We start from the raw sequence: 44,536 nt of genomic DNA, 5'->3' as shown, positions 1-44,536 counted from the left end.
CTCGTAGAGTTGAATCGCTGCGTGCAGGACGAAAAAAACGGACAGCACGGTAGGCAACGATTCAACAAACGATGCCTGGCTCAGTCAGACAGTCGGCAACCCTCGCCCGCCCCAACCCGGCCCGCTCGTGCGGTGCAGGCTGGCCGGGAATTTCAGATGCCTAGGTTGTTGGAAATGGCGGGACGCAGGGAATAAAAACCGCTGCAAAGTGCCGTCATCCCCTTGAAGAAGGGGATCCATGTCTTTTTTTGAAGGCTCCTCAGTGCGGTCGCGGACCGGGTCGGGGCGGGCAAGGGCCGCCGAAACTCCTTCTCCGGCCTCGTAGAGTTGAATCGCTGCGTGCAGGACGAAAAAAACGGACAGCACGGTAGGCAACGATTCAACAAACGATGCCTGGCTCAGTCAGACAGTCGACGACCCTCGCCCGCCCCAACCCGGCCCGCTCGTGCGGTGCAGGCAGGCCGGGAATTTCAGATACCCAGGTTGGTGAAAATGGCGGGACGCGGGAAATAACAGCCGTTGCAAAACGCCGTCATCCCCTTGAAGAAGGGGATCCATGACTTTTTTTGAAGGCTCCTCAGTGCGGTCGCGGACCGGGTTGGGGCGGTGCAGGGCTGATTGCCCGGGAATTACAGATGACCCGGATGTTGAAAATGGCGGGACGCGGGAAATAACAGCCGTTGCAAAACGCCGTCATCCCCTTGAAGAAGGGGATCCATGACTTTTTTTGAAGGCACCTCATGGCGGTCGCGGACCGGGTTGGGGCGGTGCAGGGCTGATTGCCCGGGAATTACAGATGACCCGGATGTTGAAAATGGCGGGACGCTGGGAATAGAAGCCGCTGCAAAGCGCCGTCATCCCCTTGAAGAAGGGGATCCATGTCTTTTTTTGAAGGCACCTCAGTGCGGTCGCGGACCGGGTCGGGGCGGGCAAGGGCCGCCGAAACTCCTTCTCCGGCCTCGTAGAATTGAATCGCTGCGTGCAGGACGAAAAAACCGGACAGCGCGGTGGGCAACGATTCAACAAACGATGCCTGGCTCAGTCAGACAGTCGGCGACCCTCGCCCGCCCCAACCCGGCCCGCTCGTACAGTGCGGGGGGCGAACTGCCCGGAAATTTCAGATGCCTCAGTTGTTGAAAATGGCGGGACGCGGGGAATAAAAGCCGCTGCAAAGCGCCGTCATCCCCTTGAAGAAGGGGATCCATGTCTTTTTCCTTTGAAGGCACCTCGGTGCGGTCGCGGCCCGGGTTGGCCCGGGCCGGGTGATTTCCGCTTTCTACAGATACTTCTTGAAAACCGCCCCCAGACTTTCGGCCGTGAAGGGCTTGCGCAGGATGTCGTTGACTCCGGCTTCAAGGGCCGCCTTGTTGTCGTTGGCTTCGTCCTGGGTCGTGACCATGATCACGGGCAGATCCTTCTTGGAGAAGGACTTGCGGATTTCCCGGGCCAGGTCGATGCCGGTTATGTCCGGCATGTTCAGGTCCGTGAGCACCATCTCCGGCGTGTTCGATTGCAGCCATTCCAGGGCGCTGGCCGGGAATTCAAAAAGCACGGGCTCGTAGCCCAGTTCGTGCAGGGTGGACTTGTAGATGCTCAGGATCATGCGCGAGTCGTCCACGGCGCAAATGCGCTTGCGGACCGTCTTTTTCTCTTCCGGTGCCAGAAGCTTCAGGGCCAGTCCCGAATAGCCGTGCTCTTTGAGGATGGCGTAGAAGAAGTCCCGGATGTCCTGATGGGCCCTCGACAGTTGGCTGAGGGCCATGGGCTGGAAGCGCTCCTCTTCCATGAGGCTCAGGAATATCTGTTTGGCCTGGGCGTTGATGGCGGTTTTTATGATGCGCTGGGCGTCCTCTTCCCTGTCGCTGGCCAGGTTCTTGATTCCGGCGGCCATGATCTCGTTGAAGTTGCGGTCGATGGCCTTGGCGGCGGCGATGCACACGTGATCCACCGGATCGCTCAGGCCCTGCGTCAGCACGTAGGCTCCCCGGTCCAGGGGCAATAGGCCCAGGGCTTCGTAGGCGGCGAAGCGCACGTTGGCGTTGGCGGGGTGGGTGTGCAGCAGTTTGCGGATGGGCGAGATGGCGGTCGGGTCTCCGATGTCGCCCAGCACATTTAATGTATGGATGCGCAGGTCGGCGTCGTCGAAGAGCAGATTCTCGGTCAGGGTGGGCACGGCCTTGGGGCCGATGCCGACCAGGGTTTTTTTGGCGTAGGTGCGCAGATGTGCGTAGTGGGAGCGCATGGCCTCGTTGAGCTTGTCCAGCGAAATGGAATCCTGGACCTTGGCGAAAACGTCCAGGATGAGCAGGTCGAGCTGGTTGTCCGTGCCCATGCGTTCCGCAAGCCGCAACATGGCGGTGGGCGTGCCCAGCTTGCCAAGGGCCTTGGTGGCGGTGATGATCATGGTCCGGTTGCCGGAGTAGAGGAACTCGCTCACGGCGTTGGTGGCTTGTGGGTCACCGATTTCACCCAGGGTGTCGATGATCAGGTTGATCTCTTTCACGTCCGTGGCCGCGAGCAGGGCTTCGATCAGGTTGTCGACCACTTCCTCCAGGCGCAGTTCTCCGGCCATCGAAATGTACATGTCGCGGCACGGGGTCTGCGGGTCGCTTATGGCCTTGGCGAGCAATTGGGGCTGGGCCAGCATCTTGACGGCCAGGATTTCCCGGACCAGCGGCAGATTTGCGACCATTTCCCGGTGTTCGGAAATGAACCGGCAGAGGACAGGCACTGCGAATTCGGGAGCAGCCTCACGAAACGCGCCAAGCACCTGCTCACGGATGCTTTTATCCATGTTTTCCAGGTAACCCAGTACCAGACGCGCCTTGATGGGGTCTTTCCCGCGGATGTTGTCCTTGATCTCGGTAAGCAGATGAGCGTGATCAGCCATGGCGACCTCCCAGGTTGGGGATGAGGGCGGACAGGAGCGAGCCCAGGGCGTCGGAGGAGGCATTGGCCTGATCCAGAATCTCTGCGTGAGACGTCTGGGCCATGCAGTCCGGCAGGTTCTTGTTGGTCAGGCAGGATATTCCCAGGATTTTGAGGCCCATATGGTGGGCGGTGATGGCTTCGGGCACCGTGGACATGCCGATGGCGTCGGCTCCCATGATGCGATACATGCGAGTTTCGGCCGGAGTTTCAAGGCTGGGGCCGGCCACGGCCACGTATACCCCCTGTTCCAGGCGCTGTCCGCAATTCATGGCGGCCTGCATGGCCTGCTCACGCAGGGCGGGGCAATACACCTGGGACATGTCCGGGAAACGCGGTCCCCAGTCGTCGACATTGGGGCCGGTCAGGGGGTTGTGCCCGGTCATGTTGATGTGGTCGGTCAGCAGCATGAGCCCGCCGGTGGCAAACAGGGGATTCAGGGCTCCGGCGGCATTGGTCAGGATCAGGTTTTCGGTCCCGAGCAGGCCAAGGCAGGCGATGGGCAGCGTCACTTCCCGCGGACTGTAGCCTTCGTAGAGATGAAAGCGGCCGGAAAAGACGAAGGCCGGCGTGCCCTTGATCTCGGCCACAAGAAGCGCCCCCGCGTGTCCTTCAACGGTGGAGACCGGAAAGCCGGGGATGTCCGCGTAGGGGATGCTTTTTTGAATCCATGCCGAGTCGATCCATTTTCCAAGGCCGCTGCCGAGCACAAGAGCGGTGTTTGGGATGGAGGGGCAGTTTTTTCTGATCCAGTCGGTGGCGGTGCGGGCTCTGGTCTGTATATCGGTCATTGTCGTAATCCTTGATTTTTTGGGTCACGGAGCGTTTCTGCCCGTTGGTCTGGACAGCGCTCCAAACGCTGGTGTACTGATTTGTCAAGCTGGCTTTTTGGAACTCCCCGGCTCGTTTCAAGGCGTCCATGGCTCAAAGAAACCAGACTTATCTTTCATCTTTCTTGCGGATTGTTTTGGTTTTGGCAAGGATTCCGAAGAGTTTATTTCCTTTTTGACGAGGAAAGCCAAGCCTGCCGGACTTGCCCCGATGCGATTATGGATATAAGCGGGTCCGGCTTTATGAAGGAATTTCATCTTTTTTCAACGCCCAACAGTTCATACAAGGAAAGGCTCTTTTAGACATGAAGAACCCCATCGAATCCAAGAAACATAAAGTTCTCATTGCCAATCGGGGTGAGATCGCCATTCGCATCATGCAGGCCTGCCGCAAGCTTGGCCTGGCATTCGTGGCGCTTTTCACCGAGCCGGACAAGGACAGCGAGCACTGCGTCCTGGCGCGCAAGCTCGGCGGAGACGAATCCCTGTACCGTGTCAGTTCATATCTCGACTCCAACGAAATCTTTGCCGTGGCGGATCAGGCTGGAGCCACGGCGATTCATCCCGGATACGGCTTCTTTGCCGAGGATTACCGTTTTGCCCGCCGTGTGGCCCAGCGCGAGCACAAGCTCATTTTTATCGGGCCTTCCTGGCAGGTCATCCGCGAGCTCGGCGACAAGATCAACACCAAGCGTCTGGCCCGCAAACTGGGCGTGCCCACGGTGCCCGGATCGGACAAGCCCGTGACGGACGATCTCGAAGCCGAGCACATCGCCAAATCCCTGTTCGATTTTCAAAAAGAGCAGGGCATCAACAAACCCGTCATCCTGGTCAAGGCCTCGGCCGGGGGCGGCGGCATGGGCATCGAGGAAGTGGACGATCTGGACAAGTTCCGAAGCGTCCTGCGACGCATCAAGAGCTATTCCAAGCGTCAGTTCCGCGATGAAGGCGTGCTCATTGAACAGCGCATCTTTGACTTCAACCATCTGGAAGTGCAGATCGTGTCCGACCGCACTGGCCAGAATCCCGTCCATTTCGGTACCCGCAACTGCTCGGTGCAGTCTCTCGGACACCAGAAACGCATCGAGGTCGCGCCCGGGTTCGATCCGTCCTCCCTGCGCTACGCCTTCGACGCGAAGAAGGTGCTTGAAGACATCACCGAATATTCCCTGCGCATGGCCCGCGAAGCCGGGTACGACAATGTCGGCACCTGGGAATGGATTGTCAGCCCCACGGGACAGCCGTTCCTGATGGAGGTCAACACCCGCATCCAGGTCGAGAACGGGGTCTCCGCGCGCATCGCGGCCATCAAGGGCAAGGGCGAGGTCGATCTCATTGCCGAGCAGATCCGGGTGGGTCTGGGCGCGCCGCTTGGCTACACCCAGAAGGACATCACCCTGAACGGCGTCGGCATCGAATACCGCATCATCGCCGAGGATCCGGACAACAAGTTCTCTCCCTGGGTGGGCCGCATCACCTCCTTTGGCTGGCCGGAGCAGGATTGGCTCAAGCTGCACAGTCAGGTGCCCACGGACCGTGAATACGAGATCCCGACGGACTTCGATCCCAACCTGGCCCTGGCTATCATCTGGGGCAAGGATCTGGCCGAGGCCAAGGCCCGTGGCGTGGAATTCCTGAATTCGCTGAACCTGCAGGGTGAGAACGCTTCCGGCGAAGCCCTGAAGTCCAATGTCGAATTCCTGAAGCGCAAGACCGAGGGCATCCTGGCTTTCTAGGATTCAAGCCGGCGCCTGGATCACATCCGCGCCGAGTACTGATTAAGCGCTCAAGCTACGCCGGAAAATCCGGCATAACCCAAGCATGCGAGGCAATCGCGCACTCTTATGGATATCGAAAAACGCATACAAGAACTTCGGGACCGCCTGAAATATATTCTGGACATCTTCGGACCCGATGAAAATACCAATGTCATCATGCTTGAAGCCAAGCTCGGCGAGTATGTCGCTCGCGAGCCGGGCCTGCCCAAGCAGGAAGCCATAAGGCAACTGGAAACCCTGGAAGAGCTGTTCCGCTTCCTGGAGAAGAAGCTCGAACGCGAGCTGACTCCCATGAACAAGGTGCGCATCGTCCGGCACCCGCAACGCATCTGCCTCAAGGACATCCTTGAAAACGTGTACGACAACTACACCGAGATCGGCGGTCAGGACGAGTACAGCATCGATCCGAGCATGCTCATCGCCCGGGCCTACATCACCCGCAGGCGAGGCAACAAGGTCCACAACCAGGCAGTCATGGTCATTGGCCAGGAAAAGGGGCACGGCCAGGAGTTCCGCAACGGCGGTTCCGTCAAACCCTGGGGCAACGCCAAGGCTCTGTACTACATGAAGGTCGCCGAGACCGAGAACATTCCGATCCACACCTATATCTTCACACCGGGCTCCTACCCCATCGAGGACTATCCCGGCGCGGCGCAGCAGATTGCCGACAACCTCTATGACATGGCCGGTCTCAAGGTGCCCATCGTGGCGGTCATTTCCGAAGGCGGGTCCGGCGGAGCCGAGGCCATCGGCCTTGCCGACACGCGCATCATGATGTCGCATGGCTACTATTCGGTCATTTCGCCCGAGGGCGCGGCCGCCATCGAAGGCCGCCTGCGCGGCGGACAGCGCGCCGACCCGAAGCTCATCGAACACTGCGCCAGGCAGCTCAAGATGACGGCGGACGACAACCGCGCCATGGGTTTCGTGGACTGGAAAATAGGCGAGCCCGAGCTTGGCGCGCGGCCCGAGCATTACGACTTCTTCCGCAAGCTGCGCAAATCCGTGGTCTCTTCGACGGACGAGATTGTCCTGAACGTCCGGGGTATGCGCTTTTTCCGGTCCCTTGCGCTGCGGCGTCACAAGGGCGCGGACGTTTACGTGCGTTGGAGCCTCGACAGCCGGGCCAAGGAGCGTCTGCTCTGGACCCGCTACATGAAATTCCGTCGCATGGCCCAGGACGCCTACCTGGACAAACGCCACTGGCTCAGCCGGAGCAGCGACTGGACCAGTGAGTTCATATCCTCCCTGTACTCCTATTTCCGCTACGATCTCTTCGGCAAGCAGCACAAGAAGGTCACGGAGCTGGCCGAGGACGTGCACGCGGAGATGCAGGTCGTGGTCGGCCGCTCTTCGCGGTATTGGAAGAACGTGATGTCCAAGCTGTCCTTCGGCAAGGCCAAGAAGGACGTGGACAAGGCCGGATTGACCTCCCTGTCCACCTGGGACGACGGCGCGCTGAACAGCGGCAAGTGGCAGTACGTCAGCCCCCAGGCCAAGCTTGACCGGGCCGTGGTCTGCCCCAACACCGCCGTGCACGGATGCCTTGACCAGTGGGCCCCGGATCTCTTCGGGGAGTGGGCCGGAGTGTGCAGCTTCTGCGGGCACCATTTTCCCATGGAATACCAGTGGTATCTGCACAACATCTTCGATCCCGGCTCCATCTACGAGGTCTTCAGCGAGATCGAGTCCACCAATCCCCTGAAGTTCGAGGGGTTCGACCTCAAGCTCGACGAGGCCAAGCGCAAGACCGGCCACAAGTGCGGGTGCATGACCTTTGAAGCCCGCATCGAGGGCACGTCGGTCATGGTCGCCATGTTCATGGGCGCTTTCCGTGGCGGCAGCGTGGGCGCGGCCGAGGGAGAGAAGTTCATCCGGGCCATGGAGCGGGCGCGCAAGAAGCAGTTGCCTTTCCTGTCCTATGTGCACGGCACCGCGGGCATACGCATCCAGGAAGGCGTCAACGGCGTCATCCAGATGCCGCGCTGCACCATGGCCGTGCGTCGCTACACGGAAGCCGGCGGCCTGTATCTGGTCCTCTACGACACCAATTCCTACGCCGGGCCCGTGGCCAGCTTTCTGGGATGCTCGCCGTACCAGTTCTCGGTGCGTTCGGCCAATATCGGTTTCGCCGGTCCCGGAGTCATCAAGGAGACCACGGGCATGGATATTCCGCCCAATTACCACAACGCCTATCAGGCGCTGGCTCGCGGGCATATCCAGGGCATCTGGGATCGCCGGGAAATCCGGGGCAACCTTGTCCAGTCCCTGCAGACCATGGGCGGCCGCAACCTTTATTACCGTTAGGAGACCGTTGAAAAATGGCGATCTGCCGCGTCAGCGAAAAAATCCAGACCGCTCATGTATGCGCAATACACCGCGCGTCCTGGATTTTTTCGCTACCTTGCATCTCACTATTTTTGAACGGTCTGCGAATTTTGAATTTTTCAGTCAGTTAGGAGTCATCAGTGATTGACGTTAAAGAATTGTTGCGGGAGCTGCGCGAGGAACCTTACGAGAAGATCTCCATCAGGGCTCCCCATAGCGGAAAAGTGGAATTCGTGGCCAAGGAGCCCGGAGTGCGGGTCGTGGGCCCCAGCGGCACCTGGAAGGAGGTCCCCGGGACCCTGCTGGCCCGGATGGAGCGCGAGAATGTCAAGAAACCTCTGTTCGCCCCGCAGAAGGGCGAGGTCATGTCTCTGGGCGAGATCGAAAACGGCCAGTTCGTGCAGGCCGGTCAGGAGCTCATGACCATCCGTCATTACCTGACTCGCGAAGAGGTCATCGCCCGCATCCTGCGCCGCTCCCTGTCCCTGTTTCTGGCCCCGGAGAAGGGTAAGTATTATTTCTTCCCCGACGTGGACATCAAGATCAAGACCAAGGGCAGTCAGAGCGTGCACATAAAGGACGGGATGGAGCTTTTCATCCTCTCGCGCATGAAGCGCGAGACCTCGATCCGGTACAGCGGCCCGGACGGCATCATCTATGCCGTCTATTTCGAGACCAACGACTCCGTGGACCGGGACAGCCCGCTCATCGGAGTCTGTCCCGAAGACCAGCTTGGCCAGATCCAGGAGGTCGTCAGCCGCGTGCAGAGCGACTGGGAGGAGAGAGACTGATGGGCAAGGTCCTGCAAGTTCGAGTGTACGCCTACACCTACAGCGAGGAAGATGTCCGCAAGGCCTGGCCACGGCTGTGGAGCCTGGCCTTCGAAGAGACCAAGCCCGGATTTCCCTACGAGATGGCAGGGGTGCTTGAGCTTGTCAGGGCCCTTGATGACCTGTATCAGTTCGGAGTCATTGCCGAGGCCATCAGCAAGGTTTTGGCCTCGGGACTTCCCAAGGTCGTGAAGGAGGTGGAGGAGTTGCAGCGGCATCTTGCCGACTGGAATCCACAGGCCGCCAACCAGGCCTCCGACCGGATCGAAGAGGGGCTTGGCGAGCTGGAAAGGCTGGTGGCCAATCCATGACCGAATCAACATACACGAGGAGACGACATGGCAGGTAGTCTGAATAAAGCAATCCTGATCGGCCGTTTGGGCCGTGATCCGGAGATGCGCTACACTCCGTCAGGGCAGCCGGTGGCCAATTTTTCCATTGCCACGGATGAAACATACACGGGCAAGGACGGGCAGAAGGTCGAAAAGACCGAATGGCACCGCATCGTGGTCTGGGGCAAGCAGGCTGAATTCTGCGGCAACTATCTTTCCAAGGGCCGCCTGGTCTACATTGAGGGCAAGATCGAGACCCGCAAGTGGACAGACAAGGACGGCGTGGAGAAATACACCACGGAGATCAAGGCCGACCGCGTGCAGGGACTCGATTCCCGCCAGCCCGAAGGCGGCTACACCCAGGCCCCGCAATACCAGCAGCGCCCCCAGGCCGCGCCCCAGCAGGGCGGAGCCGGGAACGCCGGCTACGATGACGACATGGGCCCGGCTTTCCCCTCCGAGGCCAGCGGGATGGATGACGCGCCGTTCTGAGAGAGAACAGAATAAGGTTTGTCAATAAGAGAGGCGAAGTCATTGATATGGCTTCGCTTTTTTTAACAACTCTCTGGTAGAGAAAAATCAACGAATCCCCAGTAGGCTCCGCTTGCTGGGGATTTGTCGTTTGTGTGATGTTTCTGAAGGAAATGGCGTCTGTTTTTCATCGAAAGATGTCGTTGCAACAGATCGTCATTCCCTTGGACCCGTTCGGCTCGTTTCAGATCCGGGAAATGGCGGCAATTATTTGGTCTTTGATTTTTTCAGCTCCGTGAGTGAAGACAACAGGAGCAGGGTTGAATGACGGCAGGACATGGGCTCGGTCTTTTTATGAGATAAGTCGCCATGTCTTGTGTAATCAATAAGTTGGGATATAAAGGTGAGAAGAATGGAAAAAGCGAAGGTTTATTTTACCGATTTTCGCACGGTGGCATTTGGAGACGGACTGCCCACCAAGCTCAAGAAGATGATCAGGAAGGCCGGGATTGGGGAGATCGACATGGACGGGAAGTTCGTGGCCATCAAGCTGCATTTTGGCGAACTGGGCAACATCAGCTATCTGCGTCCCAACTATGCCAAGGCCGTGGCCGACTTGGTCAAGGAGTTGGGCGGCAAGCCGTTTTTGACCGACTGCAACACCATGTACCCGGGCAAGCGCAAGAACGCCCTGGAGCATCTGGAGTGCGCTTGGGAAAACGGGTTTTCGCCGCTGTCGGTCGGCTGCCCCATTCTCATCGGGGATGGGCTGAAGGGAACCGACGATATCGCGGTGCCCGTGGTCGGCGGGGAATATGTGAAAGAGGCGAAGATCGGGCGGGCCGTCATGGACGCGGACGTGTTCATCAGCCTGACCCATTTCAAGGGACACGAGATGACCGGTTTCGGCGGGGCCATCAAGAATATCGGCATGGGCTGCGGCTCCCGGGCCGGCAAGACCGAGCAGCACAGCGGTGGCAAGGCTTCCATCGACGAGGCCAAATGCCGGGGCTGCATGGCCTGCCTGAAGGAATGCGCCAACGAGGGACTTTTCTTCGACGAGGACGCAGGGAAAATGCGCGTCAACGAGGACAATTGCGTCGGCTGCGGACGCTGTCTCGGGTCGTGTAATTTCGACGCCATCGCGTTCAGGAATTTTGCGGCCAACGAGCTTCTAAACAAGCGCATGGCGGAATATACCAAGGCGGTCGTGGACGGTCGGCCAAACTTCCACATTTCGCTTATCGTGGATGTCTCCCCCAACTGCGACTGTCACGGCGAAAACGATGCGCCCATCCTGCCCAACCTCGGGATGTTCGCCTCCTTCGACCCACTGGCCCTGGACCAGGCCTGCGTGGACGCCTGCATGAAGGCCAAGCCGCTTCCGGGGAGCCAGCTCTACGAAAACCTGTCAAAGCCTGATTTTCTGGACCAGCACGATCATTTCAAGAACTCCACGCCCCAGTCGGAATGGCGTTCCTGCCTCGATCATGCGGAAAAGATCGGACTGGGTACCCGGGACTATGAGCTGATCTTCGTCAAATAAGCCTTGTGCATGAAGCGGTGCGCTTATCGACGAGTCGGAACGGTTTTGACTTTGTTGGCCTGATTGGCCGGAATACGGTCGACACGCTGCCGCTGGTCACGTTTCAGGCTGATGTGGATCGCGGCATCATGCAGGACGCTTCCGGGAGTGAGCAGGGACCTTGTTCCAGCATGGACGCCAGGCAGGCCAGATAGGAAACAGAAATCCGGAGGGCGGATGAGCAGCGATAGATTGGCGGACATCGGAGTTGTCGGACTGGCGGTCATGGGGGAGAATCTTGTGCTCAACATGGAGGGCAAGGGCTTCACCGTGGCCTGCTTCAATCGCACCGTGGCCCGGGTCGATGCGTTCGTGAGCGGGCGCGGCGCGAACAAGAATATTATCGGCTGCCATGACCTTGAGGAACTGGTCAAGGCGCTGTCCAGACCGCGTAAGATCATGTGCATGGTCAAGGCCGGCGAAGCGGTGGACATGTTGATGGCAGCCCTCATCCCCATGCTCGAACCCGGCGACATCATCATCGACGGGGGAAATTCGCATTATCTGGACACCAGCCGCCGCGTGCTGGAAGCGCGCGAGCACCAGATCCTGTTCGTCGGGACCGGTATTTCCGGAGGAGAGGAAGGCGCGTTGACCGGCCCCTCGATCATGCCCGGAGGCGCCACCCCGGCCTGGGAGAGCATCCGGCCCATCTTTCAGCGCATCTGCGCCGTGACGCCCGACGGCGAGCCCTGCTGCGAGTGGATGGGCGAGGGCGGGGCCGGGCATTTCGTCAAGATGGTTCACAACGGCATCGAGTACGGCGACATGCAGCTCATCTGCGAAGTCTACCACCTGATGAAGACCGGGCTCGGGATGCCCAACGAGGACATGCGCGCCGTCTTTTCCCGCTGGAACAAGGGGCGGCTCGATTCCTACCTGATCGAGATCACGGCGGACATTCTCGGTTTTCGCGACGAGGAAGGCGCCTACCCCCTGGATGCCATCCTCGACGCCGCCCAGCAGAAGGGCACGGGCAAGTGGACGGTCAACGCGGCCCTCGATGTCGGGCAGCCCCTTACGCTCATCGGGGAAGCCGTCTTCGCCCGTTCCCTGTCTGCCCTGAAGGACGAACGTCTTGCCGCCTCCAAGGTCCTCGCTGGTCCCGCTCCATCGGGCGTGGACGTGCTGTTCGAAGACCTCGAACAAGCCCTCTATGCCTCCAAGATCGTCTCCTACGCCCAGGGTTTTCAGCTTCTGCGGGCCGAAGCGCTAGAGCAGGGATGGGCCCTCGACCATGGGAAAATCGCCAGGATATGGCGCGGCGGGTGCATCATTCGCTCCGTTTTCCTGAAGAATATCGAAAACGCCTTTTCCGGGAACCCGGATCTTGTGAACCTTCTGCTCGATCCTTTTTTCAGCGAAGCGGTCGTGCAGGCCCAGACCGGCTGGCGGCGCGTCGTGGCGGCCGGGGCCGTGAGCGGCATCCCCATGCCGACCCTGTCGGCAGCCCTGGCCTTTTTCGACGGCTACCGCACGGCCGTGCTGCCCGCCAACCTGTTGCAGGCCCAGCGCGATTATTTCGGAGCCCACACCTACGAGAGAACGGACCGGCCTCGCGGCGAGCGCTTTCACACCAACTGGACCGGACGGGGCGGCGCGACCTCCTCGACGTCCTATGAAGTCTAGGGAGCAAGGGGAATGATATCTGCGAAAAAATGCGCGCGCTGCGCGGGAGCGGCCATCATGACGGCCGTTCTGCTTTTCTGGACGGCAGGCAGGCATGCGGACGCGGCAGGGTTTGACCACGCCCACGGCATCCTCACTCAGGTTCTCTCGGAGCGCGTTGTCGATGGCCGAGTCGATTATCCAGGGCTCCAAAAATCCCCGGCGCTCCTCGATCGCTATCTGCAATCGACATCCAGCGTTACAGAGGCCCAGTTCAAGGGCTGGAACGAGCGACAGCAGCTTGCGTTCCTGATCAACCTCTACAACGCGGCCACCCTGCGCCTGATCATCGATCACTACCCGCTGGATAGCATCAAGGACATCGGCAACATCTTCAAGGGGCCGTGGGACCAGAAGGTGGTCAGCCTCTTTGGGGGAAAGACCTCGCTCAACCATCTCGAACATGGCATCATCCGCAAGGACTACTCAGAGCCGCGCATTCATGTCGCCCTGGTCTGCGCGGCCAGCAGTTGCCCCGCCCTGCCGAGCAGTGCCTTCACGGCCGACGCGCTTGACGGGCAACTGGACGAGCGCGCCAGGCTCTATCTTTCAAGCCCGAATGGGCTGCGTGTGGACCGTGCTGCCGGGCGGGTCCTTGTTTCGTCCATCTTCAAATGGTTCGGTGAGGATTTCGTGCCTGGATTTTCCCCGGCATCGGGTTTCGACGGACTGAAGGGCAAGGAACGGGCGGTCATGAATTTTATTGCAAAATATGTCTCCGATGAACTGCGCGGCTTCTTTTCAGGCGGCGGATATGATCTGGAATACATCGATTACGACTGGTCCCTGAACAAGCAGGAGGTCGCGCCATGAGCCGCGGCGCATCTTTTTGGCAAGGCAGGGCTCTCAAGATCCTGGCGATGCTCCTTGTCGTTGGGCTGTTGCTGGCGGCCGCCTGGCATTTCGATGTGCAGGCCCTGCTACGGCAGGCCTTGCAGTGGATCGCGGATCTCGGCCCGACAGGTCCGATCCTTTTTGTCGCCTTGTACATCGCAGCCTGCGTGCTGCTTTTGCCCGGTTCCGTATTGACCCTGGGGGCGGGGGTGGTCTTCGGCCTGGTCCAGGGCTTCATCGCCGTTTCGGTGGGCGCGACCCTGGGTGCGACCTGCGCTTTCCTGGTCGGACGCTATCTGGCCCGGGACTGGGTGGCCGCGAAAATCGCGGGCAACGAAAAATTCAGGGCCGTCGATGATGCCGTGGCCCGCGAGGGTTGGAAGATCGTGTTTCTGACCCGCCTGTCGCCCGTTTTCCCCTTCAATATCCTCAATTACGCCTTCGGACTGACCAAGGTCGGCCTCAAGGATTTTTTTCTGGCCTCCTGGATAGGCATGATCCCAGGGACCATCATGTATGTGTACATCGGCTCCCTGGCCGGGGATCTGGCCGGGCTTGGTGCTGGAGGGCGCGAGCGGACAGCCGGGGAGTGGGCTTTGTACGGGGTGGGCTTTCTGGCCACGGTGGCCGTGACGGTTGTCGTCACACGTCTGGCCCGCAAGGCGCTGGCGGGCAAAATCGCAGCGTGAAGGAGATACGTCATGGCGGATTCGAAGGTGCATTCTGTAAAACATGAGCCCCGGGACGAGCACAACAGGACGCTTGAGTCCCTGGTTCATCCATCGGGATGGACCAATCCCAGGCCAAGGCCCGTCTACAACCTCGTGGTCATCGGCGGCGGGACGGCCGGGCTCGTGTGCGCGGCCGGGGCGGCTGGGCTGGGGGCCAAGGTGGCCCTCATCGAACGGGATTTTCTCGGTGGCGACTGCCTGAACTTCGGGTGCGTTCCGTCCAAGGCGCTGCTCCGGGCAGGACGCGCGGCAGCGGCCGTGCGGGACTCAGGAGAGTTCGGCGTGCATGTGCCGGACGGAACCCGCGTCGACTTCGGGCAGGTCATGGAGCGCATGCGCAGGCTGCGGGCCTCCATCGCGCCCAACGACTCCGCGCGGCGCTTTCGGGATTTGGGGGTGGACGTGTTCCTGGGCCAGGGCCGTTTCACGGATTCGCACACCGTGGAGGTCGGCGGGGAGCGACTGTCTTTTGTCAAGGCGGTGGTCGCCACCGGGGCGCGGGCCGCGGCGCCGCCCATCGAAGGGCTGGAGACCGTGCGCTACCTCACCAACGAGACGATCTTCTCCTTGACCGAGCTGCCCGGGCGCCTGGCCGTCATCGGCACGGGGCCCGTCGGCTGCGAGCTGGCCCAGGCTTTCGCCCGCTTCGGATCCGAAGTGCTGCTCATCGAGTCCTCGCGCGGCCTGTTGCCCAAGGAGGATCGGGACGCGGCGGAGGTCATCCGGCAGGCGCTGCTTAAGGATGGCGTGAAATTGCTGTGCTGTGGCAAGGAGGTCAGGGTCTCGGGGGCGGACGGAAATAAAATCCGGCTCGTGGCCGACTCCAAGGCGGGCAGCTATGACGAGGTTGTCGACGAGCTGCTCATCGCCGTTGGCCGCAAGCCCAACGTCGAGGGGCTGGGGCTGGAGGAGGCCGGGGTGGCGTTTTCGGCCAAGGGCGTGCAGGTCGATGACCATCTGCGCACGACCAACCCGGATATCTTCGCCGCCGGGGACGTCTGCTCCCCCTTCCAGTTCACCCATGCCGCGGACTTCATGGCCCGCACGGTCCTGCGCAACGCGCTGTTCAAGGGGCGGGCCAAGGTCAGCGCCCTGACCATTCCCTGGTGCACGTACACGGAACCCGAGATCGCCCACGTGGGCCTCGGCGAAAGGGACGCCATGGAGAAAGGCATCAAGGTGGACACCTTCACCCGGTCCCTGAATGAGGTCGACAGGGCGATCCTCGAAGGTCAGACCGATGGCTTTGTCAGGGTGCATGTGCGCAAGGGCACGGACAGGATAGTGGGCGCGACGATCGTCGCCGGCAATGCGGGCGACATGATCTCGGAGATTTCGCTGGCCATGACGAACGGTCTGGGCCTTGGAAAAATCGCAAACACCATCCATCCCTACCCGACCCAGGGCGAGGCCATCCGCCAGGTCGCCGACGCCTACAACAGGGGCCGGTTGACCCCGCTTGTGAAGTCTCTCTTCGGGTATTGGCTTTCCTGGCAGCGCAGACGGAAGTGAAACCCGGCGCGTATGCTGTTCCAGTCATGGCGATGACTTCATGGCAAGGCAGAGCTGTTTCTTTTCATTGCAATTTGATATCGAATTCCGGACGGGATGAAGGCTGCGCCCTTAAGGTCATGACGGCGCATCATTACCGGTTTTTTCCGTTCCGGTAACAGGTACTTTTTGCGCATATGCTTTGGAATTTCGTGGCCATTTTGAAAAAATTATGGCTTTATCACGCTTGAATCGGCCCGAAAGGACTTGCGGATTTGTTCATGTAGGCACTGCCCCCGGGCAGGCACGAAAAGGGAGCGGGATTCATGAAGCGATCGAAGATGGCGCATGGCGCGGAATCGTCCGGAAACGTTTCGGTGCCGCGATGAAGTGGCGCTTGGCGGGCGTGTTGCCGCTCATGGTTCTTTTTCTCGCGTGTTCCGCGCACGCGGAGCCGCTCGATTTGAGCACACTTGAATGGCCCCCATTCGTTGGCCGGGATCTTTTGGAGCAGGGAACAACCAGCGCCCGCGTGCGCAGCATCTGCGCCGAAGCAGGGCTGGAGCCCCGCTTGTCCTTCCTGCCCTGGAAGCGGGTGCTCATGGAGGCTCGTGCCGGGAATACCCAGGGCTATTTTCCCGAATATCGGTCGGTGGCCAGGGAAGAGGAATTTTACTTCTCGAAGCCAGTGGGGTGCAGTGTGGTGGGGTTGGTGCACAAAAGTGGCGTGACGCTGGACTGGACCCGGCTGGAGGATCTGGCCGCCTACAGGCTCGGCGTCGTGGACGGATATGTGAACACCGAGGAATTCGACCGTCTTGTGGACATGGGCATCCTGTATCCCGTAAAATGCAATTCCGATAAGCAGGCCCTGCGCATGATCGAGGCCGGACGCATCGATGCGGCCGTCATGGACCGGGCCGTGTTCCGGCATCTTTCAGGCAAGATGGAACCGTCGCACGGGCCGCCTCCGCTGGTCTTCGCTGAAAAAATCCTGGCCGTGCATTCGTTGCATGTCTGTTTTCCCCGGACTCCCGCCGGAAAGTCGCTGGTGGAGCGCTTTGACCGCGCAATCGTGTCCGGCGGGCTTGAGCTGATTTGCGCCTCCTCGTCCGAGTGCAGTCCCTGACTCTTCGAGTTTCGTTCTTCCGCTATTCAATGACGTTGCCTCTGTTTCGTGTTTCGGCCCGTCCGCTGGGTCGTGGCCGTTCCCGTGCTTTTTTCGCCTGGAGAATTCCGGCGAAAGTTCCATCGGGGGGCGCACAACCGGGCCTTCAAGATTGAATGTGTTGATGTGTTGAATTGACAAACATGACCCCGTTGGTTTTGATGCGCTCCTTGTGCCCAGAGGGATAACTCCCGGACGGGGGCATGCTTTCTTTGTCTTCAGGAACCGCAATCCACGCCGTCGGCGTGTAGAATCGGCGCGAACGGCCTTGCCAAACGGTCCCGGGGTACGGGACAAACATGGATGGTGCGGGATATGATTATCGGAGTGGGTGTCGACATTGCGGAGCTGGAGAGGATCGCGCGTTCGTATTCACGATTCGGCGACAAATTCAGCTCAAGAATTCTGACTCCGGTGGAGATGGCCCTGGTTCCTTCCGTGGCGATCCCTTTTCTGGCCTCCCGCTTCGCGGCCAAGGAGGCGGCGGTCAAGGCGCTGGGCACGGGGTTCAGCGGCGGGATAACGTTCCAGGATATCGAGATTCGTTCCGATGGGCTCGGCAAGCCGTTGATTTTTTTTCACAACCAGGCCGAACTCAGATGCCGGGCCCTGGGCGTTCGGACTGCGCACATCACCCTGTCCCACAGCCGCGAAAACGCCGTGGCCATGGTCATTCTCGAAGGATGAGATTCACGCCGTTTTATATCCCGCGCTGAAATCTCGTTCGCAAACAGGTTCATGGCTGAATTTCCACCGTCGCCTCATGCGCGCCGGACAGGGCCTGGGGGCCGGTCTTGCCCAGAAAGATACGTCCGGCATCCACTCCAAGCTCCTGCACGAGATGATTCTTTACGAACTCCGCCCGGGTGGCGGCCAGTCGCACAAGATCGCCGTCGGTGATGCTGATCAGCTCCCTGAGCTTGGCTTCCTGCTCCTCGCGGGAGACTTCCTTGTGCATGCCGAAGGCGCCCTTTTCCTTTTCCACGGGCTCTTCCTTGTAGGCCTCCCAGAGTATTTCCGGGTATTCCTCATCCGTGATCTCAATCTCCTCCAGCTTGGTTTTTTCACGTTCCCTGCGGGGCAGATCATCGAATTTGATGACCTGCAGCTTGCGCATGAACTGCAGGTTGGCCAGGGCCTGTCTGTCGGCGGCGGGATCCGAGTGCCCGAGAATGGAGATCTTGATACCCGGGCGCTGCGCCAGGATGTCGGCCAGGGCCTGCATGTTCTGCAGGGCTTCGGGCGCGGGCGCGGACAGGCCTGGCGGGAAGGGGAGCCTGTTCAAATCCTCGCCGCCGCCGTCGGGGACGAGGCTGGCCAGCAGGGAGAAGGGAGAGGCGATGGCCTTGACGATGAGGCCCAGGAAGGCTTGCATGACAATGCTGCCGATGCTGAACTTCGGGTCGCTCAGGTCACCCTTGACGGGCAGGTTGATGGTGATGTTGCCGGACATGTCCCTGAGCAGGGCGAGCCCCAGCTTGATCGGCACGTCGGCGGCGTCCGGGGATTCGACCTTGTCGCCCAGTTCGAGCTGGCGGGCCTTGATGGCATTGCCCATGGCTAGCTTGCTGGCTTCGGTGCGCACGTTCATTTCCCAATCCAGCTGTCCGCGCGTTACGGGATAGGCTATGAATTTCGAGGAATAGGACGACAGCCCGACCAGATCCAGATTACGCAGGGTCACGGTGCTGTTTGCTTCCACGGGAGTCTTGAGCGGTGAGACCCACCCCTTGGCGGTGATGGGCGCGGAGCCGTCGATGATGGCCGTCAGGTCCAGCTGCGTGCGCTTCGCCGGGTCCAGGGAAAAACCCGTCACGGTCAAATCCAGCGGTGAGATGACGGATTCGAACTGCGGTGAAAGGGATTTATCGGCAAATGAGAAGCGGCCTTGCTTGATATTTACGGTGCCAATTTCCAGCGCCGTGAGCCCTTCGGATTTGGATGCCGGTTTAGCGGGCGCCTTTTTCCGGGTGGTCGGTGCTATACGATCCAGGCTGGTCTTGCCCTGAGCGTCGATGACAAAGCCGCCGCGCGGTTCGGTCAGATCCACACTCGCGATATTCAGGGCCAGTGGCGAAAGTTGCAGGTTGAGCCTGCTTACGTCCAGGGTCTTGAAACCGAACAGTTCGGTCCGCGAACGGCCTTCGGTGACCCGCAGCCCGCTGACGCGCAGGGAGCCGGATATCCGGTCTCCGGTCTTGCCGCCCATGAGCCATTCCAGTTTGCCGCCCAGTCTGCCGGCCGGAATGTCGATGGCGGCTACGTCCGCTACATAAGCCGAAGCCAGGGACAGGGGAATCCCGGACAAATCGAGGGTTCCCCGGGTGGTCATGGTGGCCGGGACGATTTCGCCCGAGGCCTTGATGGTGCCTGTTTCCTCCACCCGACAGGACAGGGTGACGGGGACGGACCTGCCGAGGTCGGTGGACGGTTTCTTGGCCACAAAGGCGATCCGGTCCATGTCCAGCCGCACGGGTTTGGCCAGGGTCTTGTCCGTCAGCGAGACCCTGGTCCCGGCCAGGGAGAATTGCTCCACGGTCACGGCCCAGGCGGGTGCCGACGTCCTGGCGGGAGCGGCGGCCTTGGGGGCGCCATTCTGCGCGGGCGCGAAGAGCTTCGCGAGGTTGATGTCGCCGTTTTCCTGGCGGAGGAGGGCCACTTCAAGACCAATTTCGACAGGGCCGATGCCGACGGACCTCGCGCCGGTGTCGATGTCCACAGGTCCGACCTGCAGGGATTCAACCTTGATGGGGGTGGGGGCGTCCTTGTCCGGGGTTGTCAGGTCCAGGCCCGTTACGGATGCTCCATCCATGGCGATGGCCCAGGCCGTGGCTTTGGAGTCTGATTTTGGCGTGGCGCCCTGCGCCTTTTTGGCGGGTGCGCCCTGCAGCGCGGCGATGAGCCGGGCGCGGCCCTCTTTGTCCAGCGCGGTGGAGACAGTGCCCCCTTCAAGGGTGAACACGCCGGTGCGAACATCCCGGCTGGCCATGTCGAGGAATATCTTGTCCAGGGCCGCCCGGCCGAGCCTTATTTCCCCGGCTCCTTCCGCCGCCTTCAGGCTCAGATCGCGAATTTCAAGAGACGAATCTTCAAGGCGCGGCGCCTTGTCCTCTCCATCGATGGCAAAGCGGACGTCGGCGTCGGCCCTGGCATTGGCCAGAGTCAGTGGAAGCGCATCCCTGAAATAGGGCTCGTATGAGGGAATATCCAATTCGCGGGCCTCGATACGGGCCTGTACGCGGAAAGGTAAGACGGAAAAAGTCGCATTGGAATCGATGGACTCCCCGTCGGCCGTGCGCATCCGCAGACCGGCCACGGAGGTTGCGTTGAGCGAGGTGTCGAGATCCGTGATGGTCAGATCCAGGGACTCGATGTCCTTGGTGAAAGAGGTGGTCTCGTCCAGGAAGAGGACCCGTCCGTCCGTCAGGCGGATCTTGGGGACCTGTAAAAGCAGGGTTTTGGCGGTTTCGCGTCTGGCGACCGTGGCGTTGTCGATCTCCGGGATTTCCTGCGCGGTCGCGTTATTCGCCTCGACAATAAGGGTCTGGCCCGCGCTTGCCGTATGCGTGGCATTTTCAGCCTCGGCCATGGCGACCGTGGCGTTCCCGGCCAAGGCCGCGTCCGGGAACGTGCCGTTTTTTGCGGCGTGAGCCTCCCTGCTCTCGTCAGGCACGAAATAGTGCATCCAGTTCAGGCTTCCGTCCCTCTTGCGCACGATCCGCGCAAAGGGCCGCTCCAGGACCACGGAATGCAGGCCGAGCTTGAGGTTCAGGATGGAGATGTCATCAATGACGATCTCGGTCCTGGCGGCGGAAAGCACCGGCTCTCCGTCGTCGGTCAATTCGATGTCGCGCCCTGTGATGGTTCCCTGCAAGGAGAAGGTGGGCAGGGTGTCCTCGTGCTGTTCGAAGGAGAGTTTGCTCTCCAGATTGAGGAAACCCCCGGCGAGCTTGAGATTCTCGCGGGCCATGGCATACACCCAGTATTGGGGCAGCGCCAAGTCGATGACGTTCAGATCGAAGTCGGTTTTGAGGGAGTCGGAAAAGGGGGTTGTCTGCCCTTCGAGGTTGAAAGGCGCTCCATTGACCCGAAAGGACAGGGTCGGCGTCATGAAGGTTTCCCAGTCCTTCTTGCGCGATGAGAACTGGGGCAGATTGAACTGGATCCGGTCCACGACATGGGTCACGCCCCTGGCCTGGTCTTCGAGAACCAGCGTGCCGTTGCCAAGCGTGAAGGGTTCGACAATGATCGGCAGCAACATGGGCTCCGAAGAGTCCTTGGGCTGTGTCGATTCGGGCGCGTCGGTGAGATCCGCAAAATTGGTTTGCCCATCCTGGTCGAGGCGAATATGAATGCGCGGACCATCGAGGCGCGCCTCGCGGACGACCAGAGCCAGACGCGGGATGGAACTGAGTTCCAGGTTGGCGTGCAGCGCGTCGAAGGCGACAAACTCACCGCTGCCGTCTTTTTCGCTGATGGCGAAATCGGAGATGTCCGCGGTCATGGCAAAAGGATTGATGCGAATTTCCCCGACGCTGACCTTACGGCTCAAGGCCGGAGAAAGTTTCTCGGCAAGTACGTAGCTCGCGATGCGCGGGAGCAGAAGGAATCCGATTGCGGCGTAAAGGGCCACGCAAACAGTTGTCACGAAAAGCGACTTTTGCCACCACGTCAGTTTTTTCCAGGATTCGATTATGGTTGCCATGACGGACTCCATGATGTTGCTTTTTTGGGAAGCGTAGCGTCCTTGTCCCTTGTTTGGCAAGAAATGGATGCAATTTGCTGTAGTTAATAGTTGGGATAGCAAAAAAGTCGTGGTTTTTCATGAGTGCGTACCGTAACATATTTCGGCCATATGCATGCTGCGGCTATTCGCTCAAGCAGGTTTTTTTGGGATGTGGATGGATGAATTTGGGTTTCGGACAAGTCCATACGGTGTTGCCGATGGTTGATATATTCATGACAAGGCACGGTTACGTGCTGCCGGAGATGTGATGATCAAGATTGCGTATGTTGTTGGCGGACTGCCTTTTGGTGGCGTTGAAAATTGGCTTTTCGACGTGGCCTTGAGAATGAAAAATTCAGGGACGTATTCATGTAAAATCTTCAACGTTTCCGGAACAGGCTTGAAATTGCCTGAATTTTACGCTGCCGGTCTGGATGTGATAAATATCGGCAAAAAAAATTCCGCGGCATCTTCACATCGGCTTGATACTGCTTTTAAGCTCAGAAAAGAACTGAAGAAGTATTCACCGGATATTATTCATACCATGCATAATAGCGGTGATTATTTTGGAAGAATTTCATCTGTAGGTCTTTCTAAGCCTGTTTTGACGCATATACATAATACAAAAAAAGAAAAAAAAATAAGTAGAATATTTTCGAATAAAATTTTATCTTTTTTTACAACTGCGTATATATCTGTTTCTCATGCTGTAGACCGTATTGTAGATTCTGATCATAATTTGTTCAAAAGAAAAAAGTTTGTTTTGCATAATGGAATAGACACGTCTCGCCTTGATTTTGAGCCGCACGACTTGCATGCGATGTATGGGTTAAGTGGGAAAATCATAATTGGTATTGGAAGATATGTTGAGCAAAAGAATTTTGAAGGTCTCATTGGGGCTCTGAAGATTCTTGTTGATTCCGGAAAAGACGTTTCCCTGGTTCTGGTTGGTGAAGGGAGCAAGCGCGATCTCTACGAATCGATGATTTCAGACATGGGTTTGGAGGGCCGGGTCATCCTGACGGGATACAGAACGGATGTGGGGGCATTTTTACGAGGGTCGGATATTCTTGCCATGCCGTCTCTTTTTGAAGGTTTCGGGAATGTGCATCTTGAAGCAATGTATTGCGGAATTCCTGCCGTTGTATCCCGAGTAGTACCTTCGCTTGAAGTGTGCTTGGAAGCATCGCTTGTCTGTGATTTTTCCGGGGAAAGCATCGCGTCACAGCTTTCTGTCTTGCTTGACGATCCTGATTTGCATCAGAAGTTGGCGGATGCGGGGCGCAGGATCGTGGATGGATATACGATTGAGCGTTGCATGGATCGGCTTTTTTCCATCTATGCCAAAACGCTTCGTGAATATCAGGCCTGAGTCCTGCACTGGGCCAGCATCTCCCCCAATCCCGAATCGCGACGCGCCGGATTTTGTACTGCGTCTTTGACCTGTCGTGGGGTTCCGATCAGGGTGAAGCGTTTTTTGGCCCGTGTCAGGGCGGTGTAGAGGAGTTCGCGGCCCAGAACCTGGCAGGGCTCTTCGGGCAGGACCAGCACGGTATGCCCGAATTCCGAACCCTGGCTCTTGTGCACGGTCATGGCGTAACAGGTCTCGTGCCGTGGCAGGCGGGCTGGGGAGAAGGAGGCAAAGCCTTCCTCGCCGGGAAAGAAGATCCGCAGCTGTCCGTCCACGGACAGGGCGATGCCGACATCCCCGTTGAACAGGCCCAGATTGTAATCGTTCTCGAGAATCATGACCGGTCGGCCCGGGTACCAGGCTTCGAAGGCCTGTCCCACCAGGATCTGGCCTGCCAGACGATTGAGGGCCTCGGTCCCGCGCGGCCCTTTGCGGACCGGTGAGAGAAGGCGCAGGGCCGCGAAAATCTCAAAGGCCCGTGCGGGTCCGGTTGTCCCGCCAAGTTCCCCGAACGCCTCGCGCAGCAGCGGCGCCACCGAAGCCTCAAGGGCCCTTGGCCCTGTGCCGTGCATCATCTCCAGATCCGCATGCCTTTCTTCCAGCAACGCCGCGGCCTCCTGGGCCTTTCCGTCCCGGATGAGTTCGCTCAGGGCCGCGATGCCGCTGTCTGATCCGAATCGGTAACTTTTTTTGAGTTCCACCACATGATCCGCCAGTGGGGCGGGGTGCTGGGTCACGGGCAGCTTGACGGCGCAGGTTTCGGCGACAGCGGCGGCGAACCTGTCCGAGAAGGCGTTGACCACCTCATCCCGGCACAGATTGGCAAGGACTGCCCCGGCTTCCACCGAGGCGAGCTGGTTGCGATCGCCCAGAAGCACAAGGCGGGCATGTTCCGGCAAGGCCTCCATAAGACGCGCGGTCAACTCCAGATCCAGCATGGACGCTTCATCCACCACCAGCATGTCCAGGGCCAGACGATTGCCCTGGTTGTGGCGAAAGCCCCCGGCGCTCCAGCCGAGCAGCCGGTGCACCGTCTGCGCTCCCTGGGTCATGCCGGCCGCCAGTTCCGGTGGAAGGGTGCCGCCGGGGAAGGCCGTGGCCAGGGCTTCGGTCAGGCGCGAAGCGGCCTTGCCCGTGGGCGCGGCAAGACGGATGACGAAATCCCGGCCCGAATGCATCCGTGCCGCCATCTTCAAAATCCTGGCCACGGTGGTCGTCTTGCCCGTGCCCGGTCCGCCGGAGATGACGCAGAACCTGTTTCTGAGCGCGGCAAAACAGGCCACGGCCTGCCAGTCGATTTCGTCCCTTCCGGTTTTGAAGATATCGTCCTGCAGGGATGGCGGCAGAGGTTCGGCAGGAGTCTGGGCCAGGCGCAGGAATGTGTGGGCCAGGGCCTGCTCGTCTTTGAAAAAGCGGGAAAAATACAGTCGCGTTCCGGACAGGATCAGCGGTGCCTGGCCCTTTGGATCGGCGATCACGTCCGAATCGGGAAGCTCATGCATGGCGGATGCGTTCGGGACCAGTTCCGTCAGGTGCGCAATGACTTGCGGGTCGGCGAGATCCAGGCAGACGTGTCCTTCGCGCACGGCCAGAGAGGTCAGGGCGGTCAGTGCGGCGACCATGTCCTCATGCCCGGCGCGGGCCAGGGAGGCGGCGAAGCGGGCCTGATAGAGGTCCGCCTCCAGGAAGAGACCGCTGGCCGCAAGACGGGGCAGAATGGCGGGGTTTGCGAACATCAGCGCTTCTCCATGTCGATGAGGGCGTCTTCCAGGGCGCTCAGGAAGCCCGGGTCCGGGCAATCTGCGTACACTCCTTGTCCGGGCCGATCCGGGTCGATGCCGCGCAGGAAGACGTAACGCACGCCGCCGAAATGCGCCGCGCGGTCGTAATCCGGCAGGCGCAGGGCCAGATGACGGTCCAGGGCCACGCAATAGAGGTGGTATTGCAGGAAGTAGTGGTTGCCGGCCATGGCCGCGTGCAGGGCCTCGGGCGTGTAGTGGCCTGGCGTGGGGCCGAGCCAGTTGGATTTCCAGTCGAGCAGGTAGTATTTTCCTTCGCGGCGAACCACAAGGTCCATGAAGCCGGTCATGAACCCCCGGCGCGGCTCGAAGCGCAGGCCCTCCATGCGCTCGGGCAGGTCCTCGGGCAGCACCCGGGCGGCATCGCGGTACACTGCGGCCAGGGCCTCGCGGGTCACGGGGCGCAGGGGGAAGAGGAATTCCAGTTCGACCAGCTTGTCCCGTGCTCCGATCGTCTCCAGGCGAAATTTCCCCAGATCGGCGCGTAGTGTCTGCTCGACCATGTCGCGGACAGTCCCCTCCCAGGCCGGATCAAAGCCGTATGCATCCAGGGCGCGGGTCACCGCAGCCGGGATGGTGCCACTGTCCGTGAAATCGATGTGTTCGAAAATCTGATGCAGACACGATCCGGCGGCGGCTCCGCGCGGGAAGTTGGCCATGGACAGGGCGTTGCCGTCGGTCTGGCCGGATGCGTCCGCTTCGTCCAGCCCCGGGCGGGCTGCGTGTTCCGAGCCGCGTGTCAGGCCCGTGAAGCTGGCCAGGCCCTGGCCTGGACCAAGAGTGCGCTCCCATGTCCGGCAGTCGAGGTCCGGCGCGTGGGTGAATTGCGCTGGACCCTGCTCGGGCTCCGTGTCGGGCATGGCCGTCACCTCGATGTGCTCGCAGGCCAGTTCGGCAAGATCGGCGGCGAGCGTCTCTTCAGGGATGACATCCCAGCTCAGGGAGCCGTCGCCGTCTGCATGACGGCCATGAAAAAGCCAGGCCGCGCCGGAGGTCTCGGCCTCGCGGATGCGTCCCCAGACCACGTAGCAGCGGTTCACCGCCCGGGTCAGGGCCACATACAGCAGGCGGACGCGCTCGGTGCGGGCCTCGGTCTCGGCCATGCTTTTTCGGGCTGGCAGGTCCGGCGATCCCAGATCCAGCAGCAGGCCGTCATCGTGAATCAGCGCCCTGTCCTCGGGGCACCTGGCCTTTCCGTAAACAAAGGGACAGAAGACCACCGGATACTGCAGGCCCTTGCTCTTGTGGATGGTCACGATCTGGATCGCCTCGCGGTCCGTGTCCAGGCGCAGTTGCGATTCCTCGCTGGTGGCGGTGTGCAACTGCCGCGCGAACCAGGTCAGCAGGGCGTGCATGGATGCGCCCGATTCGCGTTCACGGGCGTGGAGCAGCTCCAGGCAATGCAGGACGTTGGTCATGCGCCGCTCCCCGCCCTGCAGGGAGACGAGGCGTTCACGCACGGACAGGTCGGCAAAGAGCCGGCGCACGGCGGCCATGACGCCCCGGCGTTCCCAGAGGTCCCGGCAGGCGAGCAGGCGCTCGAACCATCTTTCGAGTTCTCCGCCATCCTCGTCCAGTCTGGCCAGTTCTGGCGCTGTAAGGCCGATCACGGACGTGGCCAGGGCAGTTTGCAGCGCTGCCGGGCGACGGCAATCGGCCATGCCCCGCAGCACGGACAGCAGTTCCGTGGCCTCGGCGCTGGCGAAAACCGAGCTGGTGTGAGTCAGAACCCCGGGGATGCCAAGGCGACCAAGGGCCTGATGCACGGCTTCGCCCTGGGCGTGAGTTTCGACCAGAATGGCGATGTCGCCGGGCAAAAGGGATTTCTCGCCGATGCGGACTCGCCCCTCGGCGCTATCGCGCAGCAGTCTGCTGATCTCGGCGGAGACGGCGCGGCAGATGCGCGGGAGCAGCGCGCCCTTGCTCAAGGGTTTGTCCTCGCTTTGAACCTGCCAGATGACCATGGGCGCGCAGAGCTGCCCATCGTGCATGAATTTTTCCTGATCCGGACCCGGAGCGCTGACCGGCTGGTAGGTGATGTCTTCATGCAGGAAGGGGTTTTGGTTCCTGGAAAAAAGCCGGTTCACGGCTTCGATCAGCTCGACAGTGGAGCGGTAATTGACGCCAAGGGTCGTGCTCCGGGCGCAGTCCTTGGCCGCGTCCAGATAGGTGTGCAGGTCCGCGCCGCGAAAGGAGTAGATGGCCTGCTTGGGGTCGCCGATGAGAAAGAGGGCGCGTTCATTGCCGTCATCCTCGTCGCGGGCGGCAAACAGGGTGCGGAAGATGTCGTATTGCAGGCTGTCGGTGTCCTGAAACTCGTCGATGAGCGCCGCGTGGTACTGGCTCCGGGCCGCCGCGACCAGCTCGGGACTGGCCAGGGCCGCGTGCATGTTGCGCAGCAGGTCGTCGAAGCCCTGCACGTTGCGGCGCTTCTTGAGTTCGTCCATGCGCGCCGTGACGCCGGTCAGGAATTGATGGCGCAGACGGACCACGAAAGGACCAAGGGCCTGGCTCAATGCCTGGATCAGGGTCAGGATTTCCTGCACGCGTTCGAAGAATGGATGCTCAGGCGCCGTGAAGGACTTCTTGGTCATGGCCCGCATGTACTCCGGGGTCAGCTCGCCAAGGAGCTTGAGGCGGTCCTTGGGGCCGATGCCGGGATCTGCCAGAAAGTTTTGCATCGCATCCAGACGCTGGTCCAGCTTGCCTGGCGTGAACATGCGCGCGTTGAAGTTGCCGGCCTGACCAAGGAGCAGCTCCCGGACCTCCCGCTCAACTACGGCCCATGAGTCGCCAAGCCTCTCACAGGCTTCCCGCACGGCCTGATCCAGGGGCGCCGGGTCCGGCGGGATGGTGTCGGGAACGATTCTGATTTTCTGGGTCAGGAAAGGCAGGCCGGCCAGCTCTTCCAGATGTTCCGGGGCCAGCCTTGCGCGCACCTCGGATCCGGTCAGGCCGGGCAGGGGCAGGATGTGTTCGCGCCAGAAGTCCACGCAGACCTGGCGGCGCAGATCCTTGAGGTCGGGTACGAGTTCCGTGTCGAAGAGGGCCGAGCACTCGAAGCCGTTCTTGCCGAGCATGCGCTTGCAGAAGCCGTGGATGGTGAAGATCTGGGCCAGATCGAAGTTGCGCACGGCCAGGGCCAGGCGACGGGCGGAGTCGGTGCCGCCAAAGCGGGCCAGGAGGTCGCGTTCAAGCTCATCGTCCGCCTCAAGTTCGTCGGCCAGCACTCCGGCCATGTCGGACAGACGCTTGCGGATGCGGCCGCGCAGCTCCTCCGTGGCGGCCTCCGTGAAGGTCACCACCAGGATCTGGTCCACTGTCAGATTCCTTTCCAGTAGCAAACGCACGAAAAGTCCGGCCAGGGTGTAGGTCTTGCCGGTCCCCGCGCTGGCTTCGATGAGCGTGGTGCCGTTCAGGGGCGCGGTGCAGAGGTTCATGGGCCGCTTCATGACGCGCCTCCGAGGATCGGTGCGAAAATCTCTTCGGCCACGTCCATGAAGTCCTCCCAGTCGGGCTCCTGGTCCCGGTACAGAAAGGACAGGTACGGATCGTCGCGCTCGGGGCTGACCATGTAGCCGCCCTCCCACTGCTTGAGCGCGCTGGCCAGGGCCTGCGGCCGCGTCTTGGGCTTGGCCGCGAAGCGTGCTTCGGCAAAGGCCAGGGAGGTACGGGAAAAGAGGGGCAGCGGCGAAACCATGCCGCGTTCGTATGCGAGCAGGAGTTGTTTAAGCGTGTGCCCGGCGTCTTTGACCGCCGGGGCCATGAAGCTGGCCTGGGTGCCTATGTGCAGCGATTGCGCCGGACTGCCGACCGCTGCCGCTGCCAGGTGCCTGATCCAGAGGCTGAGCATGTCCCTGGCGTTGGTCTTGGCCGGGCGGCAGCCAAGAATGCGGTCGCCGTGGAGACCTATGCGGCCCGTGAGCCTGAAGCGATCGAGATGCAGGCGCAGGTCGAGCTGCTCCTCCTTGGCTCCGTCGATGAACGTTCGGGCCTGTTGCGCAAGGGAATGGATGGAGGCCAGGAGCTTTCGTCCGGCGTCGGTCCCGGCGTGGCCGGGCGGCAGGATCTGCCAGGCCAGGAGCAGCTCGCCAAGATCGGCGTCAGGCGCTTGCAGAGTCCGGTCCAGGAGTGTTTGCAACGGGCCGTAGGCCTCCAGGCCCGACGGCGCCTTGAGTGGCTCTTCATCAGGAAAATCTTCCTCGCCGCCCGCCGGGTTGATGCGCAATTTTCTGAGCAGCTGACGGCATGGGTGCATGAAAAAGCGGATTAGCTCTTCGATGTCGATCTCGCTTTCAGGCAGCTCCGGATCGGCGGGGATCGCTTCAGGGAAAAATGTCCTGGGGGCGTGGCTTTTGAAAAGGGCGCGCGCGGCGGCGAGGTTCTGTCTGGAATAGGAGAATATCGGCGCATCCGCGCTGAAATAGTCCGGGTGAAAGGCCTGCAACTTGTGCCGGAAGCGGAGCGCCTCGGAGGGCTTCTTGCCGTCCGCGGTGTAGCATTTGTCGAGAAAGTCCAGCAGCTCGGAAACCAGGACCGAGGGCGGGGCCTCGGCATTGTCCGATTGGGAGAGGCCGGGATAGGTCAGGATGAGATTGTCGCGTGCCGAGATGATGCTCTCAAGGAAGAGATAGCGGTCGTCCTCGCGCAAGGACCGGTCGCCGGGCCTGGGGCGGGCGGTCATGAGATCGAAGCCAGGTGGCAGGTCTTGGCGCGGAAAGGCCGTGCTGGTCAGGCCCGTCAGGCAGATCACCCGGAAGGGGATGGAACGCATGGGCTTCAGGCCGCAGAAGGTCAGGCCCGAGGCCAGGAAGCCGGATTCGCCTCCGCTTTCGTCCAGGCGTTTGCGGATGAGATGGAGCATGGTCCGGCCGTCGGCCTCGAAATTGCCCATGTCTTTGGTCAGGTCGGACACCGCCGTGCGTATGGCGAGCAGGGCCTCGGCCTGGGTGCGGTCCTGGGCGAAGAAGGTTTCAAGAATCCACAGCAGACACTCGCGCCACTCCTGCGGCGTGTGGGTGCCGCGCAGCCTGCCCCACAGGGTTGCGAGATTGTCGATCCATGCCGTGACTTTGCCCAGCAACTCCTGTTCGGCCGCGCCGCGCAGGGCCAAAGGGGCGATGCCGCGCATGGTCTCGGCCTGTCCGGTCATGTAGCCCAGAAAAAGGCGGCCAAGTCCGCTCTCCCAGGTATTTTGGCCGTATTCTCCCAGTCCGGCGTTCCTGCGGAAATTTTGGTCCAGGCCCCAGCGGATGCCACTCTGCCGGACCCATTCAAGCACACGGCCCGTTTCGGCCGCGTCCAGCCCCAGATGTTCTCGCACGGGCGGGGCTTCGAGCAGGGCGCAGACCCGGGAGGCTTCGAAACGCTGCTGGCCGAATTCAAGGAACTCCAGGAAGATGCGAATGGTCTCGGCGGCCCTGGTGGGCTTGCGGTCGGAGATGGAGAAGGGGATGTTTTCCTCGGATGTGCCGAACACGGCCTGGATCATGGGCGCGTAGCCTTCGATGTCCGGGTTCATGACCAGGATGTCCTGGGGCGAGAGGGACGGGTCCTCTGTCAGAAGATCAAGGATGAGGTCCCGCAGTACTTCCATTTCACGCAGGGGGCTGTGGCAGCAATGGATCTGGATGGAACTGTCCGAAAAATCGATCTTCTCCTCGCATGAATTCAGGTCCAGCAGATCGGCTTGGAGCCTGCCGAGCATTCGTGATGCGTCGGGCTCATCGTAAAGCTTTGTTTCCAGTGCGTCCCTGTCGAGCAGCAGTTCCAGGAAATCCCGCCCGACCGCGCCGAGCCCGGCCAGGGGCGTTGCGTCTTCGGGGCGTTCCTCGGAGGTTGAGTCCTGGGTGCGGTAGGCGCGCCGCTGCTCCCGGCGGGTCATGAGATCCCCCCAGTACGTGCGGCAGGGGCTGAGCAGGAAGACGTGCACCTGGCTGCGCCGGGCCAGGGCCGTCAGCAGATCCAGATAGATGGGCGGCAGGGTCGGGATGCCGAAGACGCATATGCGGGAGGGAAGTTCCGGCAGGGGCGCGCCGCTGTTCAGGCTGGCGATGGCCCGGTCCAGCAGGGCGGCGCGGTGCTCTCCGGGCATGTTCCGGATCAGTTCGCGCCAGAGACGGGCCTGCCAGGCTTCACTGGCCATGTGTCCGGGCAGTCGGAAGTCGCCGCTCGTCGTTCCGCTCTCCCAGCGGGCGGACCAGTGCGGACGGAAGATGAGGTATTGATCGAAGTGGTAGGCGATGCGCTCGGCCAGCTGCACGGCCTTGAGCTGCGAGTCGTCGCGTACGTATCGTTTCAGGGGGGCGAATTGCGGCTCGTCCAGCAGCCCGGGCAGCAGGCGCACGATGCTCCAGAGCATGCGTTCCTTGCTCAAGGGATATTCACGGGGCACGTCGTCCAGCAGTTCGCGGCAAAGGTCGTAGGCGAAGGCCACCGGAAAGGGGAAGTGGACGCCCGCGCAGATCCCGTGCTTGCGGGCCAGCTGCATGGAGACCCAGCGTTGCATGCCGCCGGATTGGACCAGGATGGTTTCCGGCTGCATGGGGTCCAATGGACCGCCAAGGACCCTGGCGAGCAGCTCGGTCAGGATTTCCAGGCGGTTGGAGGCGTGAAGGAGGAATCCTTGCATGGGGCCTGCGGGAGTCAGGATGCCGCCAGGCCCACTTCGGTCTCGATGGCGGTTATCGCACCGATGGCCAGGCTCAGGAAATCGCCAAGCTCCATGCCGATCTTTTCGCATTCCCTGATGGTCTCGCGGCAGACCGAGGCCGCAAACGCCTTGTCCTTCATTTTCTTTTTCAGGCTCTTGGCCTCCATGCCCTGCATGCGGGTCGGCCGGACCAGCGCCGCCGTGTGTATGAGGCCGGTCACGGTTTCGCCGCAGCGCAGGGCGTAATCGAATTGGGATTCGGGCTGGTTGCCGTTGATCTCGTTGTGGCGGGCGATGGCCTGCACCGCGTCATCCGGAAGCTTGCCGGTCAGCATTTCGGCCGTGAGCAGGCCGTGCCTTTCAGGCGTCTCCTTGGTCTGGGGATAGTCGAGGTCGTGCAGCAGCCCGGCCAAGCCCCAGGTTTCGGGATCATGGCCCAGGCGGGTGGCCAGGGCGCGCATGACGGCCTCGGTTTCCAGTGCGTGAATGAGTAGATGATCCGGCGCGCTGTCCTTGATCATTGCGAGAGCTTCGGTGCGGTTGAGCATGATTTCTCCTTGGGTTTGCGCTGACGAAACTCGTGCATTTCTTGGTCGTGGTCAAGGTTTCAGCAGCAGGATGCTCCGCGTTTTCCCGGCAGCCACGTCTGGATGATGTAAGCCGCGCAGCCCACCCCGGGAGTGACGGTGATGGCCGAGGTCGGACAGTTCAGGGCGCAGGCGCCGCATTCCATGCATGCCTCGCGGTCCAGAACTTCGGCCTTGCCGTCCTGCACGGCGAAAATGCGGTGCGGACAGACCGTGGCGCAGAGGCCGCAGCCCACGCATTTGTCGCGGTCGTAGGCCAGGGTGGCCACGTTTTCGAGATGGCGGAAGTTTTTCATGTTGTCCTCACAGGAAATTGGCGGTCACGAAAAGGATCGCGGCCAGGAGCGTGCCGACGGCCAGGATCGGGATGGCTTTTCGCATCTCTTTTTCCACCCCCGAAGGTGAGGCGTAGGGCGTGGAGCCGGTGAAGTTGAGAGCCAGCCAGGAAGCGAGCGATACGGTCCAGAGCCCCGCGCCCGCGGTGGCGACCCAGGAGAGCTGGGGAAAGATGGCCGGCGTCAGCACGGCCAGAGCCAGCCCCAGCCCGGCTCCGCCCAGGGAGAAGAGGCGCGTGCGCAACGCGGGCAGGAGCAGGGGGAACAGGATCGCCCCGGCGGTCAGGCCAAGGCCCGTGGCGGTGGAGGCCAGGGCCCATCGCTGCAGGATTGCGTTCAGGGAGAATTCTGGGCCGATGAGGCTGAGCACCGCCGTCACCAGGATCGCGGTCAGGATCAGTTTCCAGCCCAGGACCAGCTCCACGGGAATGACCTCGGCCCGCTCCCTGAGACTGAAGGTCACCGCGCGCATGGCTTCGTCGATGCCATTGTCCAGATAGCGGGGCAGGTCGCCGGCGCGCACGGGCCCGAAGACGGCCTCGAAGCCGCAGGCCTTGCGCAGGTCGCGGGCGCGCACTCCGTTGGCTCCGAGCTGGGGCAGGATGAGACGGCGATGGGAGACGATGCGCTCAAGGCCGGTCTTGCGCACCTGTTCGGCGATGCCCCCGGCGCTGAAGGTGCCCTTGCCGCCCGCGCACCATATGTTGATGCCGCGCGTGTCGGTGACCAGCAGCCAGAGGTTCCGTCCGGCCAGGGCGAATCGGACCGTGTCGAAGGTCAGCTTGTAGTTGGCCGTGACGATGACGGGTGCTTCGGGCCCGGGGCTGCCGATGGCGTACAGGCCGGGGTTGACGGTGTAGTTGTTGCGGTCAAGTCCCAGCCGGGCGCGGCAGGTCCCGAGCCGGTCCAGGCGGGTGGGCCTGGTTCTGACACGGGGTACCCGGGCATGCGCGGTGGGCAGAAAGCCGTCCACATAGGACTCGATCCGATAGCCGGCCAGGTCGTCCACCCCTGCACCAGGGGCGGGTGGCGGGCCTCAGCACGGGCCGGGTGCCGGGGAGGTCGCGCAGGAAAGCGCGTCTGTCTCGCGGAGTTCGTCGCAGGGTCCGCCAGGGGCCATGGGAAAGGGCTGCAGAGGTTTCATTTCGAGCCTACAGAGAGGTGATGAGGTTTTTGAGTTCGGCCAGACGGCCTTTGTCCGCGCAATAGCAGATGCGCGGTCCTTCGATCTCGCCGCGGATCAGGCCCGCTTCTTTGAGCTGCTTCAGATGCTGGCTGACCGTGGATTGGGCCAGGGGCAGGATGTTCACGATCTCTCCGCAGATGCAGCTGTCCACCTGCAGGAGATGCTTCAGGATCGCCACGCGCGCGGGATGCCCGAGGGCTTTGCAGAGAGAGGCCAAGGTCTGTTCCTGGGTCATGATGTGCTCCGGTCAAACATATCGTATTTCGTAAAAATACGATGATTAAAGCCTCGTGTCAACGCGCCGATCGTATTGAGTTTTCTTGGCGCAAGGGGCATGGTGCCAAGATATAAAGATGGAGGAGACTTACAATGCGCTGGAAACAATTCTTGACCCCGGTTCAGTCCATGAATCCCGACGAGGCCCGGGCCTATCTGTCCGACAAGACCCTGCAGGAAGTGACCATTCTTGATGTACGTCAGCCGGGGGAATACGAGGAGGGGCATATCCCCGGAGCCACGCTTGTGCCGCTGGCGGTGCTGACCGACTCCCTGGACCAGATCGACCCGTTCAAGCCGGTTCTGGTTTATTGCGCCATTGGCGGGCGCAGCCGGATCGCAGCCCAGACCCTGGCCGGCAAGGGCTATGAGCAGGTCATCAACATGAGCGGAGGTTTCAAGGCCTGGAACGGTCAGGCTGCCTTTGGCGCGGAAGAGGCCGGCGTGGACATTTTCGCGGAGCTCGACAGCGCCGAAATGATTCTGGCCACGGCCTATTCCCTGGAAGAGGGGCTGCGCGACTTTTATCTGCGCATGCTGGACCGGGTCAGCGATGAAAAGGTCAAGAGCGTGTTCCGCCTCCTGGCCGACATCGAAATCAAGCACAAGGACCGCCTTTTCGCCGAATACACCCGCATCACCGGCAAGGACGATCGCGGGGATTTCGAGTGCCGGTTCGTCACTCCGCTCATGGAAGGCGGCATGACCACCGAGGAATACATGGAGCGCTTCAAGCCTGACTTCGAAAGCCCGGTCGATGTCATCTCCCTGGCCATGTCCATCGAGGCCCAGGCCCTGGATCTTTACATCCGTTCCGCCGCCTGGACCCAGAGCGATGACAACCGCGCCATCCTGGAGCAGATCGCCAGTGAGGAAAAGACGCATCTGGAAAGATTGGGCCAGCTTATGGACGAGCTGGTCGGTGGCGGGTCCAGGACAACGAACTGATTTGTGATGACTAGGGATTGATCCGATAATTCTACGAGTATTTATACGCGTTCTGTCTCGGAGATAGGTAGTTTCAGGAAGGGTTTTTTATCAGAGCGTACCGAGAAGGATGGGTAGTGAGAGAAGTATTGCGCACGGTGTACGGTCTTTGCGCTAGGTTATTTGGATCAAACTACTCATATTTTGACCGGATATCGAAAACTCAAGGCATGACGGCACGTTGCCGTGGAATGGTCGCTTAGGCACACCCTTTGCTCAATGGAAAGTCCAGGCGCTCAAAAAGAAGCGCCGATCATATCCATTAAGATCTTGGGGGGAATGTCATGAAGCAGTTATGTTACCTTTTCTGGCTTGCCGGGATGGCGACTCTTGTTGCTTATGGCTGGAGCGATACACTTTTAAACCAGATGTCGGATGTCGTGCATTTCATGGGGCAGCTCGTTGCCTTCGTGATCGCATAGAAATCAGGGCGGCTCGGCTTTCGCGTATCCGCGGTCGGAAGGAACTGGCACCTTCCGGCCGTGGTTTTTTTGTCCTTTGCGCCGTTTTTTCCTTCACCTGCGAACAGGGTCTCGGCGAGGCTGCCTTGAAGCACCGGCACCCGGCCATGGGGCGGGACCCTTTGCCTTGTTGCGCTGCGCCGGGGCGCGCGATAGGGCAGGACCATGTCCGTCGCTGTCCTCTATTCCTCCGAACATTCGGCCTGGGTGCGCTACGAGCGCCCCCGGGCCATTTTTGTGGCCCGCAGGCACGAGGAAGTGCCCGCGCTGCTGGCCCACCTTGAAGCCGAAGTGGAAAAGGGCGGGCTTCATGCCGTGGGGTTTCTGGCCTATGAGGCGGGCAGGGCCTTCGACCCGGCCATGCCCCGTGCCTGCTGCGGCGATTTTCCCCTGGCCTGGTTCGGCCTTTTTGAATCCCCCGCCACCATATCCCTGGGCCCGTCAAAGCCTGGACACGCCCTTGATTGGGTCTCGGAGCTGGACGCCGGGGCCCATGGACGCGCCCTGGAACGCATCCGCGGATATCTGGCTCGGGGCGAAACCTATCAGGTCAATTTCACCCATCGTCTGCGCGCCCGGTTCGACATGGACCCCTGGGATTTCTTCGGTCGGCTCGTCAGTCGCCAGCCGTCGCCGCACGCGGCCTTTCTCGACACCGCCGATTTTGCGCTGTGCAGCGCTTCGCCGGAAATGTTCTTCGAGCGCGATGGGGAGGAGATCTGGTCCCGTCCCATGAAGGGCACCGCTCCGAGGGGGCGCTGGCGCGAAGAGGACGAGGCCTTGGCCCGGGGCCTTGCCGTATCGGAAAAGGAGCGGGCCGAAAACGTGATGATCGTCGATATGGTCCGAAACGACCTCGGACGGATCTGCCTGCCCGGCAGCGTGCACGTGCCCGAGCTTTTCCGCGCGGAGCGCTATCCGACGCTCTGGCAGCTGACCTCGCTGGTGAGCGGACGCACGCGGGAGTCCACAGCCCAGGTCATGGCGGCCCTGTTTCCGGCCGCCTCGATCACCGGCGCACCCAAAGTCCGGACCATGAACATCATTGAAGAACTCGAAATTTCGCCGCGCCGCATCTATACCGGGTGCATCGGAGTGATCAGTCCCGGCCGCAAGGCGCGTTTCAACGTGGCCATCCGCACGGTTCTGGTCGAAAAATCCCTGGGCATGGCCGAGTATGGAGTGGGCGGGGGCATTGTCTGGGATTCCGATCCGGGGGCGGAATTCCGGGAGACGCGCATCAAGGCCCGCGTGCTGGCCGACCCGGAGCCGGAATTCTCGTTGCTTGAAACCATGCGCTGGGCCCGGGGCGAGGGCATTTTTCTGCTCGACGAACATTTGCTGCGCTTGAAAGAGAGCGCCGCGTATTTCGGCTTCAGGTTTGACCAGAAAGCCTTGCGGGAAGCCTTGTTACGGGAAATCTCGGCGGCTTGCGGCATGGAAGGGGTGCTGCGTCTGACCATGGACGTTGCCGGTGTCTGGAGCATTGAACATCGTCCCTTGCCCGGACCGTCGCCCTGCCGGGTGTCTTTGGCTCTGTCGGCGGTGGATGCGGCCGATCCGTTTCTTTTCCACAAGACCACAAGGCGCGCCGTTTACGATCAGGCCAAGGCGCAAGTGGCGGGGGTGGATGATGTGCTGCTTTGGAACGGACGCTGCGAGGTGACGGAATCGACCATCGCCAATCTGGTCGTCGAACTTGATGGCGAACTGTTGACACCGTCTCTTGCCTGCGGACTGCTGCCGGGCACCATGCGTGCCCGGTTGCTGCAGGAAGGCCGGATTAGGGAAGACGTGGTGCTGGTGGATGATCTGCCCCGCTGCACGCGCCTGTGGCTGATCAATTCCGTGCGGGGATGGCGGGAATGCGTTCTGGCCGGTCCAGTGCCGGGATCGGCCTAGTCCGCGTCGAGCCCGCGCCGATGGAACCAGGCCGCCGTCAGGCCGATGGCCACGAAAATGACGTCGCGGACGATGTAGAAGACCATGTCGCCGGAAGTCCCGGGCGTGCTGGAGAAGCACCCGCAGTTCAGGTCGATGCCCCGGAAGTATGCGCCAAGGATCGCGCCCAGGAAGACGATGAGCATGGCGTTGGCCAGGAACAGGGCGGGCCCGGTCCAGACGCGGCACACGAGCAGGAAGGCCACGATCATTTCCAGCCAGGGCAGGGTCAGGGCTGTGAAATTGATGAGTATGTCCGGCAGGATGAGATAGCTGCCCACGCTGGCGGCGAAATCCGCCGGAGCCATGATTTTCTGAGGGGCGGCAGCCACGAAGATGAGGGCCAGGGCCAGGCGCGAGCCCCGGGACAAGGATGCTGCGTTCATGATTTTTCTCCCAGGGGTTTTGAATCAAGGGGAGGGGACTGAGTCGCCGGTTCCTCAGGCGCGGTTTCCATTGGAGCGGTTTCCACCGGGGCGGTTTCCAGCGGAGCTGGTTCCAGCGGGGCAGAGTCCAAAGACGGCTGTTCCTGGGGCGCGGGTTCTTGATGCCGGTCCAATGGCGCGGGCTTGGCCGGAGCGGCCTCCAGGGGCGCTTGATCCGGGATTGTCGGCTCAAGGGGGGGCTCCAGGGGCGCGGGTTCCAGAGGGCCCGCTTCCATAGGCGTTTCCGTAGGCACTTCCAGTGGCGCTTGCGGCGGCGCGGTCCCGTTTGACTGCTCGGCCGGGTGCGTCTCTCCTTCGTTCATCGGCGTCGGGGAGGTCTGCTCCGGTGCTGCCTGGCCGCCAGTGGCGGTGGGCAGTCCCTGGTCGCGCCACAGGGTCCAGCCGTTCTTGAGCACGCGGACGTCCTGCAATCCCATACTTTCCAGCTGCTCGGCCAGTTCCCGGCTCAGTTCGCAGTACTCCCCGTCGCAATACGTCACGATCGTCGTCGCCCCTTCGAGCAGCTCCCGCAGTGCGGGAAAGCTCTGTCCGAATGAAAGAGGGTCAAGGGACAGCGCGCCTTCAATGTGTCCATGCTCATATTCGCCTGCTTCCCGCGCATCGACAAAAACGGCTTTTCCGGATTCAAAAAGAAGGACCGCGTCGGCGAGGGATATCTCCCCGCGCTGGGCAGCGGCCTGCGCCGCGACTTCCGGATCATGGACCAGAGGCAGCCTGTCCAGCCGCGTGGCGTTGAAGGCCAATGCCAGGCCTACAGACAGGCCGATGATGATCACGGTCTTTATGCCGAAAGAAATGGGTGGTTTCATGTATTGCTCCTGGGTGCTTGGCCGTGTTCCTACGACCTCACGTCCTGCAAGGCAAGGGCGGGGTGGGCAAGGTGCGTTTCTCTGGCGGAGGAAGAGGCAAGAGCGGAGCATACCGGGTGGATTATTGTTGCCGCCGACGTCTCGGCGAACAGCTCTTTACGCTGCTTGTCCGGAAGATAGGCTACTTCATCCATCGCCGTCGGGCCTGCATATTTGTCGGATGGCTTCATGGACCCAACCGGTGCTACTTTGGGTGTCTCTGAGAATGCGCTCATAATGCCCGGGATCAAGCTGTGTCCGAATCCTGGTGATTACCTCCGGCGTAACGTGCTCTTTGCCCAGCGCCTTGAGCGCTTGAACCAGCAATGTGCTATTACGATGCTTAAAGCCCATGTCCCTCAGTTTGATTTTTCTAAATTCCAGCACCTGTCCCATCACCTCATAGCGGCGACCGGGACCATCACTCAGATACACATAACTGGCTGGTACCTGGGTGGACAGTCCCAGCATGTACAGGGCTGTTTCGCCGGAAACGGCAATGCGCCAGTTGAACTTGCGGGCATAGGCATTGGCCACTTGATCCATGTCCGGGCTGAGCTGTTTTTTCAGCAATTCGCTGTAGGCGGGGTAATCATAAATTCCTCTGGCGACCCGGCGGATCTTGTCTTGCTTGACCAGTTCCGAAAGCAGACTGTCGGCCTGCTGGCGGCTGAAACGGCTCAGCAAATCGCTGGACGAGAACGCCCACCCCCTGCCGTGGCCTGCAATAAAGTAATAGCATGATTCTATTAAATTTTTCATAATTAAATGACTTCAGTTGATCCAGAAATATAAGGTCGTTTTTCTGGATTTATGGCCAGTCGCCCGCGTACCTGTCCCTGCACTTGATAGCTGACCTTGATGCCCTCGGTCAGCAGGCGGAGAAAGGCTTCGTTGTTGGCGATGAGTCCTGGCGATTTCAGGCGTTGAGCCTGTTTGATTGCCTCCACGGGCTCTTCCTGTTTTGGTGCTGCACGGCTGGCCATATTGTTCCTTTGATGAATATTCGCGTTTTGGTCGGGGCGTGTGTGGCTAACAGTTTCGCCGACGTCGGGATGTTTGCGGGTAAATGACAAAACAGAAAGGTAAAGTGTGGCCTTGCCCAACTTGGCAGCTACTCGAATTCCTCGGCGGTCTACAGGCCTTGCCTAACGTGCCACTCCCGGCAACAATTTTCGCAAAATTCCCTTCCTCGTAGCGTAGGGCGGCAGGTTTCGCAATCCGCAGAAATTGTGAGCAAAATAACAGGAAGAGGGGGGCGGCAAACCAGAACGCGATGCAAGTGGGCGGTGAAGCGTGGAATCGGGAATAGTAGAAATGATCAAGGCTCCGCCATTCCTGACGGGGCCTTTTCTGTTGGGCTAGAGCCCGCAATAGTTGGACTGGCGACCGCAGATGAAGACTTCTTCCTCATGCTCAAGGAGATCCTTTGTCATGTTTTGAAATTTTCCGATTTAGCGTGGTGGCTATGCGATGTGCTTGAAATTGTTGGGTCCGAAAGTGACGTGCGGGTTCTCATGTGGCTTGTGTTGTCGGTGAATATTACCAAAAAAATAGGGCCTGGATTTTTTATATCCAAGCCCTTGATTTTCTGGTCGGGATGAGAGGATTTGAACCTCCGGTCTCTGCGTCCCGAACGCAGACTTATCTTTTTTACCATTTTTTACTCATTTCTATTTTATGTTATTTATCAGATAGTTATTGCGTATACTTTACTATTGACACCCCTCAAATTTGGCTTATTTTGATCTTAAACGGTGGGGGCAGCGGTGGGGGAAATAGTCCCTGCGTTCCTGCCCAGGCAACGCGCAGAGATCGGGAGGAGACACATGGCCAGACAGAAACGAATCGCGGCTGAAGGTTTTAAGGGAGTCTTTCTTGTTGCCTCTGTTTCCCCTGCCAGTGGTGAGCCGGACCACATCATCTACATCCGTTACAAGCGTGATGGAAAGCTCTACGAGGACAAGGTGGGGCGGACCTCCGAGAAGGCCCCAAAGCCGAACCATAAAAAGTATTGGAGTCCGTTCCTTGCGTCGCTGGTCCGTGCTGACAAGATTCGAGGGAGGGCTCCAACGAATTCAGAGATCCGGGCAGCAGAACAGGCCGCTAAAGAATCAGAGTCCGGGCGGTGGACCATTAGCAAGTTATGGAAGGAATACCGGGCAAACAATGAGGACAAGGCCCGCATTGCCATCACGGACGATTACCGTTTTAGCATGTACATTGATCCGGCTTTCGGCTCCAAGACCCCAAGCGAGATTGATCCCCTTTCCGTCGATCGTCTCCGGGTGAAGATGAGCAAGACCCGCAAGCCCGCTACAGTCCACAATACTCTGGAACTCTTGCGCCGGATCATCAACTTTGGCGTGAACCGCAATCTGTGTCCGCCCCTACCCTTCAAACTGGAACTTCCCAAACTGAATAACCACAGGACCGAGGACTTGACTCCGGATCAGCTCCAAGATCTTTTGGATGCAATCGAGAAGGACAAGCACCCTGTGGCCGGGCCGATGATGCTTTGCGCTCTTTACACGGGCATGAGGCGTGGGGAGATGTTCAAACTGGAATGGTCGGACCTTGACTTTGATCGTGGTTTCATCCGGTTGCGTGACCCCAAGGGCGGGAAGGATCAGACTATCCCGATGAATGCTCAGGCGAGGAAGTTGCTCGAATCCATGCCCAAGGTTTGCCAGTTTGTTTTTGCCGGTCGACCTGACAAAAACGGCAATTATGCGCCGCGAACAAGGATTGCGGATCAGGTGAATAAGATCAAGAAGGCGGCGGGCTTGCCTAAAGATTTCCGCGCCCTTCATGGATTACGGCATGTGTACGCGTCCATGCTGGCCAGCTCGGGCAAGGTGGATATGTACACCTTGCAAAAGCTCATGACTCACAAGAGCGCAGACATGACCCAGCGTTACGCCCATTTGCGTGACGAAAGCCTGACTCGGGCCGGGCAGGTGGTGGACGATATTTTCAACGGATTGGCCGAAGAGCAAAACAAGGTGGTCAGTATCAACGGGAAATGATTCTGACGTCGGGCCAGGCGGAATCTTTCCAGGGCCTAGCCGCCGACTGATCATCGGCGGCGAAAGGGGGGTGCCCCTTCTGGATATATTCAGGATATAATCAGAGGTAGATTACATGCCAGTACAAAAAAATACTGCTTCTATTAAATGGGTTAATGGGTATACATACTGGAAAGGTCAATATACTGTAAGAAATATTAACTATAAACAGATGGCAAATGAAAAAAATGCAACTTATGACTATATTTACTCATTATGTGGTGAAAATATTGAATTAAAAAAAATTTTGTACAAAAGTTGCTTGAGAGGTATAAACTACTTTGAAAATACTGATCTTGATTTTTATAATGATAATTATAATGATATAAGCAGATTATTAGAATTAAGCAAGTATATAAATAATAATTTTTCTTATGCATGTTGGAAGCAAAACCCTTTAGATATAGTAAATGATATCTGCATTGGAAAATCATTAAATCCAGTTGAAAGGGATAGTTCGATTATCTCTTACAATATTAATGAAAGAAATATTTTACATGTTTCTGTAGATATTAATAATAATACGAATTATATTATAACTGATATAAGAGATTTGCTTAAATATATAAAGCATGAATATTTAAAAAATGATTTTAATGCCTTAGATTTTGGAATATTAGTTGATTATGATATTAAAAGGATACAGGAAGAGCTTTGCGCTAAGGGCGTTGTGTACAGAACTGTAAGCGATGAATCCCGCGCTATTGGCCTCTTATTGTTTGACTATATAGAAGAAAATGAGGTGTCAGACGCCGAAGGAATTCGCAGAGTTCGAAAAAAACTGAAAGAACATGGGCCGAAGAACTTTGGTAAGGCAAATTCCAGCGAAAGGCAGTTTCAGCGCTGGCTTGCCAATACGCGCAAATGTATTGATGCCGTAGAAGTGCTCGAAATATAGGGGGCCTGATATTAGAAACCGATTTCAGTGTCCGACAGTAGCGCATGTAAAATAAAGTCATATCCATATTTTTAGTTCTATGGTCTCCGATGGTCGTATGTGGTGTCCCGCAGGCGGCCATTTTTTATTCCAAAAGGAGATGACAACATGGGTATGATCAACGAACCGAAAAAACATGTCGACTACATCCCCAACGTGCAAAGAACGATGCGAGAGCAAGAAGCAGCAGCGTACCTTGGAATGTCAGTCAAAACTTTGCAGGCCTGGCGGTTCTACAACAAAGGCCCTAAGTATTTGAAAATTTCTCGCAGTGTGCGATATTTGAGAGAAGACCTCGACACCTTCTTAGAAGCATCCAAGATTACCCCGATTGGGGAGCGCTGACCATGATTCCAGAAAAGGGAAACCCCAGCGTGGAAGGCCGGGGCTTCAAGGATGGGCGGGGAGGTGATTCAAATCCGCTAGAACCTTTTTGGCCAATTTATTTTGACTGTCAAGGTTTTTGCTGTCGGGGTGATTCATGAGTGCTGTCAAGAAACGTCCCACGAAAAAGCCAGCACAAAAACACGAATCCGCGCTGCTGCCTGCTGTCGATACTCTTGATCCGGGCTTCACATATCGATGGAAAATATTTGATCAGTCGACATTAGGCCGGTTCTGTCAATTTCCAAGGTCATTGATTTTCAAAGTATCGTCTGACGGCTTGATTGATACCCCAGGAATTTGGGCGGAACTGCCCCTGGCTTCAAAATCTGTTTTGCCTGTCCTTCTACATTTTGAGAATCGTGATCATAAATGCTGGCCGAGCCAGGAGCTCATTTGCGCCCTGTCTGGCCTCAACAGTCGCAAGACTGTGCGTCGTGGACTGCGCATCCTCGAAGATGCTGGGCTCATCTCGACACGAAAGGCGACCACAACAGCGGGCCGCCCCCTCACGATTTACCATCTACAGTTACCGCATGACGATTTCTATGTCCCGCTGTATGCCTCCTTGTTCCAAGGCGGCATATGGTCGGTCATGGGTGATCATCCTGTGACCCATGCGCTCTATCCGGTGATGCGCATTTTTGCAAAACCAAGGCCTGACTTAGAACTGGAGGGTGATTGGTTGCGAGTTGATTCGGATGAATGGCGTGAATGGTACGCTTCGAGGGAATGCGACTGGTGCAGGGCTGACCGGGAAGCGTTGATTGACTTCGCCGGAATAGGCCGCAGGAGCTATGCTACCGCCGTGGATTTTTTGAGCAGTTCCAAGATGAAAGTCATAGCAAGGAATGAGCACGCGCCTGAATATTGGCAAGTCAATTTGCTCGACGGTATTGGGTTCAATCACGAAACAACTGAATATCTCAATTCAAGATTGAAAATCACATGATGCAATATTTACCCATGATGAGCATTTATTACCCGTTACAGGGTGGCAACGTGGTCATTTTAACGCTTCCAAAAAGTGGCAATAATTCCCCAGGAACTAGTATTTATCCTGGATTAGAAAAAGTATTATAACAATCAAGCGCGAGACCCTGCGGCTCTCACGCTACGCGTGCGTGTTCTTTTTTTTCACCATGCATGGGTATAGCATGAACGTTTCGTCATTTCCAGAGCGTTTAGCCGCTATTGAAGACGAAACCGCAGGTTTAGAGAGCATGATTGACAGTCGGACTCGCAAGCTTTGGTCCGAGATCGTGAAGCTGCGATCCGAGTTCACAGAACTGCGAGACCGAACAGATCCAGTGACAAAGAGCACCAAAGAGCTTTGAGCGTGACATCTCTTTTGTCACGGGAGGCATCGAAGCAGTCCTGGAAGGCCTTGGCCAAGGCATCAAGCTCAATTAGCCTCAGAAACTGGTTCCTCGCTGTTTCAAGTGGGTAGGGCAAATTTAAGCCTCCCCCCGATGAGGTAGATCATGGCGATCAGGTTTCGAGTTGATCGATAGCCCC

35 protein-coding genes are annotated in these 44,536 nt (G+C 59.5%); 21 read left to right on the top strand and 14 right to left on the bottom strand.

Translation table 11 applies throughout. The features are described from left to right. Positions 1–1,276: 1,276 nt before the first annotated feature. Positions 1,277–2,890 (bottom strand): response regulator, encoded by a 1,614-nt coding sequence (locus tag H4684_RS17235; protein WP_192624697.1) that lies wholly within the window; start codon positions 2,888–2,890, stop codon positions 1,277–1,279. After that, the gene (locus H4684_RS17230) at positions 2,883–3,719 is read right to left on the bottom strand and encodes a purine-nucleoside phosphorylase (protein WP_192624696.1); all 837 of its coding nucleotides are present in this window, start codon (positions 3,717–3,719) and stop codon (positions 2,883–2,885) included. Before H4684_RS17230 ends, H4684_RS17235 begins: the two co-directional genes overlap by 8 nt. 344 nt (positions 3,720–4,063) lie before the next feature. On the opposite strand from H4684_RS17230, the gene H4684_RS17225 reads away from it, so the two are divergent. The 12 genes from H4684_RS17225 to H4684_RS17170 all read left to right on the top strand — a co-directional run bounded on the left by H4684_RS17225 (position 4,064) and on the right by H4684_RS17170 (position 17,661). After that, the gene (locus tag H4684_RS17225; RefSeq protein WP_092192317.1) at positions 4,064–5,494 is read left to right on the top strand and encodes an ATP-binding protein; all 1,431 of its coding nucleotides are present in this window, start codon (positions 4,064–4,066) and stop codon (positions 5,492–5,494) included. 108 nt (positions 5,495–5,602) lie between these two features. Continuing rightward, complete coding sequence (locus tag H4684_RS17220; protein ID WP_092192315.1) at positions 5,603–7,843, top strand: carboxyl transferase domain-containing protein; 2,241 nt, start codon at positions 5,603–5,605, stop codon at positions 7,841–7,843. A 161-nt stretch (positions 7,844–8,004) separates the two neighbouring features. Continuing rightward, on the top strand, positions 8,005–8,655 hold the full coding sequence (locus H4684_RS17215) for a biotin attachment protein (protein WP_192624695.1): 651 nt from the start codon (positions 8,005–8,007) through the stop codon (positions 8,653–8,655). Beyond that, a complete protein-coding gene (locus H4684_RS17210) occupies positions 8,655–9,005 on the top strand; it encodes a type II toxin-antitoxin system RelE/ParE family toxin (protein WP_092192312.1) in 351 nt (116 codons plus the stop codon). The genes H4684_RS17215 and H4684_RS17210 overlap by 1 nt, the downstream gene beginning before the upstream one ends. A gap of 27 nt (positions 9,006–9,032) precedes the next feature. After that, complete coding sequence (locus H4684_RS17205) at positions 9,033–9,518, top strand: single-stranded DNA-binding protein (RefSeq protein ID WP_192624694.1); 486 nt, start codon at positions 9,033–9,035, stop codon at positions 9,516–9,518. A 391-nt stretch (positions 9,519–9,909) separates the two neighbouring features. Beyond that, positions 9,910–11,043 carry a DUF362 domain-containing protein gene (locus H4684_RS17200; protein ID WP_192624693.1) on the top strand — a complete coding sequence of 378 codons (1,134 nt, stop codon included), beginning with the start codon at positions 9,910–9,912 and terminating at the stop codon, positions 11,041–11,043. 216 nt (positions 11,044–11,259) lie between these two features. Beyond that, a complete protein-coding gene (gene gnd / locus H4684_RS17195; RefSeq protein ID WP_192624692.1) occupies positions 11,260–12,711 on the top strand; it encodes a decarboxylating NADP(+)-dependent phosphogluconate dehydrogenase in 1,452 nt (483 codons plus the stop codon). Positions 12,712–12,723: 12 nt separating this feature from the next. Next, complete coding sequence (locus tag H4684_RS17190; protein ID WP_225940517.1) at positions 12,724–13,563, top strand: DUF547 domain-containing protein; 840 nt, start codon at positions 12,724–12,726, stop codon at positions 13,561–13,563. Beyond that, a complete protein-coding gene (locus H4684_RS17185; protein ID WP_192624691.1) occupies positions 13,560–14,273 on the top strand; it encodes a TVP38/TMEM64 family protein in 714 nt (237 codons plus the stop codon). Before H4684_RS17190 ends, H4684_RS17185 begins: the two co-directional genes overlap by 4 nt. Positions 14,274–14,285: 12 nt before the next feature. After that, positions 14,286–15,827, top strand: coding sequence for a mercuric reductase (locus H4684_RS17180; protein ID WP_192624690.1), 1,542 nt, complete (start codon positions 14,286–14,288; stop codon positions 15,825–15,827). A gap of 364 nt (positions 15,828–16,191) precedes the next feature. Continuing rightward, positions 16,192–16,935 (top strand): substrate-binding periplasmic protein, encoded by a 744-nt coding sequence (locus tag H4684_RS17175; protein ID WP_192624689.1) that lies wholly within the window; start codon positions 16,192–16,194, stop codon positions 16,933–16,935. A 354-nt stretch (positions 16,936–17,289) separates the two neighbouring features. After that, positions 17,290–17,661: a holo-[acyl-carrier-protein] synthase gene (locus tag H4684_RS17170; RefSeq protein WP_192624688.1), complete on the top strand. Its 372-nt coding sequence runs from the start codon at positions 17,290–17,292 to the stop codon at positions 17,659–17,661. Positions 17,662–17,710: 49 nt separating this feature from the next. On the opposite strand, the gene H4684_RS17165 is transcribed toward H4684_RS17170, so the two are convergent. Then, positions 17,711–21,679, bottom strand: coding sequence for a DUF748 domain-containing protein (locus H4684_RS17165; protein ID WP_192624687.1), 3,969 nt, complete (start codon positions 21,677–21,679; stop codon positions 17,711–17,713). Positions 21,680–21,968: 289 nt separating this feature from the next. On the opposite strand from H4684_RS17165, the gene H4684_RS17160 reads away from it, so the two are divergent. Further along, positions 21,969–23,072, top strand: a complete 1,104-nt coding sequence (locus H4684_RS17160; RefSeq protein WP_225940516.1) for a glycosyltransferase — start codon at positions 21,969–21,971, stop codon at positions 23,070–23,072. Here the strand turns inward: H4684_RS17160 and recD are convergent. From recD to H4684_RS17125, 7 genes are read right to left on the bottom strand one after another with little or no spacing between them, the layout of a single operon-like run. Further along, positions 23,063–24,847 carry an exodeoxyribonuclease V subunit alpha gene (recD, locus tag H4684_RS17155; protein WP_192624686.1) on the bottom strand — a complete coding sequence of 595 codons (1,785 nt, stop codon included), beginning with the start codon at positions 24,845–24,847 and terminating at the stop codon, positions 23,063–23,065. The genes H4684_RS17160 and recD overlap by 10 nt on opposite strands. Continuing rightward, complete coding sequence (recB, locus tag H4684_RS17150; protein WP_192624685.1) at positions 24,847–28,362, bottom strand: exodeoxyribonuclease V subunit beta; 3,516 nt, start codon at positions 28,360–28,362, stop codon at positions 24,847–24,849. The genes recD and recB overlap by 1 nt, the downstream gene beginning before the upstream one ends. Next, positions 28,359–31,541, bottom strand: a complete 3,183-nt coding sequence (gene recC, locus H4684_RS17145) for an exodeoxyribonuclease V subunit gamma (RefSeq protein WP_192624684.1) — start codon at positions 31,539–31,541, stop codon at positions 28,359–28,361. The genes recB and recC overlap by 4 nt, the downstream gene beginning before the upstream one ends. 14 nt (positions 31,542–31,555) lie before the next feature. Next, complete coding sequence (locus tag H4684_RS17140) at positions 31,556–32,110, bottom strand: HDIG domain-containing metalloprotein (protein ID WP_192624683.1); 555 nt, start codon at positions 32,108–32,110, stop codon at positions 31,556–31,558. Between the two features lie 59 nt (positions 32,111–32,169). Beyond that, positions 32,170–32,445 (bottom strand): mercury methylation ferredoxin HgcB, encoded by a 276-nt coding sequence (gene hgcB, locus H4684_RS17135; protein ID WP_192624682.1) that lies wholly within the window; start codon positions 32,443–32,445, stop codon positions 32,170–32,172. A gap of 7 nt (positions 32,446–32,452) precedes the next feature. Continuing rightward, positions 32,453–33,628: a mercury methylation corrinoid protein HgcA gene (gene hgcA / locus H4684_RS17130; protein ID WP_264080969.1), complete on the bottom strand. Its 1,176-nt coding sequence runs from the start codon at positions 33,626–33,628 to the stop codon at positions 32,453–32,455. Positions 33,629–33,635: 7 nt separating this feature from the next. Continuing rightward, positions 33,636–33,905: an ArsR/SmtB family transcription factor gene (locus H4684_RS17125; protein ID WP_092192211.1), complete on the bottom strand. Its 270-nt coding sequence runs from the start codon at positions 33,903–33,905 to the stop codon at positions 33,636–33,638. 134 nt (positions 33,906–34,039) lie between these two features. On the opposite strand from H4684_RS17125, the gene H4684_RS17120 reads away from it, so the two are divergent. From H4684_RS17120 to pabB, 3 genes are all read left to right on the top strand, one after another. Continuing rightward, positions 34,040–34,894, top strand: a complete 855-nt coding sequence (locus H4684_RS17120) for a rhodanese-like domain-containing protein (protein WP_092192209.1) — start codon at positions 34,040–34,042, stop codon at positions 34,892–34,894. Between the two features lie 323 nt (positions 34,895–35,217). After that, a complete protein-coding gene (locus tag H4684_RS17115; RefSeq protein ID WP_153304612.1) occupies positions 35,218–35,355 on the top strand; it encodes a hypothetical protein in 138 nt (45 codons plus the stop codon). A 204-nt stretch (positions 35,356–35,559) separates the two neighbouring features. Continuing rightward, the gene (gene pabB, locus H4684_RS17110) at positions 35,560–37,296 is read left to right on the top strand and encodes an aminodeoxychorismate synthase component I (protein ID WP_192624681.1); all 1,737 of its coding nucleotides are present in this window, start codon (positions 35,560–35,562) and stop codon (positions 37,294–37,296) included. On the opposite strand, the gene H4684_RS17105 is transcribed toward pabB, so the two are convergent. The 4 genes from H4684_RS17105 to H4684_RS17090 all read right to left on the bottom strand — a co-directional run bounded on the left by H4684_RS17105 (position 37,293) and on the right by H4684_RS17090 (position 39,735). Continuing rightward, the gene (locus H4684_RS17105; RefSeq protein ID WP_192624680.1) at positions 37,293–37,721 is read right to left on the bottom strand and encodes a MauE/DoxX family redox-associated membrane protein; all 429 of its coding nucleotides are present in this window, start codon (positions 37,719–37,721) and stop codon (positions 37,293–37,295) included. The two genes, pabB and H4684_RS17105, sit on opposite strands and share 4 nt — an antisense overlap. Continuing rightward, positions 37,718–38,590, bottom strand: a complete 873-nt coding sequence (locus tag H4684_RS20720; RefSeq protein ID WP_225940515.1) for a rhodanese-like domain-containing protein — start codon at positions 38,588–38,590, stop codon at positions 37,718–37,720. Before H4684_RS20720 ends, H4684_RS17105 begins: the two co-directional genes overlap by 4 nt. A gap of 186 nt (positions 38,591–38,776) precedes the next feature. Further along, positions 38,777–39,391: a DUF6088 family protein gene (locus tag H4684_RS17095; RefSeq protein ID WP_192624679.1), complete on the bottom strand. Its 615-nt coding sequence runs from the start codon at positions 39,389–39,391 to the stop codon at positions 38,777–38,779. 2 nt (positions 39,392–39,393) lie between these two features. Continuing rightward, positions 39,394–39,735 (bottom strand): hypothetical protein, encoded by a 342-nt coding sequence (locus tag H4684_RS17090; protein ID WP_192624678.1) that lies wholly within the window; start codon positions 39,733–39,735, stop codon positions 39,394–39,396. A gap of 183 nt (positions 39,736–39,918) precedes the next feature. On the opposite strand from H4684_RS17090, the gene H4684_RS17085 reads away from it, so the two are divergent. The 5 genes from H4684_RS17085 (at position 39,919) to H4684_RS17065 (ending at position 43,970) form a co-directional block, all read left to right on the top strand. Then, positions 39,919–40,233 (top strand): hypothetical protein, encoded by a 315-nt coding sequence (locus H4684_RS17085; protein ID WP_192624677.1) that lies wholly within the window; start codon positions 39,919–39,921, stop codon positions 40,231–40,233. Between the two features lie 225 nt (positions 40,234–40,458). Further along, positions 40,459–41,658 carry a tyrosine-type recombinase/integrase gene (locus H4684_RS17080; protein WP_192624676.1) on the top strand — a complete coding sequence of 400 codons (1,200 nt, stop codon included), beginning with the start codon at positions 40,459–40,461 and terminating at the stop codon, positions 41,656–41,658. Between the two features lie 115 nt (positions 41,659–41,773). Continuing rightward, positions 41,774–42,595, top strand: coding sequence for a hypothetical protein (locus H4684_RS17075; RefSeq protein WP_192624675.1), 822 nt, complete (start codon positions 41,774–41,776; stop codon positions 42,593–42,595). A gap of 147 nt (positions 42,596–42,742) precedes the next feature. After that, positions 42,743–42,979 carry a helix-turn-helix transcriptional regulator gene (locus H4684_RS17070; RefSeq protein ID WP_225940514.1) on the top strand — a complete coding sequence of 79 codons (237 nt, stop codon included), beginning with the start codon at positions 42,743–42,745 and terminating at the stop codon, positions 42,977–42,979. Positions 42,980–43,115: 136 nt separating this feature from the next. Then, positions 43,116–43,970 carry a helix-turn-helix domain-containing protein gene (locus tag H4684_RS17065; protein WP_192624674.1) on the top strand — a complete coding sequence of 285 codons (855 nt, stop codon included), beginning with the start codon at positions 43,116–43,118 and terminating at the stop codon, positions 43,968–43,970. Positions 43,971–44,536 lie beyond the last annotated feature (566 nt).

Source organism: Desulfomicrobium macestii (assembly GCF_014873765.1).
GTDB classification, from domain to species: Bacteria; Desulfobacterota; Desulfovibrionia; order Desulfovibrionales; family Desulfomicrobiaceae; genus Desulfomicrobium; species Desulfomicrobium macestii.
The sequence above is the reverse complement of the archived record's forward strand: the minus strand, read 5'-3'. Positions and strand labels throughout refer to the sequence as shown.

Excerpts from the sequence above, each read along its gene's own strand:
- H4684_RS17235 (WP_192624697.1), bottom strand. The coding sequence starts at position 2,890 with ATGGCTGATCACGCTCATCTGCTTACCGAGATCAAGGACAACATCCGC.
- H4684_RS17230 (WP_192624696.1), bottom strand. The coding sequence starts at position 3,719 with ATGACCGATATACAGACCAGAGCCCGCACCGCCACCGACTGGATCAGA.
- H4684_RS17225 (WP_092192317.1), top strand. The coding sequence starts at position 4,064 with ATGAAGAACCCCATCGAATCCAAGAAACATAAAGTTCTCATTGCCAAT.
- H4684_RS17220 (WP_092192315.1), top strand. The coding sequence starts at position 5,603 with ATGGATATCGAAAAACGCATACAAGAACTTCGGGACCGCCTGAAATAT.
- H4684_RS17210 (WP_092192312.1), top strand. The coding sequence starts at position 8,655 with ATGGGCAAGGTCCTGCAAGTTCGAGTGTACGCCTACACCTACAGCGAG.
- H4684_RS17205 (WP_192624694.1), top strand. The coding sequence starts at position 9,033 with ATGGCAGGTAGTCTGAATAAAGCAATCCTGATCGGCCGTTTGGGCCGT.
- H4684_RS17200 (WP_192624693.1), top strand. The coding sequence starts at position 9,910 with ATGGAAAAAGCGAAGGTTTATTTTACCGATTTTCGCACGGTGGCATTT.
- gnd (WP_192624692.1), top strand. The coding sequence starts at position 11,260 with ATGAGCAGCGATAGATTGGCGGACATCGGAGTTGTCGGACTGGCGGTC.
- H4684_RS17190 (WP_225940517.1), top strand. The coding sequence starts at position 12,724 with ATGATATCTGCGAAAAAATGCGCGCGCTGCGCGGGAGCGGCCATCATG.
- H4684_RS17185 (WP_192624691.1), top strand. The coding sequence starts at position 13,560 with ATGAGCCGCGGCGCATCTTTTTGGCAAGGCAGGGCTCTCAAGATCCTG.
- H4684_RS17180 (WP_192624690.1), top strand. The coding sequence starts at position 14,286 with ATGGCGGATTCGAAGGTGCATTCTGTAAAACATGAGCCCCGGGACGAG.
- H4684_RS17175 (WP_192624689.1), top strand. The coding sequence starts at position 16,192 with ATGAAGTGGCGCTTGGCGGGCGTGTTGCCGCTCATGGTTCTTTTTCTC.
- H4684_RS17170 (WP_192624688.1), top strand. The coding sequence starts at position 17,290 with ATGATTATCGGAGTGGGTGTCGACATTGCGGAGCTGGAGAGGATCGCG.
- H4684_RS17165 (WP_192624687.1), bottom strand. The coding sequence starts at position 21,679 with ATGGCAACCATAATCGAATCCTGGAAAAAACTGACGTGGTGGCAAAAG.
- H4684_RS17160 (WP_225940516.1), top strand. The coding sequence starts at position 21,969 with ATGATCAAGATTGCGTATGTTGTTGGCGGACTGCCTTTTGGTGGCGTT.
- recD (WP_192624686.1), bottom strand. The coding sequence starts at position 24,847 with ATGTTCGCAAACCCCGCCATTCTGCCCCGTCTTGCGGCCAGCGGTCTC.
- recB (WP_192624685.1), bottom strand. The coding sequence starts at position 28,362 with ATGAAGCGGCCCATGAACCTCTGCACCGCGCCCCTGAACGGCACCACG.
- recC (WP_192624684.1), bottom strand. The coding sequence starts at position 31,541 with ATGCAAGGATTCCTCCTTCACGCCTCCAACCGCCTGGAAATCCTGACC.
- H4684_RS17140 (WP_192624683.1), bottom strand. The coding sequence starts at position 32,110 with ATGCTCAACCGCACCGAAGCTCTCGCAATGATCAAGGACAGCGCGCCG.
- hgcB (WP_192624682.1), bottom strand. The coding sequence starts at position 32,445 with ATGAAAAACTTCCGCCATCTCGAAAACGTGGCCACCCTGGCCTACGAC.
- H4684_RS17125 (WP_092192211.1), bottom strand. The coding sequence starts at position 33,905 with ATGACCCAGGAACAGACCTTGGCCTCTCTCTGCAAAGCCCTCGGGCAT.
- H4684_RS17120 (WP_092192209.1), top strand. The coding sequence starts at position 34,040 with ATGCGCTGGAAACAATTCTTGACCCCGGTTCAGTCCATGAATCCCGAC.
- H4684_RS17115 (WP_153304612.1), top strand. The coding sequence starts at position 35,218 with ATGAAGCAGTTATGTTACCTTTTCTGGCTTGCCGGGATGGCGACTCTT.
- pabB (WP_192624681.1), top strand. The coding sequence starts at position 35,560 with ATGTCCGTCGCTGTCCTCTATTCCTCCGAACATTCGGCCTGGGTGCGC.
- H4684_RS17105 (WP_192624680.1), bottom strand. The coding sequence starts at position 37,721 with ATGAACGCAGCATCCTTGTCCCGGGGCTCGCGCCTGGCCCTGGCCCTC.
- H4684_RS20720 (WP_225940515.1), bottom strand. The coding sequence starts at position 38,590 with ATGAAACCACCCATTTCTTTCGGCATAAAGACCGTGATCATCATCGGC.
- H4684_RS17095 (WP_192624679.1), bottom strand. The coding sequence starts at position 39,391 with ATGAAAAATTTAATAGAATCATGCTATTACTTTATTGCAGGCCACGGC.
- H4684_RS17080 (WP_192624676.1), top strand. The coding sequence starts at position 40,459 with ATGGCCAGACAGAAACGAATCGCGGCTGAAGGTTTTAAGGGAGTCTTT.
- H4684_RS17075 (WP_192624675.1), top strand. The coding sequence starts at position 41,774 with ATGCCAGTACAAAAAAATACTGCTTCTATTAAATGGGTTAATGGGTAT.
- H4684_RS17070 (WP_225940514.1), top strand. The coding sequence starts at position 42,743 with ATGGGTATGATCAACGAACCGAAAAAACATGTCGACTACATCCCCAAC.
- H4684_RS17065 (WP_192624674.1), top strand. The coding sequence starts at position 43,116 with ATGAGTGCTGTCAAGAAACGTCCCACGAAAAAGCCAGCACAAAAACAC.